Here is a 57,359-nt window from a genome sequence, read left to right on the forward strand (position 1 = left end):
TGCTTTTTTTAGGAAGTCGTTGTCCTGGCGAAGTTGAAGGTTCTGCGCTTCGAGCTCCCGGATACGCTGTTGCTCGGGCGTCAGCGGCTTACCAATGCCGCGCTGGCCCGACAGTTCTGCTTCATATTGATCGAGCCAGCGCCTGACGGCGCTATCAGTCAGCTCCATATCACGGCAGACCTGAGACACGCTCAGGTGCTGCTCTCGAATCATCTTGACGATCTGCAGCTTGAACGCCGCGTCGAACGATCGCCTGGTCTTGGCTTTGATCATTTCTATTCCTGTGAGACATTGATTTCCCTTATCGGGATGTCTTTCGAAATTAGACCAGCACAACTTGGGGTCGCATTTCTTTGGTTACTTGCTTTGTGCGAGCAAAGAAAGGGACTGCGCTGCCGGGCGCATTCCCGGCCTCCGACCTCAAGCGAAGAGCAGAAGGGAATTAGCACCCGCAGCGCTTTATCCACCGCCGCTTGCCCTCACCCCTACCCTCTCCCAGAGGGAGAGGGAGTAAGAATCCCGCCTTTTGAATGGGGGAAAAGGAGTGAAAACCAAGTCTTAGCGCTTAACCACCGACCATCCCGCATGTAAATTCTGAGTATCGTTTTCATAATCCCAAACCGTTGCACACCGCTCGCACTGATATCGCGTAATGGTCACCATGCCCGAGGCGCGCTCCTCTTTGCGATTGCGACGCTGGGCGAGCTCCGGGTGGCCGGGGGCGCGGCGCCAATTGCGCTGGATTCCGGCACAGGAATCACACATGGCTGCCTTATCAGGCTCGGGGGAAGTATTGGCGGTCATAGAGTTTGAAAGCGGGAAAGCGGGATAACAGACCATTGTGCCGCATGCGGGCTCGGCCGTAGATTGGAAAACCTGCGTAATTCAGCTTGCTGGGAGATGCGTTGACAATGCCCGCCAGCGCTGGCAAGCGGGGCTATCGATGTTCGGAGGCAACTGTTGCTTAGCCTGCAAATAGTGGTGAGTGAATAGATCCAGGTAGGCTTCGAGCGTCTGCGCAGCCTGAAGATCGCCACTAAGTTCCAGACACATGGCTGCCACTTCGGCAGTACAGAAGTGGTCGTCACGCGTCGAACGGCGTAATCGATAGCGCGATACCCTCTCCGGATGCAAGCTCAGCACTGGGAATTGATCGAGATAAGGGCTTTTACGAAACATCTTTCGCGCTTCTGACCAAGTCGCATCGAGCAGCACAAACAACGGTCGCTTCAGCGCAACGCCATCCAGCTCCGGCCCGGCTGGTTCCACCGAATGCAGCACACGTTCTGCCGCCACATATTCGCCAGGGAACACGATAAAAGGCTGCCATTGTGGATCAGCGAGCAATGTCAGCAGGTCTGGATCCACTTCAGTGCGTGCCCAGCTGAAAGCAAAGGTGTCGGCTACCACATCGGCCACTAGCCAGCCAGTGTTGCTGGGCTTGAGCGGCTCGGTGTCTGCGAGCAAAAGACAGACTCCCGCCTGTGTGACCTGGGTCGGGCGTAGAGCGCAGAGGCAATGGCTGGGGCGCAGCCGGCAACCCGCACAGCGCTCGCCGCGCGGACCGCCACGCGCCATAAACGACGTAGTGCTACGCGCACTCCTTCGTGCGCGTAGCCGGGACACGGCATGAGGTGTGACCTCCATGGGGGTGCTTTGCTCCATTTTTTAGCGGGCAGCGGCTTCAAGCTCGAAGAGCGGTACTGGCGCGTCGCGATGCAGCCAGACGCCGCCGCCGAGTTCATTGAAATTCTGTGACAGACCACGTCGGTACAGCTGGGCGCGATGCCGGAACAGTCGCGGATCGGTCAAGGTCTCATCGAGAGTTTCGCGTTCCCAGTCCTCATGGGAGACCGCTTCGATATACAGCGCGCCCTTGCTGAGAACGCCGAAGTTGCGCAACGCGAGCTTGAGGTCTTCAGGGCTTAGATAAGGCAGTACGCCCTGGCAGATCACGAAATCAAAAGGCTTGTTCGCGCGGTAATCAATCACAGAACCTCGCTCCCAGCCAAAGCGTTCGCACAGATACGGGCTGAACTCGACCCCATGAAAAGTGGCTTGCGGGAAATGCCGCGCAATCACTTCACGCCAGAGCCCGATGCCACAACCCAGATCCAGTACCCGGTGCACTGGCACCCTCAGATACTTTAAATAACTGCAGACAAAGCTACCCAACCGCTCAATGTGCTGAGGGTCCACTACGCTGGTTTTCTTGTCGAAGTAGTAGCGCTGGTAATACGCCTCGTCGAACCAGCTGTCACTTGCAGATTTCACGCACTCTCCTGTCCAACCCAAAAAGCAAAAAAAACGCCTATAGCGCGTTCAACAGCGCCGCGAGGAAACGTGGAACACGCTCTTACTCGCTCAAGTATCGTCAATCGACAGAATGAGACTGAGCGCAGAAGGCATAAGGGGCGTGATTTGCACGCAAGGATGGGCAGCTCAAGGCGTGCGTCATGGGTGCCACACGCCAGCGCGGGGCGTTGCATTCGTTTCGATTGAGCCTGCGAGCGCGTAGGAAATTTCGTTGGCCGTTCTGATGACCGTATGAGCGAAGGCCTCAAGTTTTGTTGGTGACAACCGGGATTCCGGTCCCGATATGCACACACTGCCCAGCAGTCGCCAGTTTTTACCGAATACGGGGGCCGATACCGTGGCGACACCTTGCTCGCGTTCGCTGATGGACCAGTGATAGCCCCGCCTGCGGATCTCTTCGTAAACCTCGCCCGGCTCGCCGGAGAATGCAAGGATGACGCGCCCAGGAGAGCCCTTGTCGAGCGGAAGCCCTTCGCCCATGCGTGCATGGTGTCGCAGTGCTTGTGGCCCTTCAACACGAACCAGACAGGTGCGTAGCTGGTCTTCCCTCACATAAAACGCGGCGCTTTCGCCAGTGATTTGCGTGAGCCCACGCAATGCGGGCTCCACCACGTTCTGCAAATCAAAACCCGATTGATAGCGAGCGCCTAGCCACCCGGCTGCAGGCCCCAGGCGCCATTCACCGTCCTCGCGTTGAACCATGTAGTTTGCGTGTCCCAGGGTACGCGCAAGGCGCAAAACAGTGGTCTTGTGCAAGCCGCATCGGCGGCTGAGTTCAGCCAGAGACAGCTTCGACTCCCCTAGCGCGAAGGCATCCAATAACTTGAGCGCTCGTGCGACGGCAATCACTCCTGCGTCCGGCGAAACGGAGTTCGCTGCTGCGTCCGCGGTTAGCGGCGTCTGGGGGGTGGATGGAGTGCGTGAAGGCGCCATAGTGCGTTTCTTAGTTTGGAACGAGTTTCATTGTACGCAACCATGTTGCACCAGTCGAATCGTTTTTTTAAAGTTCAGCCCAGCCGATGGCGACGCCAGAGCTGATGAACTAATTCAAACGGAGACATACATGCCCCTCTTTTCCCTATCACGGTCCTGGTCTACACACCTCGTTGGCGCGGCGCTGGCCATTACAGCCAGCGCCTTTCCCATGGCTGCGGCCACGGCTCAGTCAGCCTACCCGGCGAAACCCATCCGACTTGTGGTTCCCTTCCCTCCTGGAGGCGGCACAGACATGGTTGCGCGTTCTGTCGTGCAGAAACTGACCGAGCAAACCAAATGGAACGTAATCGTGGATAACCGCCCTGGCGCCGGTGGCAATCTGGGCGTAGACGCAGCAGCCAAGGCTGAACCGGACGGGTACACGCTCGTCATGGGGCAGACCAGTAACCTGGCTATCAACCCCACGCTGTACAAAAAACTGCCTTACGACCCACTGAAGAACTTGGCACCGGTCGTCCTGGTGTCATCGTCCCCAATCGTGATGGCAGCACCTGCCAACTCAAAGTTCAATAGCTTTGCCGACGTTGTGGCCGCCGCGAAAGCCAACCCGGATGGCATCACCCTGGGGTATTCAGGTAACGGTACGGTCGCACATCTATCGAGTGAACTGGCGCAGAACGCTGCCGGGATCAAGCTGCGCCACGTCCCGTACAAAGGCGCGGCACAAGCCATGACAGATCTCGTAGGAGGACAGATTGATTTGTACATGTCTTCCGTGCCCACACTATTAGGCCAGGTGCGCAATGGCAAGCTCAAGATCATCGCCATTACATCTGCCAAACGCTCTGCTCAGTTGCCAGACGTCCCCACTTTGGCGGAATCGGGTTACAAAAACTCTGAAGCGGTGACCTGGTTCGGCATCTTGGCGCCAGCCGGTACGCCGGCCCCTATCGTGGCTCAGCTCAACAAGGCTATCAACCAGGTACTGCAACAACCGGACGTGGCGGAAAAACTGCGTTCGGAGGGGGGTGAAGTCCTGGGGGGCACCCCCGAGCAGTTCAGCACGCTGCTGCGCACTGAGATTCCTCGTTGGGCCAAGATTGTCAAGGACTCAGGTGCGAGCCTGGACTAAGACCGCTCACTAAGTCTCCGGCAATTCGCCAGTGAGCGCGATGTTCCGCGAGTGCTTTGCCGCGCCGAGTTTTCTCTCGGTGGGCACCGACACACCCAACGTTGTGCTGCCCTGCCCTGCCCGGCGCTCAGCCTTGCCTCGTAAGCCGAGGGCAAGCGGGCCCCGGATGTATTCACCGTGCGGGCCGTCCGCGCGCTGCATCTGCTTCCCCAAACCTACCTGACTGAACCACCATGAGCCAACTTCCTGAAATCATCCGTGACATCGAACGCGTCAGCACTGATGTTGTCAACAAGGCATCTACCTTTCAGGCCGCCATCCTGGCCGATGTGGCGGGTCGCCGCGGCACCATGCACGGCCGTGTGGCACCCGTGCACCACAGCATGAAGGTAGCTGGTCCGGCCTTCACAGTAGAGGTTCGTCCGGGGGACAACCTCATGATCCATGCCGCCATTGCGCTTGCCCGGCCTGGTGATGTACTGGTGATTGATGGCAAAGGCGATCAAACCGCCGCGTTGATGGGTACTCTGATGCTCAGCGCCTGCAAGAAACTCGGCCTGGCTGGTGTGATCGTAGACGCTGCGATCCGAGACAAGCTGGAACTGCTGGAATTGGACTTCCCAGTGTTCAGCGCAGGCTTCAACCCCGCCGGCCCCACCAAATACGTACCAGGACGCATCAATCACCCCATCAGCGCGGGGGGTGCAGTGGTAAACGCGGGTGACTTGGTGGTGGGTGATGCCGATGGTGTGGTTGTGATCGAGCGCGCCAAGGCCCCCGCCATGTTGGCGCTGGCCGACAAGAAAGTGGCCGACGAGGCCGCCCGCCTTGATGCCATTGCCCGCGGTGACACTGCATCGAAATGGCTACCCGCTGCACTGCGCGCCGCCGGCGTGTTGAAGGAAGGAGAGTCGCTGTGAGCACCATCCTAGTGACGGGTGCAGACCTGGCACCGCAAGCGCTGGCCCTGTTGACGGCCTTCGAAATCGTCTACGCTGGCAAGACTCCCTCTGACAACGATCTGATCGCCCTGTGCCGTGCGCACAACCCGGTGGCCATCATCGTGCGCTATGGCAAGGTGGGCGCAGCGGTGATGGATGCCGCACCGGCGCTCAGAGTCATCTCCAAGCACGGCAGTGGCACCGACACGATAGACAAGATCGCTGCAAAAGCCCGTGGGATTGAGGTAGTGGCGGCTCTGGGGGCCAATGCTGCTGCCGTGGCAGAACAAGCCCTGGCCTTGATGCTCGCGTGCGCCAAATCCGTAGTGACACTAGATACCCGAATGCATGCCGGCCATTGGGACAAACCTACGCACAAGAGCTTGGAGTTGGGCGGGCGCACTGTGGGTCTGGTGGGGCTGGGAGCGATTGGCCTGCGTTTCGCCAAGATGGCAGATGCGCTGGGCATGCGCGTGATTGGCTTTGACCCATTCGCCAAGAATCTGCCCGATTACGTGCAGAGTGTAGATATGGACACGATCTGGCGCGAGTCCGATGTGGTGTCGTTGCACTGTCCGCTGACTGACGAAAACCGGGGGCTACTCAACGAACGCACGCTGGCGCAATGCAAACGCGGCGTGATCGTCGTAAATACTGCACGCGGTGGGCTGATCGACGAGGCTGCGTTGCTCATCGCCGTGAAGTCCGGCCAGGTGAGCGCTGCAGGGTTGGACAGTTTTGCGGTAGAGCCCATGATGGCTGGTCACCCTTTCCAGGGCGAAAGGAACTTCGTTCTTAGCCCCCATATCGGTGGTGTTTCCAGCGATGCTTACGTGAACATGGGCGTTGGGGCTGCGCGGAACGTGCTTCAGGTGCTGGCGCTTACGCCAGCAGACATAGGTGCGACTTAAAGGCCGATTGAACTACTGGTTGTAGACCCTTTGAGGGTCTGAAAACTTACTTTTTTTGGAGACAACATGATTTCTATATTCAAACCTCTTATCGCAGCCTGCGCCCTCGCCGCTACAGTGGCACATGCCGCATTTCCCGAGCGCCCAGTGACCATCGTTGTGCCTTATTCGCCCGGCGGCGCAGCCGACGCCGTGGCACGGGTTGTGGCTACGCGTCTGGGTGCGAAGTTGGGCACGAGCGTTATCGTGGACAACAAGGCCGGGGCAAGTGGCACCATTGGCGCCAGCTTTGTGGCCAAGGCGCCGGCTGACGGCTACACCATGCTGTACGACGCCACGCCACACTCCATCAACCCGCACATGTTCCCCAAGATGCCGTTTGCCAGCAATGCGCTGCAACCGTTGTCACTTGTGCTGTTAGCTCCCAATGTACTCATTGTGAAGGCTGATTCACCGTTCAAGAATCTGAACGATCTGATCGCCAAGGCGAAGGCGCAGCCGGGCAAGCTCAACTTCGCATCAGGTGGCAGTGGCACCGTGCAACGCCTGGCAGCAGAGCTGATCAGCCAGCGTCTCAACCTGGATATGGTTCATGTGCCCTATAAGAGCGGTGGCCCAGCGATTACCGATGTGATTGCGGGGCAAGTCGATTTCATGTTCGGCACAGTAGCTGCCACCTATCCGCATATATCGGGCGGCAAATTGCGCGCTCTGGCCGTGTCTGCCCCGGAACGCTCCAAGCGCCTGCCGGATGTGCCGACGGTCGCTGAAGCGGCTATTCCCGGGTACGAGGCCTATGAATGGAACGGCATGTTCTTGCCTTCCGGTACGCCCGAACCAGTGGTCACCAAACTGCGCCAAGCATTGCAGGACGTGATGCAGGAAGATGAAGTGAAGCAGCGCCTGGCTGACATGGGCGCCCAGCCGATAGGCTCAACGCCGGCTGAATTCGCTGCTTTCCTCAAGAAAGAAGACGCCAAGTGGGGCGAAGTGGTTCGCAAGGGAAACTTCAAACTCGATTGAGCTTTTAGCTCTGTCAGCCATGACGACCTCGTCGATCTGTTGCAGGCCCGGGCAGGAAACGAGGTCGCCGTGAAGCGTATTCTGATGGACAAGCCGGTGCAGCTTGATCGCTTCAACACCGGACTTTGAGTATGAAAGGCCTTTCCATGTTTTTGCTGCAAGCCCCCCAGATTCGGGAACTGGGTGTTTTCACCACCATGCCGGAACACTTTCGCCGCCGGGAACGCAGCGAGTGGGCTGATGCCAATCGGGGAGGCACGGTGACGGATGCATTCCTGGAAGGCCCGGTATTCGACGAAGCCGGAAATCTCTACGTGACCGATATTCCTTGGGGGCGGATCTTCCGCATCGACCGGGAAGGAGCCTGGACGTTGGTCGCTGAGTACGATGGTGAACCCAATGGCATGAAGTTTTTGAATGCCCAAACACTGCTCATCACCGACTACAAGAACGGTCTGATGCAGCTAAATGTGGCCAGCGGCCAGGTCACGCCTTATCTGCAGCGGCGCAATAGCGAGCGCTTTAAAGGAGTTAACGACCTGGTTTTCGACTCCGAAGGCAATCTGTACTTTACCGATCAAGGCCAGAGCGGCCTGCATGACCCCAGTGGTCGCCTATACAGACTTCGTCCAAGTGGGCAGTTGGATCTACTGCTGAGCAACGTGCCCAGTCCCAATGGAGTGGCGTTGTCGACTGACGGTCGGGTGCTGTATCTGGCTGTGACGCGTGGCAACTGTGTGTGGCGGGTGCCTCTATTGCCCGACGGAAGTGTTGCAAAGGTCAGTCAGTTCTTTACCTCCTACGGTCCGAGTGGGCCCGATGGCCTGGCTATGGACACACAGGGCCGCCTGTTAGTTGCAAACCCTGGTTTGGGTTATGTGTGGGTGCTGAATGCGCGCGCTGAGCCGGAAGTGGTTCTGCGTGGCATTGCCGGCAGCTCTATCACTAACCTGGCTTTCGGAGGGGAAAACAACAACACGCTGTACGTCACTGATTCGACCCATGGACGGGTGTTGTGTGCGGCGCTGGATGCACCCGGTGCTCCACTTCACCGCAAAGCCTGACTGGGGGCCGAACTCCACAGCGCCGATACCCATCGCGCTAGCTTGGGTCTTTCTCAAACGACTGCGAACAGGTTCTGGGAAAGCAGGAAATCCAGGAATCCGTTAAACTACCGACCGTTAGGTTTGTAGGAACTTTGATGTCTTCGATTTCCAAGGGCGCCGATTTCGGCTGGCCCTTTATCTTTCTATTGGCGATGATCACCGCGCTAGACGCGATGGCGATCGATATGTATTTGCCGGCGTTTCCTGCGGTCGCTGCGGAGTTTGCGGTGTCGCCCGGTAGAGTTCAGCAGACCTTGTCTGTCTTTCTCATTGGGTTGGCGCTTGGTCAGGCCGTTTACGGCCCGCTTCTGGACCGCTTTGGACGGCGGAAGCCGCTGTTGATCGGTCTGCTCATTTTCGTGGTGGGATCGGTTTTGGCTGCCACGGCCAGCAACCTCGAATGGCTTTTAGTTGCGCGTTTTCTGCAGGCGCTGGGCGCGGCGGCCGGGCTCGTGGCACCGCGAGCCATTGTGTCGGATGTTTACACGGGCAGTGAATCATCACGTGTTTTTTCTGTGCTGATGCAGGTGATGATGATCGCGCCCATCCTCGCACCGGTTGCAGGCGGTTTCCTATTGGGTCATGGTGGCTGGCGCATGATCTTCTGGGCTTTGGCGGTCATCGGCGCGCTTGGAACGCTATGGGGTTGGCGCGCTATTTCCGAGACCTTGACCACAAAAAACAGGACAAGGCTGAGCGTCTCATCTGTGGCACGAGCCTACTGGACGCAATGCATGGACCGCCCTTTCTTTGCCTACGCGCTAGCCGGAGGATTCATACTGGGGTCGTTGTTTGTCTATATCAGCGCGTCGCCCTTTGTCCTGATTCAGCACTTTGGGCTTTCACCGGTGCAATTCAGCTACTTCTTTGCATCCAATGCGGTAGGTTTTGTTCTGGCCGGACAACTCAGCATCTGGTTGACCAAGCGGCTGTCCGAACAACGAGTTCTTCTGCTTGGCATTGCCCTCCATGCGCTCGCCGGTGCCGCTTTGGCCCTCGCGGTTACCGCAGGCGTTGCACAACTGTGGCTCTATCTGGGCTTGCTGGCTATTTCAATCTGGGCACTTGGCTTGACGTTCGGCAACCTGACCTCGGTCACCATGGCTCGGGCCGGAGAGCAGGCAGGTGTGGCGTCGGCGTTGATGGGAACGATGCAGTATTTGGTGGGTGCATGCGTGGGGCTTTTGGTTAGCCTGGCTGCGCCAGGGCTGATGCCCTTGCCTTTGGCCATCCTGGTATGTGGCGTTTTGGCGATCATTTGCTGCCGCTGGGCCGCACTTCCTGATGCGTCGTCCATGGATTGGAGTGCCGCTCAGAGGTAAGACTGACAACTGGCTATGGAGCAGATGTTGGTCGTTGGACTGTGGCAGCTTCAAACACGGCCCATAGAGCCTTGAGGCGCCGCTTGAATTTCTCTGTGCCGCCGTAGGTGAGTTCCACTTGCAGGCTGTCGATCATGCTCATGCATGTCATAACGAGCGTGTCGGCACTCAGCTTGTGCGCATTCGGCACCAAGTCAGAGCGCTGGATGGCGCGCTTCAGGATGACTTCAAGGTCATCCATGAACACATGCATTAATGCCATGACCTGTTCGTACAGATGCAGTGGTGGTGTGTACAGCGCACGCATCCAGAACTGAACCCGGGGCGATTCCTCGTAACGCGTCTGGATGCTTTGAAGGTAAGCAAGGATCTGTTTGTTCACGGGTTTTGAGCCGTCGAACGCTGCTCTCGCATAGTCAAGTTCAGCTGTGATCATGAGCGGGATCAGGCTCATATAGAGCGCATCTTTGCTTCGGAAGTGCGCATAGATCGACGGCTTTTTGATGCCAACATCCGTGGCGATCTCTTCCAAGGACGCCGCATCGAAGCCTTGCGTGGCGAAACGGACCAGGGCGGCTTCTTGCAATCTGGCTGCGGTCAAGTGGGTTGCTCCAACATATCCGCAGGATTTTAGGCCATGGTCCCTGAATGACCTACCGTTCGGTCGTTCATCTTCGGCGCGCAGTCAGGTGGAAAAAAAGTGCATGGCTGGCCGATAGAACCGATGGCTAGCAAAATCGACCACAGCGGCTTTGTAGCCCTGGGTCGTCCCACGATGAACTGCCGCACAAGGAATTCGTTTTGAATTCCTTGTCGATGGCTGAATCATACATCAAATGAGAATGCTTATCATTTGATGCCCTTGAATTCTGTGCTGACTTTGCTGCGATGCAGATGCAGATGCAGATGCAAGCCTTAGCTTCTCATGTCCTCAGGCGAGTGCGATTGGTGTGCCATGGTCCAGTGGTTTAGCACACAAGGGCAAGATCAGATCGCGGGTCAGTGGCGCCAAGACCAGGTTTCCAGGGGCCTGCGGATTCACCCATACGATTTCCTCAATCTCAGCTTCGGGAAAGACGTTAGATGTCACGAGGAGATGAAACACTTCAGCTATGACTACATGGTCAGGCTCATTGGCTGCAGCGGCTGAATACTGCCCAAGATACCGAAGCTCTTCTGGTTTTACGGTGAGTGCCAGCTCTTCATGAAGCTCGCGGCATAGGGCATCACCTGGCGCCTCCGCTGGTTCCATCTTGCCGCCCGGTTGCATGAAGGCGGAAGTTCCAGCCTTCCTCACCAACAGTGTCTGACCGTCTGGGCGGGTGATCAAAGCAGCGGCAATGCGTATTTCTCGGTTCTGGGTCATGGCTTTTGTAACTGGCGCTGTATCGTTTTAGCAGGATGCTACCCGCGTTGCGTCGCTCATTTGGAAAACGCCCTACCCTTTGTTGGCAGTACGAAATACCGCGAACCGCGTCTTAGGAGCGTAGGCTTGGCGAAGCAGCCGCTGCGCAATCGAACTCTACACACACTTGTCCCCTGTCCAGTGCAAGGCCTGAGTCGGTAATGGCTGTCAGCAGCAAGCGGTGTAATTTGTCGCAAGCCGGCAGACGCACCCGCTCGCCACTTACGAGGTTGACCGCCCATAGCGCGGCAGCGCTGTCTGTGCGCGTTCCAGCAGCCGGTGCGACCCGGTATAGCCGTTTGGGCCCGGGTCCGCGTGGGGGAAGCAGCAGCCCGTGAGCGAGCAGTTGTCTGGTGGCCCGATAGGTGGTGCCGAGGCTAATCTTTATTCCCCGCAAACACAGGCGCCGGAAGATGTCCTCTGATGATAGTGATTCGCCCCCTGCATCCTCGAAGACCTGCAGGACAGCGATGCGTGCGATGGTCGGGCGCAAACCTGCAGCGCGCAAACGCTGTAAATGGTTCGGCGTATACCGGTTGGTCATCGCGTGGTGGCCCTTGGATGGCTTGGCTGGAGGCTCAGCCCATGCCACACGTCGCCGATCCGAAAACAGGGGCGCGAAGAATGTGTGACCATTAACGCGGAACCTCAAAGCTCAGTGTAGCGGTGTGGCGAACGTCATCGTACTTGCGACCTCCCAGTGTCACACTGCCACTGTTCACACGGGCGGTGACTTCGAGCACATACAGACCCGGAAACGATGGCGTGAAACTGACTGTGCCATCCTTGGCGGGTGTGAGTATGCGGCGCCATCCTTCGCTGGTGTCTACGTTCACCTGGCTGGCGGCGACTGGGCGCCCCTTGAACATCAGGCGAAATGTGTTGCCACCTGATTGAGTAGGTACTAATTCCAGTTCGTTGACTGCCTTGATTTCGCTTCGGCCAAGGCGAGCTTGATAGTAGGTAAGCACGCCGTCCGCCCCAGCGTGCGTTGCGATGAAACGTATATCGCCCGCACTCCCCTCGCCCACTGCACCCCTGGCGAGCCTGAAGTGATCAGACGCTTGTTCATACGCGGGTGCCTGCTTGCCCTCAGGCACCACAGTCTGTGCATCCGTCAGTGCGGGTAACTTCTCCAGCGGCTTCAGCAGTTCACCCGCATAGACTTGGGCACCGCCGGCTTGAGGTTGTAGCCAAAGATAGTCTGCATGGCTAAGCGCAGTGGCGAACAGGCTGCTGACCGTGAATACTCCTGCTGCCAGTTGGCGAAGGATATGGTGCCGGGAAAATCGCAGATACGGCATGGATTTTCTTGTTTTCTATTAGAGTGAACACGCCCTAGCGGGGTTGACGGGGTTTACGGTGTTTGCATCCATCGCGGTATGCGTCCGCGTGGCGGTGTGGTGATCTCGTCTTGTTCCACTGTGACCTGAAGGCCTGGGCCGGTATTGAACAGCACGTAGAAAGCTTGAGTGGGCTTTTTGAACGTCCATGTGGAGTTCGCCTGGAGCTTGCCTTCAAGCAGCGTGGCACCGTCCAAAGCAATGACCTGCATGCGTGAGCCCGGCATCTCGTCGCCGTCGTTGCTCGCACCCCGGCAACGAACGGTGGACTGATCCATCAGGAAGCAACGCGCCACAGGTTCGTGGGCACCCGCCCACGTGGCACACAGCGTCAGACTCAGCGCCAACATCTTCCGGGCCGCCATCCGTTCAGTTAGCCGCATGGGCCCTCCTCTGTTCATCGAACCACGCGACTGTGGCCGGCGAGACTTGGTCCATACGCCAGGCGCTCTGGTGAATGTGGCCGTCTTTACCCACCACGGTGAGCCATAGTTCGCTGTCTGCCCTGGTGGTGCTGGGCAGTGGAATCTCCACTCGCCGCTCCCAGCGCTGGCCTGAAAATCCCATACCGGTGGCTTGGGCAGAGCGAGGCTTGTGTACCTTCAAGTAGGCCTTGCGTATCTCGTTGTCGCAGGTTGCACAAAAGCGCAGGCGGTATTCCTTCATGGGCACATCCATCTCCATGACTTCGGGCGGGCTTTGGTGCGCTTCAGCGAAGGTAAATTGCCAAGGGCCTACCGTTCCCCGCAGGGCACCTGAGCTCTTAAGCGGTTGAGACTCCATCCGCGCAAGGCCCACGGAGTACACGGCAATGGTGGCCATCAGCAAGCCCAGAGCGATCCAGCGGCGAGCATGAGATTCGCCGGTCGGCGCGATCGTTGGTTTCTGGGCGGGCTTCGGATCGCGCTCGGCTCTGGCGGCTCTATGCCGCGCCGGTGGTTGCCAGGGCCATTTTGGGAAGATGAAGACCCAAATCAGCGCCGCAATGCTCAGCCAGCCCAGCCACAGAGTGATACCCACGCCAACTTCAAGCTCTGCAATGGCCCATGCCAGCGATATGAGCAGCATCAGCCAACCGGATATGCGCGCGAGCTGCCGCCAGCGCGGCGCAGGCAGACGGCCCAAAATGTGTACCCCGTAGCGTTCGGTGGCCAGGGCGAGCGCGAAGAAGCCAGCAAGACTTATGGCCAAAATGCCGAGGTGGGCGCCAGTAAGCACGGGGGTACTCATGCGCCTCCTCCGCGCATCAGAATCCAGGCCAGCCCGGTGCACACCGCAGTGCCGAGCACCATGCCCAACCAGGCTCGGGTGGCGCTGCGGGTGTAGAACACCCAGATCACCGCGACCGTGTAGACCACGAAGCTCAACATGGTGGCCCAGAGCACACTCTGGGCTTTGGGAGCAGGCCAGAAGAGCGCTAATAGCACGGTGGCGGCGGAAGCCAACGCATAGCCGCCTAAGGTAGCCGCGGCTACTCGCGAAGCGACGGACCAGCGGTAAGCGGCTGAGAGTGCGCCGGGTTTGCTCATGCGAGACCTTTCGCCGGCGTAAGTGCAGTTGGCTCAGCGGTCAACGCCGGCTGCTTGGGCATCAGGCGGCGTCGTACCTTTATCGCCATTACCGCGAACAGGCTTGCGAGTGCCAGCATGGTGAGGTCAAAGCCTGCGAACTCCCAGTCTCTCGCGGGCAGACTGCGCCCGAGGTGGCGATGGGTAGTGAGAGCATTGATGAATGGCACCAGCGCGTAGGCCAGGCAGCACCCCCACAGCAGTTCGATCCATGCGCGCCTGAGTGGCCGGGCCAGCGCGTAGAACAAGGTGCCAAGCCACACCGTGAAAAGGCTGTGGAACTCCCAGGCGGCACGGTCGGCCAAGTCCACGGGCAGCAGTCGGTTGGCACAGAAGTACGCGGCCACAGCCAGCGGCAAGCCGGCGATGCTGGCCACGTTCAGATTCTCCACCAGTCGCACGCCAAACTGATCAACGCTCTCGCGGCCACTCGAAAGATGGTGTCTGCGACGTTTGACGGTCCACAGCACCAGACCGGTGCCGATCATGGCGCACCCCAGGAGGCTCGCTACAAAGTACAGCCAACGACCCCAGATGCCGGCGAACCGGCCCACGTGCAGATTGAGCGTCACGCTTTGAGTCAGGACGGAGCTACCACCAATGGATGGCTCGTCGGGCAGTGCCTGGCCAGTGATGGCATTGAAACGGAGCGTGGGTGGGTTCCAGAAATCCAGGCTGCCGCCGTGCGCTCTGCTCAGTACGATTTGAGGAGGCCCGCCTTCATGGCGCTCAATGGTCATGGAGGCCAACTGACCACTGCCCCAGTCTGCTTCGGCCTGGGCAAGAAGCGGAGTGAGAGAAGCAACAGGCCGACCAATGGGCAGGTGCTTGTGTTTTTCACGCTCCTGCAACTCATCGAAGAACTCATTGCGCGCCGCTACGCCGCTGCCGTAAATCACATCGCGTCCGGCGGGCATGTAGCTGTACATGAAAAATATCAACCCGCTGTAGGTGATCATCAGAAAAAACGGCAACGCCATCACGCTGATGGCGTTGTGCGCGTCCAGCCAACTTCTTTGGCCTTTACCCGGACGGAAGGTGAAGAATTCCTTGAAGATCTTTTTGTGCGTGATGATCCCGGTGACGATGGCGATCAACATGAGCATGGTGCAGACGCCAACGATGCGAATGGCCCACTCATACGGCATGTAATGCAGTTCGTAGTGCAGGCGGTAAAGGCCGGTTCCACCGGCTGTAGCACGCGGCTCAGCCTCAGGAGGCAGCACGGCACCCGTGATCGAATCCAGCTTTTCCACCGCGCTGGTGCCAAACTGATGGCCCGGCTCCGGCATTTCTTCCCACTGGATAGCGAGTTCCTGCCAACCACGTGGGTTCAACGACTCATGCGGCAGCGTGACACGCCAGCTAGCAGCTGCCGGGGCCATTCGTTCCAGGCGTTCAAGTGCGGCACGGAGCATGGGCTCCACTGGAGCAGGCTGGGCCAGGCGCGGTACGAGAGGCCGCTCTGGCTGCATCCAGCGTGTGATTTCGTTCTGAAAGTAGCCGGCAGTGCCGGTTACGAAGACAAAGAACAGAACCCAACCGACCACGAGGCCGGACCAGGTGTGCAGCCAGGCTGCACATTGGCGAAATCCTTCCTTCATGACATCACCTTCAGGGCACGCAATTACAGGCGTGGTGTGTACTTCAAGGTGAACATCACGTTGCGGGGATCGCCGTAGGTGCCGCCGGTGTAGCCGATGAATCCGGGAAGCAGGTAGCGCTTGTCGAACACGTTGTTCACGTTCATCGCCAAGCTGACCTCAGGTGTGAACTGGTAGCCCACGCGTAAGCCTACGACAGTGAAGCCGGGTACCTCGAACGTGCGGTTGTAGTCCAGGGTGTGGCTTTGTCTGGTGACGCCAGCGCCCACTGTGAGCTTGCTCCAATCGCCAGGAAAACGATAGGAGAGCCATGCACGAAGCATGTGCTTGGGTGTCCAGGTGCTGAATACCTCGCCTTGATTGGTGGGGTCGCTCAGGAATTTGCTGGTGTTATAGGTGTAGCCCACCATCACCTGCAGGTTACGGAGAACTTCACCGCTGACCTCGGCGTCAACCCCTTGGCTGCGCACCTTGCCTGAGGGGAGTGAGCAGTACCAGCCATCGCATGCAAAGCCTGCTGCGACATCATTCACAGCGCGGTTCTTGTGGTCGTAGCGGAACACCGCGAGCGAGGTATTCACACGACCGTCAAGCAACTCGCCTTTGACGCCTATTTCATAGTTCCTTCCTTCAACTGCCGGGAGAACATTGCCCGCTACAGTTCTGGCGGACTGCGCCTCAAACACACCGGTATAGCTGCCATAAACTGACCATTGCGGCGTGACCGCGTACACAAGACCAGCATAGGGCGTGATCTTTCCAGATGTGGATTCAACGGTGCTTGAGCCGCTCTTAAGATCGTTATAGATGTTGTCGTACCAGCTTGCTCGGGCACCCACGATGGCGGTTAGCGGCTCGGTGAGTCGGACTCGCCAAGTTCCGAAGATCCCTTTCTGCTGAACGTCATACGCCGCTCGTGATTGCCTTCCTCCTGCAGCCAGTAGGCTATCAACTGTGGGCTCCGGGCGGTTGTGGTCTATGTTGAAGATGTTGGCGCCGTCGGTGAAAGACCGGGCGAACATGTCGTTGGACTTGTACTTCGAATAACTGGCACCGAAAGTGACGTCGTTGGGAAAGCCCAATGCCTCAAAACGGCCATTCACATAGGCGTCGAGGCCCATTTTGGTTGAGTTGAGGTCCGTGATCCAATCGTCATAGGATGGGCCGCTGCCGTCAGGCGCTACCTCGCCACTCATGCGCTGGTGCGTAGATGTGTTTTTCTCGGTCATGCGCAGGGCTGAAACCTTGAGCTTCCAATCTGCGTTAAAACGATGGTTCAGATCAGCAAAAAGCGTGGTCTGCTCTACGTTGGCGCGGTTCCACCCCGAACCTGTGAAGGTAGAGCGAGGCAAACCCACCTCTTTTCCTCCTGCAAACAGGGGTACGCCCAGGATAAATGGTCGGCCTTTGCTATCTAGGTGGCTCACACCCACACCTAGCGTGGTGTCGGGGCTAATGTCGTAATCAAGGGCTCCGTAGAGCGAACGAGTGCGGTCGTTCACGTAGTCGACAAAGGAGTTGCTGCGTGCTTCATCCAGCACCACGCGGCCACGCAAGCTGCCGTTCTCATTGAGTGGGCCACCGGCGTCCAGCTGCCCGCCGTAACGCCCCCAAGAGCCTGCACGAGCGGTCACTGAGACTGTTTTCTCTGACTGCCCGCGTTTTCGAACCAGGTTCACGGCCCCACCAGGGCTACCTGTTCCTTGCAAGAGTCCTGATGCGCCCCGCAGCACTTCCAGGCGGTCATAGAACACCATGCCTTCAGTGCCCCAATTTCCAAGCGAGTAATGATTGCGAGGAATGGCGATGCCATCGTACTGCCAGGCATCGATCTGGAACCCACGTGCCGAGAGCACCATCCCTTGCCCAACCCCTGAAATCCCGACAGTGCCTGTGACATTATTGGCCGCGTCTTTGAGGTCTGTGATGCCTCTTTCGTCCATCTGCTTGCGGGTAAGCACGCTGATGGACTGAGGAATATCCTTCAGCGCCTGATCGCCCTTGTTGATGCTCACTTCGCGGGCGGCGAGTGAATCCGTGCCTTCAGTGGTGGCGCTGCGCTCAGCCCGCGCGGTAACCGTCACACCCGGCAGCGTCACGGCATCTCCCACAGGTGGAGCCACCTTGATGACAACGGCGTTGCTCTCCCGAGTGGCCATCAATCCGCTACCGGCGAGCAGACGATCCAACGCCTGGTTCGGCGTGAGTGAACCTGACACGGCCTGAGCGTTCTTGCCGGCAACCAATGCAGGCTGCACAATCAGTTGAACGCCCGTTTGCAGAGCCCAGTTGCTTAGGGCCTGGCTAAGCGGCTGCGCACCCATATTGAAGGGGACCGGTGCGCCCGCAGCTACTTGAGCCAGCAATGGCCCGGAAGCGAAGGCCAGCGCAACAGCAAGGGCAAGCGGCGCCGGGCGACGCAAGGTTGAAAATGGCATGCAATCCTCCAAATGTAAAAGCGAATAGTTCTTACTTAGGAAGACGAATGGCGTTACCGATACCCTAGTCCCGCAGAGAAAAATTCTTCAACCGTAGCGACTGCTGACTGAACACGCCCTGCTGCGCAAGGCTGGCCGGGTGTCGCTATCTATCGAGTGAGCACAACTTCCGCTACCCCACCGCTGATCGCTTTAAGCTGAACAGGCAGGGAAGCCGGCAATACCCGTCGGAATGTGGCCATATCCCGTGGGTCAAAAACGCCGGTGATGGGCATGGCGGCAACCACTGGGTCGCGGATCAGGAGCTCAGGATCACCATAGCGGGCCAATTCGGCCAGTGCGTGGTCCAGGCGCTGGTTATCGAAGCTGACGCGATTCGATCGCCACGGAGCAATCCCTGCAGCCGGAACGCGAGATATGGCTGACAGCTCACCCACCTTGTCGCTGGAAACTTGTTGTCCAGCCGTCAGGAGGATGCCCTCCCTTGTCAGACTTTCCACATTCGGGGAGTCGCCAGCATGAGACATGAGCCGCTCAACGCGCACCCTGCCCTCCTCTACCGCCACGTGTACCCCAGAGCTGCCTGGCACTTGAGGTGTATGCCGCACCGCAAAGCGCGTGCCCACAACGGTCACGCGAACCGGCCCGGCTAACACCTGGAAAGGACGCTCGGCGTCGCTTCGCACAGCAAACACCGCTTGCCCATCCAGCAGTTTGACTTCGCGACGTTGACGATAGTAGGCCACCTCCACTCGCGTAGCGGAGTCAAGTCGCAGGCGGGTTCCATCTGGCAATGGCACCTCATCCTGCATGCCACGGGGCGTGCTGAAGGCCTGCTCGAACAGCGGCTGGGATTGCCAATGGTTCCAGGCAAGGAGTCCGGTGCCACCTGTAACGGCCGCTATCCCGGCGATGGCCATCGCGGGGGCGAAGATGCGCCGGCGCGAGGGCATGGGCAACTGAGGCGTCCGCTGACGATTGGGGACCAATGGCTGCGCACCAGCTTGCGGGGAGCTGCTGTCGCGGGCAAAGCCCGAGGCCTGATCGAAAGCAAGGTTGTGCTGCAGTAGGCTGCGCAAGTCCTGAGGGATAGCGTCCACTGCTTTCCATTCGCCGTGCCAATGATCGAAGGCTTTCTGGTGCGTAGGGCTCTGCGCCAGCCAAGACTGGAAGGACTGCTCATCCTCGGATCCGAACCGCTCGCTGCAGCGCCGGACAAACCAGTCCAATGCCTCATCGCGGGTGCGCGAAGCGTCGGAGGCCTGGAAGGTGGGCTTGCTCATGGGATTTTGATTCTTATTTAAGTAGACGTACGAGCCGTCAAATACCCTAGGGAGCCTCTGCGATACCCTTCACGGCGCCACAGCACTGCCCCCGGGCGGTCTGCGGCGTTGATTTTTTTTCCAATAGCACGAGCTATTGGCTGCAAAACCCGCCTTGCAGCCCATCCCGCGGGCAGCGCCTGGCATCCATGACGGGTTTTGCAGAGGCTCCCTAGCGATTCCTTAATCATGACGTGAGCGATTCAGTTTTTTCCGTACGGCGCCAATTGTTTCACTTGCGCCTGCTGAATGGGCACGGCTGCGTTCGCAAGCATCCAGCGCATGCTTGATGTGCTGCTCTACCGCCTTGACTGAGATCTCCATGCGTTGCGCGACTTGCGAGTAAGTGAGCCCTTCGAAGCGGTTCAGCATGAAAGCCTCCCTGCAGCGTGGTGGCAAATTGTCTATGACCGTGACCAATGCCAAAACCCCCTGCTGGGAAGCTACTGCGGTTTCAGGCTCCCAGTTGCGAGAGCCGTGCGCCTCGTCGGCCTCGGCCCGTGCATCAGTTGCTTCCACGCTGGCGCGGACAGAGCCGTGCCGCTGGTGGTCGATCACCAGATTGCGGGCGGTCTGATACAGGAGCGCACGCGGATTGTCCAAGTGTTGACCACCTTGCTGCGCCGCGAGCACGCGGGCGTAGCTCTCCTGCGTTAGATCGGCCGCGGTGTCGCGGTCTTTCAAAGCGCGGGATAGAAAGCTCAGCAGTTCTCGATAGTAGTGCTCAAGCACGGGCTAGCCATTGCCAAATAGGAACGAAGGGATTCCCTGGAAGTTGGCGTCGAGATGTGGCGGTGTGGCTAACCTGGTGCGCCTAGAAAATAGGAATAGGTCTCATTATCACTTATGTGACGAAGATGAAGTAATACCCGGCAATTACCGGCACAACACAACTCTCCGCCCTACCCTTGGGGGCGGTGGCAGTCATCATGGGGTCAGGGTTTTCTGAACGGAGGATGCCGGCGCAGTCAGTCGGATCAGCCGTTCGGACAAGGTGGCTTGGGAGACCTCGCCGGTGCGCACATCGACCAGCACGCCTCGTACATCGAAAAACAGCGTGGTCGGCAACGAGCGGTGGCCGAAATGGCTGGCGACCTCGCCACGCACATCGAGTAGCACGTTGCGCAAAGCCAGGCGGTCGGCGGCTAGCAAGGCATTCACTTTCTGCGCCGACTCGCCCTGGTTGGCGAACACGAAGTGCACGTCCGGGTGACGCTGCTGGGCGGCGGCCAGCACCGGCATCTCGCGGCGACAAGGCGGACACCACGTGGCCCAGAGGTTCAGCACTACCGGCTTGCCCTGGAACTTCTGGAGCACGACAGGCTGGCCATCGAGGCTAGTGAGGGTGAGCCCTGGCAGGAGCTGGTTTGTGGGCGCGGAAAGAGCAAGTGCCATGGTGCCGGCAGCGTATAGCGCTGCCCCGCTGCCATAGGCCACCCACAGCGGCTTGCGCAGCGGGCGTCGCCTTATGCCGACATGCAGTGCATACAGCCCGGCAGCCAGCAGGCCGGCCATTGGCATCCAGCCGCCATCGCGGATGTCGATGATGCCCAGCCAGTCGTCCAGATAGGCATCGCGGTAAACAAACACGAAGGCCAACCGGGCGGTCACCACGGCCACTACCAGCATGCGCAGCAGTTGCGGCTCCGCGTCGAGCCCGGCGCGTCTCGCCAACTGCTGACCGACCGCCTGGGCGAGGCCAATGGCAGCGAACACCAATAGCAACGTCCAGGGTAGGCTCAGTGGCCCGATTTGCAGCGCGCCGCTCATAGCGCACCTCGGGTGGCACATGGGCAGGAGCAGACGGAGGAGGAAAGGAGCATCGGCTTGGTGAGAGAGCGAAGGTTCTTAGTTAATCGTTTCAACAAACGTTTCATTGAAATTCCAGTTTATGAAATTTTCAGCTAGGAAAATTTCAATTTAATCTACTTTGGAATCGTTTCATGGGGACTTCCGTGCGCTTACTCAGAACACTACGAAATTGACACAAGCTGCCCCCCAAGCACTTGCATGAGCGGCCTGGCAGCATTCGAGCGAGCTGACCTCAAGCGCGCACTCCCGTAGCTAGGAGCACGCGTTCCTGCATTAACTCCACGAACGCCCTTACCTTTGCCGATCGAAACCGCGCTGCTGGAAACACCGCGTGGATTCCTCCGGACGGCAACGCCCATTTGGGTAAGACGTGTATGAGCCGACCGGACTCCAGATCCTCCGCAACGGCGAAGTCTGGCAACACCGATAGGCCTGCGCCATAGCGCACTGCTTCGCGCACGGCAAGCGTCGCATCCAATGAAATCACCGGGTGCACCGCCACACTCTGGCGCTCCACCTCACTGCGGGAGAAGCTCCAGTGGATGGGATCACGCAACGCCGTGTTGGCAATGAATGGCAGCGTGCCAATTTCTTGCGGCTCTTTAAGCCGGGCAAGTTGTTTCTGCATGCCCGGAGCCGCCACCAGCAATTGTCTGAATCCCCCGATTTGGCGTGCCTGCACGTTCAGCTGAGTCACCCAACCCACACGGATTGCCAGCTCGACCTGCCCTGACATGAGATCAAGCGACTGATCGCTGAGTACCGCATCCACCTTGCATTGCGGGTACCGGCGTGTGAATTCCGTGATAACAGGCACCACCGCGCTGATTCCGTAGTCAAGCGGCGCAGTAAGGCGCAAGGTTCCTGAAGGCTCTTCGGCCACCTCCCCTAATTCGTCAAAGGCATCACCAGCCTCCTTGAGGATCAAGGCACAGCGCTGATAGAAGCTTCGACCCGCATCGGTGGGAGTCACCTTTCGTGTGGTTCGGGTCAGCAGTGTCGTCCGGAACTCCCGCTCAAGGCGCGCCACCTGCTGGCTCACCACCGCTTTGGTGATGCCTAAACGATTGGCAGCTGCCGTGAAGCTGCCCGTTTCCACCACTGCCGCGAAATAGGCGAGGCGCTTGAGGTTGGCAAAGTTGCCCGGGCTCGCCTCCTCTTTATTGTTTGCTTTTGACATACGGTCTATTTATTACATCGGGCTTTATCTGTCAATGCCATGCTCCTACCATCACGGCATTGAATGAACGAAATGCCATGAACAAGACCTTGTATTACGTCTTTGACCCCCTCTGCGGCTGGTGCTACGGCGCTGGCGGCATGGTGACGAATCTGCACAACATCCCGGGTGTGCAACTCCGTCTGCTGCCCAGCGGACTATTCTCAGGGGAAGGCGCACGCCCTATGGACGACGACTTTGCCAACTACGCCTGGAGCAACGACCAGCGCATAGAGCGCCTGACGGGCCAGCGATTCACAGAGCGCTACCGTAGCGACGTTCTGGCCGACCGCCGCCAGATGTTTGACAGCGGCCCCGCCTCCGTGGCGCTGACCGCCGTCGCCCTCACCTCGCCCGAATCTGAACTGGAAGCCCTCAAAGCCATTCAGTTGGCCCGCTATGTAGAGGGTCAGGACATCACCCAACTGAGCACACTGGCCAACGTTCTGCGCTCACTCGGTCTGGAGCAGGCAGCAACAAGACTCAGCGTGCCCGATGACGAGCTGTTGACAGCCAACCGTGCTCGCATCGCCGAAGCGCAAGCCCTGATGAGCCAGTTTGGAGCGCGGGGCGTGCCCGCCTTTGTTCTGGAGACCGGGCCTCAGCTCCAACTGCTGAATTCCAGCGCTGCCTTCTCCAGCCCACAGGTTTTTCTAGCGCAATTCGCCAGTGCCTGAGGAGCTCGCGCGGTCGTTCTCATTCCTTTTTTCCATCTGCGTTTTCAACCATTACCCGTAAAACATCATGTTCACTCGCCGAAACTTCGTTCAAACCGCTGCCGCCACTGGCGTGGTCGCCGCTCTTGCTGCCACCGGAGCCAGCGCGATCGCTGCCACACCGCTGCAATGGAGGCACTTCCCCACCAACGACAAAGGCTTCTTCCGCGCTCCTGTGCTACTTTCCGGCGAAAAAGAAGCCATTCTTATTGATGGCGGTTTCTCATTGCCTGATGGCCGTGCAGTCGCGGAGGCTATCAAGGCCTCAGGCAAGACATTGACCACCATCTACATCAGCCAGAGTGATCCAGACTACTACTTCAGCCTGGCCCCGATCAAAGCGGCCTTCCCCGGTGCCAAGGTCATCGCCGCGTCTGAGACCATTGCAGCTATCCGCGCTAACGTACAGAAAAAAATCGACACCTGGGCACCACAGCTCAAGGAAAATGGACCACAGAAACTGGACGACATCGTCTTCGCGGAAGCTTTCGATGGCCCCTCACTGGTGCTGGAAGGCAACGTCATCGAAATCGTGAAGGCGCAGGGTTTGGACAACCGCCGCTACCTGTGGGTGCCCTCGCTAAAGGCCGTGTTCGGCGGTGTGTTGATTTTCTCTGGGCTTCATGTGTGGACAGCCGACTCTCCCACGCCAGCATCGCGTGCAGCCTGGATCAAGAACCTGGAAGCCATTGCCGCGCGTAAGCCGGCAGTGGTGGTGCCGGGGCATCTGGCCGCAGGAGGCTCGCTCGACCTTGCCGCCGTGAATTACACCCGAGCGTATCTGCTGGCGTTCGAGGAAGAACTGGCTAAAGCAGCGAACGCTGATGCCTTGGTCGCCGCTATGAACAAGCGTTACCCAGACGCTGGTCTGGCGCCTGCGCTGCAAATTGGTGCCAAGGTTGCGAAGGGCGAGATGAAGTGGGGGTGAATCGCTGGAGCTGAGAATCTTGGTCCAACCCGCGAGGTTGACTCAAGGGTTCTTGGTGGCACGTGCGGGGATTTGATAGCGTAACTCCACGAAGCCGGTTCCAATTTGCCGAGCGGACAGCAGCGACAGCGGCGTAGGGGTGAACCTGGGAAACAGAGGCTTCCCCTTGCCTAAAGTGACCGACCCCACTTGGAGGATTAGCTCATCTAGAAGCCCTGCGTCATAGAACTGCCCTGCCAAATCGCCGCCTCCGACAATCCAGATGTTCTTGTCTGCCGCGGCCGACCGCATTTCGGCGTGAACCGCTCTAACATCACCCTGCGCAAATGTTAGATCAGCTCCGGGCACTGCTGGCAGAACACGGGAGGAAAACACCCAGGTCGGTTGAGCGTACGGCCAGGATGCGCCCGTTTCCTCAGCAATTTTCTGAGAGTTGCGCAACATCCATTCATATGTGGCCGAGCCCATGGCCAGGGCTCCGACCTTGGATATGAACTCCGGGTAACCTGTGTCATTGACATCACCCAGCGGGAATAGCCATTCGAGGGAGTCATCTTCGGTGGCGATGAATCCATCCAGGCTAGTCGCGGTGAAGTACTGGGTTTTCATTGGATATGCCTCGTGTCTGTGTTGGTAACCTGTTGGCCTTAGATCGTAAATGAGAGCGCTTGAGCGTAGGCGAGATCCAGGTTTCAATAGTGAGCCTGCACCCAACACCGGGCCTTTTCACCTCCGCACGCTACGGTGGCCGTGTGCTCACAGACCGAGCCTATGATGTATGAGTTGTCATGTGGGGGGAGTTAGGGCGACATCGGCTGACGGCCCGCATCTCTAAGGGCACGCCAACTCCACCCTCCTCCATTTGAAACTACTACCTCTATAAAAAGCACAGTATGAAATACCTGGTTTCAGCCATGTTGATTGTTGTTGGCGCTATTCACCTGCTGCCGTTGACTGGTGTTCTAGGGCACGAACAATTAGCAGTTCTCTACGGGATTGCGTTCAATGAGCCAAACCTCGAAATACTTATGCGCCATCGAGCCGTACTTTTTGGTCTGCTTGGCGCTTTTATGGTCTACGCTGCGTTCAAGCGCGCGTACCAAACCATGGCCTTTGTCGGTGGATTTATCAGTGTGGTGTCGTTCCTCTACTTGGCGTGGTCGGTAGGTGGCTATAACGGCCAAGTGGCTCGGGTTTTTCTCGCCGACGCTGTCGCGCTTGCCTGCCTCATCGTTGGGAGCTTGGCACATACATTTCTCAAGCGAGGCACGTCTGTCACTTAGTTTGTGTGGGCTCGTCGTCAGTCGTCGGCACGAAAATTAAGCCGCAGTGCCAGCACTTCTTCTGTTTACGGCGCGTCGTGGAACGACAATTCCAGCCCAATGCGTTCGCCCTTGGTCACGCGGCTGATGGCGTGCTTGATGTTGACGCGGTAGTAGCCTTTAGCGCCTCTGAAGGGACGTTCTGCCGTGGCGATGATGGCTACGTCTCCGAGCTTGAGCGGCAACACCATGGGGCGCGACTGCATGCGCGGGCGTTGTTCGGTCATCACGAACTCGCCTCCCTGGAAGTCGACACCCGGCTCGGACAGCACTGCGACCACCTGCATGGGAAACACCTGCTCGCCATGATTGCGCTGGTGCAATGACATATAGCCTTCGACCCCAAGCCGGTTCATATGGGATTGCGCCCTTGTCTGGCCTGCTTCCCGGTTGAGCCATAGAAAGTCCTCCAGCTCTGCGGGGAATCGATGATGGCCCCCCATAGGTTCTTTCCAATCATTAGCGATGCTGACCAAACGGCGGTAGAGCGCCGCGCGCCACTGCGCCAGCGGGGCCGGCATGCCAGCAGAAAAGTAATGCAAATCGCCCTGCCCCAGATCGCAGGACTCCAGCGCTACGCGGCTGGTGCCAGACCCGGTGGTTTGCAGCGGCAAATTGCGCGCCACATCCACGCCCAACACTCCAGACAAGATTGCATAGCCTTCCATATCGAGCTGCAGGCGGATATGGGCCCAATTCAGGTCATCGAGCGTTGCGTCAACCGGTGTCATTGGGCGCTCGGCGAAAAGTTCGGTTGGCAGGTTGTCGCCCAAGATCAACATCCCGGTAGCATGGCGGTCTGTGGCGCCGACAATTTCTCTTTGACCACCATCGCATTTTCATGCTCCAGCAGCCAGCGTTTTCGGTGCAGACCCCAGGCATAGCCCTTGAGATCGCCATCGCTGGCAATGACCCGGTGGCACGGCACGACGATCGCGATAGGGTTGGCGCCATTGGCAGCACCGATGGCAATGGCAGCGCGGTGGTCCCCGAATCCCAGCTCTTTGGCCAACGCGCCATAGGTGGTCGTCGTACCCACCGGGATGCGGCGCAGCGCTGCCCAGACCCGGCGTTGCAACTCGGATCCAGCGGTTGCTGTACGCAGCACATTCAGCGCCTCCAACTCGCCGCCGAAGTAGCAAGACAGCGCCTCTGCAACCTCCTCCGGGGCCGGAGCCTGGAGCAACTCCACTTCCCCATAGTGCCTGCGCAAACCAAAATGCAGCCGCTCCACCTGGTCCGCGAAATCGAGCGCGCGCACGTTCTGCTCCGCATCAGTGACGAGCAGCATGGTACCCAGTGGCGAATCCAATTGGCTAAGAAACATCATCATGATTTGCCCCTTTTTATGACGATTGCGGACACTAGCTTGCTCGCTTCAGCCATACCATGCTTATTGATATGCCTTTATGAGGTTTGAATTTCGTTCGGTCTGATATGGAGTCAAGTCCTTCGACACGCTCAGGACGAATGGTTAATACACCCTTGTGTCGGATCAGTAGGAGCGTGTGAAGCAGACGGAGCGCCGGCTGAGAAAGGTCTAGTGTTTCCACATTCACCTCGCGTCGTGAAAGATCAGGCCCACCGTGTGGCGCTGTCCACTGCGTATGCGGCTGACCCCGTGCCGCATGGCGACTTTTCGGACACCGCGCCGCCCCATGGCGGGCCGTTGATTGACGGTGAACACGACCGCATCGCCTCGGCGCAGGGCGACTACGTTCGCACTCTGGCTCTTGGAAGACTGCTCCGTCATGATGAACTCCCCGCCTTCGAAATCCTTGCCAGGCTCGGACAACAATATAGCCACTTGCAACGGAAAGACGTGTTCCCCGTAAAGGTCTTGGTGAAGGCAGTTGTAGTCGCCTTCGCCGTATTGAAGAATCAGCGGCGTAGGTCGTCTCTGACCGGCCTGGTGACACCTTAGTAAAAACCGGTCCAGCTCGTCTGGGTACTGCACGCCGATCTTCATATGCAGGTTCCAGCGGTTGGCGATGGGTGCCAGACAGTGATAAAGAGCGTGGCGCAACTGTTCGAGCAGCGCCGGCAACGGGTATGAAAAATACTTGTACTCACCGCGCCCGAATCCGTGGCGAGCCATGACGATCCGTGAGCGATAGCCTTCATCCCGATGGTAAAGCGCCGCTAGTTCCTGACATTGCTGCGCTGTGAGGAGACCCGGCAGAACAGCATTTCCATGTTCATCGAGCGAATACTCGATCCTCGTCCAATCGTAGCTCTCCACGGTGCTGCCGGAGCTCATCACTGCGTTCATGTAATGAGCTCTGCCATCTTCCCGAGGGACGCGGCGCAATAGTGGCATTTGAAGGTGGAAACGGAACGGGGTTTCATAACGGTGTCCCTCAGTGAGTGCGAGATGAGATCAGTTTAGTAATCCACTTCCTTCTCGAAACTCCGATCCTTGCGGTTGAATTCCTTTTTTCTGCGGTATATCAACCAAACCTTGTGACGGCACTCTTTGACGTGAGCTTTGGGGATGACACGCGCACCTTGGACAAAAAAAAGCCCGCAGTGACGCGGGCCTGGGTGCTCTTTCGAGCCACGATGTGCAGCCTGAATTGGCTCATTGCTGGTTGTTCAGGGTCACTTTTCCTCGTAACCTAACCCGCGAGCTAAGCCAAGTTCGGACGCGATTTACTGCTTCTCCACACCTGCGACCTCGATAGAGTGCTTCCAACGGGCATTGTCACTCGCCATGAAACCTGCAATGTCTTTTCTTGGCGTGTGGGGATAGGGCCTGAATCCCTGCTCACGGGCCACTTTTTTGACGCTGTCTTTGGCCATCGTGAGTTTGATTTCTTCATTCATGAAATCCAGAATGTCTGTGGGCGTTCCGGCAGGCGCAAACAATCCGTGCCACGTGGACATGTCGTAATCTTGGCCGAGGACACTGGTCATCGTTGGAACATCTGGCACCCAGGGCATGCGCTCACGACCCAGCGTGGCGAGAACGACCAGTTTGCCGGAAGTCACCATGGGCAAAGGTGGGTTCCAGGCGTCCGTCTGGAAGGTATTGCGTCCTGCTACAAGGTCAGCCAGCGAGCGTACATCGTTGTAAGGCACATGCAGTACGCCGTTCGCGCCGATGGTCTTCACAAAGAGTGCGCCTGCAAGATGGCTTGAACTTCCCTTACCGTAGGAGCTGTAGCTGCTTTTGTTTGGGTTCTGCCGCAAATACGTAATCAACTCATCAATGGTCTTGAACCCGGATTCCTTGCTGGTGTAGAGAAAGGTCGGGAGGTTGATCGTTAGCGCAATAGGGGCGAAGCTTTTCAGCGGATCATACGGAACCGATTGATAGACATACGGGCTGATAGAGAAAGGCGTAGCGGTGCTGTAGAAAAGCGTTTTGCCATCAGGCGCCGCGTTCGCCACTGTGCGCGCACCTATGGTGGCGCCTGCACCGGCACGGTTTTCAATAATGAACTTTCCCGGGTGCCTGGTGTTGATGTCGGCAATCACAATCCGGGCGAAGGCGTCTGTGCTCGAACCTGCACCGAACGGCACGATAACGGTCACCGTACCGCTGGTGTAGATCTGATTTTGAGCCCTCACCACGGGCGACATAACGCTCGCCGCGCAGAAAGAGGTGGCTAGCTTGATTACGCTTCTACGCTGATGGTTCATGGTGGCCTGTGGTACTGGGTTAGGTTGATGAAAAGGGAAAGGGAAAGTGAGAAAAGTCCGATCGGTTTCTATCGATGCAGGGCGAGCCTGGCTACGGCGCACAGCCAAGACACCCCACGGCCGAGCACGTCGTCGTTGAAGTCGTAGTGGGGGCTGTGTAGCGGCTGGGCTGCACTGCCATGGGTCCGGCCCTGGCCCAGCCAGAGATAGGCGCCAGGCTTTTTTTGCAACATGAAGGCGAAGTCTTCGGAGGTGAAGGCGCCCTGAGGCGCCTCACTCGCTTTCAAACCGGCTAGCTCGGCCGCATGCAGGGCGATGGCCGCCTCTTCGGGTGTGTTGACCGTGGCGGGGTAATAGCGGTCGTACTGCACCTCGGTGGAGACGCCGAAGGAGATCGCAATGCCTTGAACCATATCCCGGATGGCCGTTTCAATCGCGTCCTGTATGGCAGGGTCGAAGGTGCGAACGGTGCCCGTGATGAGGACCTCTGCCGGCAAGACGTTGTGGCTATGACCTCCGCTAACGCGGGTCACTGATAGCACGGCAGACTCCACAGGGTCAACACGTCGGGAGATGATGGTGTGGAGCTGGCCGATGAGCTGGCTGGCAGCGAGGATGGCGTCGGAAGTGCGCTGTGGCTGCGCCGCGTGCCCACCTTGGCTGCGAATGGTGATGTCGAAGCGGTCGGCTGCCGCCATGATGGCGCCAGGCCGGGTCTGTGCGGAGCCTTCGGGCAGCTCAGGCCAGTTGTGCAGGGCAAAGACCCGGTCACAGGGAAAACGCTCGAACAGGCCGTCTTCTATCATTTTTCTGGCACCGCCCTTGCCCTCCTCCGCGGGTTGGAAGATGAAGTTCACCGTGCCATCGAAGTCACGCCGGCGCGCCAGCTCACGTGCGGCGCCGATCAACATGGCCACATGCCCATCGTGGCCGCAGCCGTGGTGAACACCGGGGTGACGGCTCTGGTAGGGCATGCGGCCGAGCTCGACCATGGGCAAGGCGTCCATGTCTGCGCGCAGGCCTACCGTCTTGGTGCTGCTGCCCAGGCAAAGACGGCCCACGACACCCGTGCCGCCTATGCCCTCCTCCACTTCGAGCCCCAGTAGCCGAAGGCTGGCGCCCACGATGCCGGCGGTGCGCTCTTCTGCATAAGCCAACTCTGGGTGGGCATGCAGATCGCGCCGAAGAGTGATCAGATCGGGGAGCAGATCGGCGATGGGGTCGGCGTCAATCATCGTGCTCATGGACTTCCCCGGCATTGGCCGGTGTCTCCGAAAAACGAGTGATGGAAAACGGCTCAATGGGCGTTTCGCTCTGCCCGTTGGCGAGGTATTCGGCCGCCACAGCGCCTACTGCGGGGCCCAGTTGGAACCCATGTCCACAAAATCCATAGGCATGGAATAAACCGGGTGTAGTGGCGCTGGGGCCCATGACAGGAATGCCGTCTGCCACATAGCCCTCTACACCGCTCCAAGTGCGAATGACTTGCGCGCCGCGCAGCGCGGGTACCAGGCGAACTATGTCTTCAAATTGTCGGGTCAGGTGCTCCGGATCAGCTTGTGCGCGCGGCGGATCAAGCTGCGGCTGGCTCCAACGGCCCCCTCCCCAGACCACGTTGCCGCGCTGTACTTGGCGAAGATAACAAGGCCCATTGCCACTGCCGAGCGCCGGCCCTAGAAAATAGGGAAGCGGCTCGGTTACCGCCATGAGCGGCCCCTTGATTTCTAGAGGTGCGGCCTCACCGAACCACGCGGCGATGCGGTTTCCCCAGGCACCAGCCGTATTGAGCAGACGCGGAGCCAGGTAAGTTTCTCCGCCGGCCGTTTGCACACGAAAGCCCGCGGGATCGTGGTCAATAGACAGTACTTCGCAGGATTCGCGCACTACGGCGCCTAGGGCCTGCGCAGTTCGTCCGAACGCTGGCGTGACGAGTCGGGGATTGGCATGGCCATCTTCGCTGACCCGTGTGCCACCCAGCACATCGGGATTGAGCCAAGGATATTCCGCACGGAGCGCATCGGCTCCAAGGACTTCTATCTCCAGACCCCAGTGTTTGGCCTCGCGGGCATACGCTAGCAGCTTGTCCATTTCGTCTTCCGCAAAGGCCAGCTTCAGACTACCCGATGGGATGAACTCACAGTGATGGCCTACCAATTCAGGCAGAGCACTCCATAAACGGCGCGAGCGGTGCGCCAGCGGTAATTGCGGCAGAAACCGGCCTTGGCGCCTGACGTGGCCAAAGTTGACGCCACTGGCTTGCGCGCCTATATACCCACGCTCCAGAACCGCGACCGACATTCCATGAAATTTGCGCAGGTGTAGCGCGGCTGACGCGCCCATCAGGCCGCCGCCGACGATGATGGCGTCGAAACGTTCTGTGCGGCTCATGGTGCTTTCGCTCCAGAAGGCGCGACCGGCAGAGGCTTGACCGGGGCCTGTCCCCTTATGCGCCCAATGCTCTCCAGGCGCTGCGCTAGAGAAGGTAGAGGCAGCGACGACTCTTGCCGCTGCGCCATGGCGCTAGCGGCTGAAAGCCCGCAAACCCGCCCTTGGCACCGGCCCATGCCAACTCGCACCAGCGCTTTGGTGCGGTTGACGTCATTGTTCTGTGGGCCATGCGGCGCCTGACAGACACCATCGAGGGTGATGTTTTCACAGCGGCAAACCACCGTGTCACCGGGTAGCGTGGACAGCAGATGGTGCGGCACGGGGAACACGCGCTGCAAGGCAGTCGCAAAGCGCAGACCACGCTGTAGCTTGCTGCGCAAGGGTTGCAAGGCTTGTTCGTTGATCGGCCGACCCTGCCGCTGCAACCAGGATAGCGCAGCCAACGCGCCCGCAGCCTCCGCGTAGTCAGCACCACGAACGCGGGCGCCATCTCCGCACAAATACACATTGGATACCGAAGACAGGCCATCGCCGTCAGTTTGCGGAAGCCACTGACGCGAAAGTGAGTCTGGAGCGAATGTGCAGCCGGCCAGGTCGGCCAACTGGGTCTCTGACTGCAGGCCATAACCCAGCCCCACCGCCGAGCATTCGATGGTGCGCTCGCGCCCTCCGCTATCGCTAAAACGCACGGCTCGCACGGTTGCCTGGCCCTGCACTTCCAGCGGCAAGACACCTTTGTGGATAGGTACCCCAGCGGCCTTCAAGGCGGCTACGTAGTAGAGTCCTTTCGCCATGGCAGCAGGTGCGTTCAACAAGCCAGCACCATGGCGCATGGCGCTGGCCCAGCCGGAGGTGTCGAGCACGGCAGCGACTTCTGCACCCGCCTTGTGGTATTGGTACGCCACCAGATAGAGCAAAGGGCCTGTGCCCATGAACACACAGCGCTGACCAATAGCACAGCCCTGGTACTTCAGCGCCACCTGCGCAGCGCCCAGGGTGTATACGCCTGGCAGCGTCCAGCCGGGAACCGGAATGATGCGGTCCATGGCGCCTGTGGCCAGGAACAGAACGTCGTAGTTCACGGTGGCGGTGACACCATCCTCGTGCCGAGCGGTGTGAACCTGACCTTCCGTGATGGCCCAAGCCAGGGTGCCGGGGCGGTGGTCAATGGCGCTGTCAAAGCGGTCAAAAACGCGGTGCAGGCGCTCAGCCCGGCTGGCCTCAAAACCATAGAGTTGGGTGTGGCTGCGTCTGAATGAAGCAGGCTGGCGCCGGTAGATCTGGCCCCCGCTGCGCGGAGATTCATCGAGCACAATGGGGCGCAGCCCATGCGCGACCAGTACCTCAGCGGCACGGGTGCCGGCAGGCCCGGCGCCCACAATTACAGCGACGGGATTTGCCATGGCGTCAAGGGTGAACGTGTGAGTACGACCAAGCCTTCGCTGACCAGGGCACTGCAGGCACGAAGTCTGCTGCCATCTGGCCGCCAGACCCAACATTCCTGACATGCGCCCATCAAGCAAAAACCAGCTCGAGGGCCACCGCCAAACTCGTTGTCGCGCAGGCGCGCCTGTTGGGTGAGGATGGCGGTGAGTACGGTGTCATCTACCAGCGCCTGAACAGGCTGACCATCAATCGTGATGCCAACTGGCATGCGGCCGGTTTCGGCCACGCGCACGAGTTGCGCTCCGGTGCCATGGGCGTCGGACGTGGTGTCTGGTGAGGCGGATATAGCCATGGTCGCAATTTCCGTGGGATGAGCGGTGTTGATGCTTTTATTCGTCAGAAATCGAGCAGCACGCTCTTGTGGCGCAAGTTGGCTTCAAAGGCTTGGCGGCCCAGGTCTTTACCAATACCTGATCCGTTGAAGCCGCCCGTCGGCACGATGAAGTCTGTGGTGCGGCCGTAACGGTTAATCCAGACGGTGCCCGCCGCTATACGGCGAGTAGCCCGCATAGCCTGGCCGATATCCATGGTGTGCACGCCGGCTGCCAGGCCATAAACAGAGTGGCTGGCCAGGGCAATGCCCTCCTCTTCGTCATCGAAGATTTGCACCGTGAGCACGGGGCCAAAAACCTCTTCCTCTAGCGCGGTCATGCCAGCTTGCAAGCCGATCAGCACCGTGGGCTGGTAGAAGAACCCACCACCGAATCCGTCGAAGAAACTGCCCCCACAAAGTACCTCGGCCCCTGCAGCCACGGTGTTGCTTACCGCCGCGCTCACCTTCTCGGCCTGGCGCTGACTGATCAGCGGCGCAAAGCGCGAGTTGGCCTTCCAGGTCACGCCGGGCACCACCACGCGGGCGTGGCGCACCACTGCGGCGATGAGTGCTTCTGCAATGCCGCGTTGAACAATCAACCGGGTGCCGGCTACGCAGGCTTGTCCGGCATTGGCCATGAACCCGCGGGTGATGCGCTGGGCGACCGTGTCGACGTCGCCAGCATCATTGAACACGAGCTGCGGGCTTTTACCGCCCAACTCCAGGGTGACCGGTTTCATGCCGTGGTGCGCGGCATCGGTCATCACGCTCTTGCCCGTTTGGGTAGACCCTGTGAAGGACACCTTGCGCACCAACGGATGGCGTACCAGCGCTGCGCCGGTAACCTGGCCTGAACCCTGTACGACGTTGAATATGCCGGGAGGCAAGCCTGCTTCCAGAGCCAATTCAGCCAGGCGTACTGTAGAAAACGGCGTCAGCTCCGATGGCTTGAGCACAATGGCGTTGCCCGCGGCCAGCGCGGGGCCACACTTCCACGAGGCCATGGACAGAGGGAAATTCCAAGGCGCTATGGCACCGACCACGCCATAAGGCTCCGGCATCAGCATGCCCAGGCTGCGACTGCGGGTGGGCAACACGTCGCCGGAATACTTGTCTGCGCATTCGGCGAAGAAGCGAATGGCTTCGGCTGTGAAAGGCACTTCGCCTGTATAGGCCTCGGAAATACAGCGGGTGGACCCCAGCGCCTCCAGTTGTGCCAACTCAAGGCGATTTTCCATGATGAGATCAGCCCAGCGGCGCAGCACCGCGCCTCGCTCACGGGGTGGGCACTCTCCCCAGCCGCTTTGCTGCTGGGCTGTGCTGGCGTCACACACGGCAACATCCACACCGGTTTCGCCAGCCTCGGGAAGGTCTGCATACGCCTGGCCATCAGAGGGCCGGCGCACTTCGATGGCCGGACCATCTCCGGGGACCAGGCGGCCGCTAATGTAGTGGCCGGAGGGAATATTGACGGCCGCCGGATCGAAGTCTTGAACCGCCTCGACTACAGGTCGGCTTACGGATTTGGGCAAAAGGGTGTCCAGCATTTGGGCCGCTCTCAGGCCGCGACCTGCGTGAGCGCGGCAAACCGGGCTCGTTGCGCGGCGAAGATTTGATCCATCTCCGCGCGCATTTCGGCATCGCTCGCGGCTTCCTGAGAGACCGCAGCGAAGATCTTGTGCTTGAGGAAGTGGCGCCACAGCACCGGCATCTGCGAAAGGAATTCGGTCAGTAGCGCATAGCGTGCGGGCGTCCAGATGCGCTCGTAGGCGGTGCGGTTCGGACCGAAGTCAAACATGGCAACTTCGCCGGCATCTTTCGACCGTGTCGCCCGCCCCTGGTTGGTGGCGGCTTCGTCGACTTGACCTTCTGTGATCACCACACCGTACTGAGTCAGGGCTTTCTCTACCGATAGAAAGCCGCGCTGCACATCGCGAAGCACGGCCTGTGGCTGGCGCTCGAACGGGTTGCCCCATCCACCTGCTCCAGGGCCGATGACCAGGATGACATCGCCGGGCTCGCAGGCCACGACGTCAATATTGCCCAACTCGACTGCAAGCTCGGTACCGGGGTTTTTGGTGAAGCTGGACAAAGTGCCCACTCCCCCACCCTGCGCGCCCCAGGAATTGAAACGCGAGCGGTTGCGGTTACGTGCAGTGACGACCGTATTGGGCGAGGAGACCTCAAAACTCATCACGGTGGCCATGCCACCCCTGTAGCGGCCCGGGCCAGCGGTATCGGGCTGCAGGCCATAGCGCAGGAAGCGGATAGGCACTTCCACCTCGTTGACTTCAACTGGCGTGTTTTTCAGGAAGGCAGATGAGCCACCCATCCCATCAGGGCCGTCAGCAAAAGGCGTGCCGCCCCCGCCACCGCCCACTGGGCCGATAGACGCCATCACCGGCCGGTCATTCCGGTCGTTGGTCTTCACGTTCATGATGGCATTGCCACCGGGCGCAGATACGGGCATCTTCTCTGGCATGGCTTGCGCGAAGGCGCCAAAGGTGACGATCTGGGTCAGCATGCAGGTCAGTGACCGCATGCCCACGGCAGCAGGTTCCACGCAGTTAACCACCGTACCGCGCGGCAGCACTGCGCGTGCCACCCGCAACGTGCCGGCGTTCAGCAGAATGCCGGGATACAAGGTGTAGAGCACATAGGTCAGGCCGACCAGCGCCAGTGGATGCCGCTCACGCCCGCCAGTGGGCATGTTGAGGGACGACGCCAGTTGCGGATCGCTGCCGGTGTAATCCAGCTCCACCTCACCACCGCGCACCCGCAAGGTCAGCGCTACCCGGCACGGATACCGGCTATCGCCGTCTTCGTCTGCGAAATCGGCAAAGAAATACTCGCCATCGGGCACGCTTTCGATCACGCTGCGCGCTTGCTGCTCAGCGTAGTCGAGGATGGCGTAGGCGCCTTCCTTGAACTGATCCACGCCGAAGCGCTCAATGATCTCCAGGACCTTGCGCTCGCCCACGTTGACAGAGGCGATCTGAGCATTGAAATCACCCCAATTTTGGCGCGGCGCACGAACGTTAAGCCGCATGATGGCCGCCACGTCTTCATTGAGCTTGCCGGCGCGCATGATCTTGAGCGGTGGAACGCGGATGCCCTCTTGCACGATCTCGGTGAGTGAGCGCGAGAGCGAGGCCGGAACCGCACCGCCTACATCGGTGTTGTGGATATGGCCCACCACAAAGCAGACGATCTCACCCTGGTAGAACACCGGCTTCCAGATGTGGATGTCCGGGCTGTGAGTAGCTACGCCGCCGCTGTAGGAATCATTGGTGATGCAGATATCACCGGGCTCGTAGGACTCGATCATGTCGAGCACCGGCGAGTAGTCGATACCGCTGTACCAGGGAGCACCAAAGCTGCGCGGGGAGGCAAATGCCAGGCCGTCGCGGGTGACAATGGTGCAGGAAAAGTCTTCGGTTTCCTTGACGAACGCCGAGTACGCCGTGCGCAGCAACGTATAAGCCATGGCGTCGGCGGCTGCCGCGCAGTAATTGGCCAGAACTTGCAGATTGCGTTTATCGAATGCCATGATGATTGCGCCCTCTGCTCAAGACGGAATGAAGGAAATGATGAGGTTGCCCCAGCGGTCTACCTCTACGGTCATGCCCGGCAGCACGCAGGTCGTGCAGTCGTCTTGCATGACAACGGCGGGGCCGTCAAAGCGGTGACCCGCGCAGAGCGCTGTGCGGTGGTAGACCGGCATGGGGCGCATGGCCCCATCTACATAAGCCTCAATTTGCCCCACCGGCTCAGCCGCTCCGGTGGCGAGAGGAAGCTCGCGTAGTACGGGCTTGGGCGTGGCGCCAGCAATCACCAGGCGCAGATTGATGAGCTGCACGGTGGCCGTGGCATCGCTATGACCGAACAAGCGTTCATGCTCGCGATGAAAGGCCGAGACCACGGCCTGCACGTCGCCTTGCGCGATCCAGTCAGGTTCAAGGCGGGTTTCTATCTCGAACGACTGCCCTAGATAGCGCAGATCGGCGGTGAAGCTCAAGCTGTGTTCGCCGTCGAAGGCCTGCTCACCGTGCAACCAGTGCAGTGCACGCTCTTTCAATTCAGAAAAGGCTTCACGCAACACTGGTGCGACAGACGCATCCACTTCGCGGTAGACGGTATGAATGAAATCGTTCTTCAGGTCTGCAATCAAACCACCCAGTGCGCTGAGCACACCTGGCGTGGGCGGGATCACCACGCCCTGCATATTGAGCTCGCGGGCCAGGTAACAGGCCATCATGGGGCCAGCACCGCCGAAGGCAAGGAACTGGAATTCACGTGGGTCAATACCGAAGCGGGAAAGCAGCGCGCTCACATCGGCGTACATCTCCGAGTTGGCGATACGCATGATGTTCTCGGCCGTCTCGAACACCGACATACCCACGCGCTCGGCCAATTTGCCGATGGCGGCGGTAGCCTTGTCGCGATCAACGTGAATGCTGTTGTAGCCGAGCTGGCCATGGCCAATGAGACCTACAGCGGCATACGCATCGGTAATGGTGGCGTTTTGGCCGCCACGGCCATAGCACGCCGGTCCGGGGTTGGAACCCGCGCTGTCTGGGCCGACCTTGAGCACGCCATGATGGTCCACCCAGGCGATAGAGCCCCCACCCTGGCCAATCGATGTGACTGAGACCGAGGGAATGTGAATCTGGAACTCACCCACCACCTCGCCAGTGCCGTACTGAGGCTGGCCTTCCATGATGACCGCCACATCCGCGCTGGTGCCACCAATATCAAGGCTGAGCACGCGGGGCATGCCACAGCGCGCTGCAACATAACTGGCGCCGATCACACCAGAAGCCGTGCCAGACAACACCATCTGAACGCATTCAGCGCGCGCCTGAGCTACCCCCATGACGCCGCCGTTGGATTTGGTGATGCGCGGCGCAGCAGGCACCCCCATTTCGGCCAAAGCTTTTTCAAACGATGTGAGGTAGTGATCCACCCGTGGCTGAACATAGCCACTGATGACGGCCGTGATGGTGCGTTCGTATTCGCGGATGATGGGCCAGATCTCGCTGGAACAGAACACCGGCAAGCCTGGTGCCAACTCTGCCAGCAGCGCTTTGACAGCGCGCTCATTGGCGCCGTTGCGGTAACTGTGCAAGAAGGAAATCACCACAGCATCGCATCCGTGCCGGCGCACTTCCGCCAACGCGGCAGCTACGCTCTCCGCTTCAACAGGGCGAGCCACCTGGCCATCGCGGTCCATGCGTTCATCAATGGCGAAGACGCGGTCACGCGGGATCAGTGGCTCCGGCCTGCGGCCATAAAGGTTGTGGATGGGAGTGATCTTGAGTCGTGCGACTTCCAGCACATCTTCAAAGCCGCGCGTGGCCAGCAGTGCGAGCTTCACGCCCTTTCGCTGGATCACCGCGTTGATGCCCACCGTGGTGCCGTGGGTGAAGTAGCCGATATCAGCAGGGTTGATACCGTCTCGCTTGGCGAGAATCGATAGCCCCTCTGTCACCTCCGCACCCGGCTTATCCGGACGGGAGAGCACCTTGAGAGTGCGCACACTGTTGTCCTTCTCGTCGAGCACCGCAAAGTCGGTGAACGAGCCGCCAATATCAACGCCAACCCTGAGTCCCATATACCGTCCAGTCCTGATGGAGTTTCGCTTTCAACTCTTCGGGACTCTCATGTAGCCCCGACATGAATTCATTATCCTGAAGAAAAAACACCAAGTCAAACAATATATTGAATATTTGAAAGAAGTCTTGGCCCAACATAGGAGCGACACACGGCGGCCCTAGGCTGCTCTAAAGAGGTGCACTAGAAGTGGATAACGGGCGGCCGCGTGTTCATGATCCACAGCACACGAGCGGGTTCGTCGAAGGGGTTGTCTACGCCGTGCGGAATGCTGCTGTCGAACTGAAAGCTATCACCCAGATCCAGGGTCTCACGCCGGTCGCCTACGGCCAAACTGATGCGGCCTTCCAGAATCAGGCCAGCTTTTTCACCGGGGCCCACCAGGATTTCTTTGGAGCGTGAATGGGGCGGGATATGAATGATCATGAACTGGAGATCGTGCTGCCCGTGGGGAGACAACAGCTCTTTATTCAGGCCACCCGCGGTCACCTTGAAGTGCGGCCTCTGAGCAGCCCGCCGCACAAAGTCTGCGACCGGGCCTGGAACCCCCCGACTTTCGTCGGCATCGCCTTCGAGCAGCGTGGTCAGCGGGACATCCAACGCAATCCGCAGGCGTTCCAGAATGCGCACAGAGGGGTTGGCCAGGCCGCGCTCGACCTGGCTGATCATGCCCACTGACACCTCGGAACGCTGCGCCAGCTCCTTCACAGAAAGTCCCGCTTGGCGGCGCAACTGCCGCAAGCGGGTACTGAGCTGCTCGGAGCCTTCGCCCGGCGCCGGTGTGGCCAGCGGACGGACGACGTCGCCTTGCTTGTTCTTCATAAGTAAGATGCCGCGCAAAAAATTTCATTATATTGCTACTTATCACGGCAATTACTATGTGCGGGCCATCGCGTTTACATGCACGCATTTGGAACACGATCTGTGTTTGGTGAAGATAGTGCAGCACGGACCGTGCCAAGTTGGGTTGTGGGCCGCCCCTCCTCTGGACTCACACAGAGCCCGGATTCAACTCACTCGGCGGTATTCCCGAGCACGCCACCTCCGCCACCAGATCACAACGCCAGTGACACTGAGCAACGCCACGGCGACGCCAGAAATACCCACCAGCAACCGGCCATAGAAACCAAAAATCTCGCCCGAATGCAGGGGATACTGCCAGGCAAGAAATTTGTCAGCAGCGGTCCCTTCGTCGTAACTTGCCCGCGCAAGTGGGCGCCCGGTCCGGGCATCCAGGTAAACCTGCTCCTCACGAATTTTGAATATCCCTTTGCGCCAGCCCGGCTCCTGAAAGCCCACACGGTATACCCCCTGCCTGCGCATGTAGGTGACGAACCTGGGTTCAAAATCCTGTGCGACCAACGGCAACGCCGCACCGGCCATGTGTACGGCGCGTTCAAATCCCATCGCAGGCGCCGCATTCGCCGCAGCGGTCTTCGGCAACTGGCTTGCTGGTGGCTTCGTTACCTGAGCTAGCGTAGATACCACGGGCAAAAAGACTTCGCTGCGCAGGTTCAGATACACGCCACTCATGGCAACCGGCAGCAAAACTATCCATAGCCATAGGCCCGCCGCACGGTGCAGATCGAAATGGAGCCGATGTGAACTGGCCCACCAGTTCACTTGCCACGCGGGCTTCCAGCGCTTCATGAATACCGATGGCTTACGTAATACCGAGCTTTGCCCGGCAAGGAGCTCCGCCGATTTGTTGCGCGCTCTCTTCGGCAAGGTCAGGTAGAAACCGACAAAACAGTCCAGCGTCCAAAGCAGCGATACAGCCCCCATCAGCCAGACGCCCCATTTGCCGGGCAGATGCAAGGCATAGTGAAGTCGAAAGAGGAAGGGAATCAGGTTCGCGCGGTCCAACCGAAATGCCTGCCACTGGCGATCACCCAAAATGCGCCCATCGTACGGATCGACATATAGATCGCTGAATGCGAGTGGTTTTGTCGCTGAATCTCCGCGTCCTGGACGAGGGCTGACGGAGATGCGCACACTGTGACCTGGCTCGCGCTTGAGAAACACGCGGTTGACCTGTACCTGCGGTTCGGCCGCCTCCACGGCCCGGGCGAGTGCGTCCGGGCCGAGCACCGGCTCGGCACGAACCGGCACACGCAAGAGCGAGGCGTTAAGCGCTGCATCAATCTCATCAGCGAACGCGATCACGGCGCCGGTTACCCCGGCGATGAACAGAAAGACCGCTGTGGCTAGCCCGACGTAGCGATGCACCCGCACCCAGAAGGCACGCGAAAACAGAATCACCAACCCGCTTTCAGAACTTCGCGTTGAGCGAGAACGAAATCAGGCGCGGGCTGCCCAGGTACATCTGCGTGCGGTCTATCGCTGCCCAGTAGTTCTTGTCTGCCACGTTTTCGACGTTCAGGCGCAAGGTTACCGGCACCTGTGCCCACCTGGTGGTGTAGCGCACACCAAGATCAAATCGTGTCCAACCAGGAATGCTTTGCGTGTTGGCGGCATTCGCGTACTGGCCGGATAAGTGTTCGACCCCACCCGTGAAGGTCAAGCCTGGCAGATAGGATTGATCCCATTCGACATACGCCTTGGCCTGCAGCTTCGGAACACCCACGGGGCGCAGTCCGTCGTACTGGCCGTTTGCCGTTCTGTCGGCCTTGGGGTTCAGCAACTGCAGACTGCTCAGCACGCGCACACCACGCGTCGGCTCGCCGAATACACCTAGTTCCAACCCTCGGTGGGTCTGCCGGCCATCCTGTACATAGCGGTTGGCCTCCAGATACTGCAAGCCCTTGCGGATCTCGAATACGGCCGCAGTCACGGCGAACTTGCCGAAATCCACTTTGGCACCAATCTCAACCTGCTTCGAGCGCAGTGGCCCAAGGACCTCGTTCGCATTGATAGCCGTGCTGGGCGCCGTAGCTCCCTGCTCCAAGGCCTGCGCGTAGTTTCCGTATACAGAGACATTCTCAACCGGTTTGTAAACCAAACCCACGCTAGGCGTCGTGCCTGATGCACCGTAGCTGGTGGTGATCGCTCCGGTATTGCGGTCAAGATTGCGTGCATCAATCTTGACCCCTCGCAAACCGAGCAACACTCGCAAGTCGCCCTTGAGCGCAACCAGTTCATAGCCCAAGCCTGCACTGGAGAAAGTGCTCGCCGAGGTTTTCCCCACCACAGGCATGGCAGGAGTGACCGGCTGAGACGCCAGAACTGGCGCGTAGATGCTGCCAGCGTAGTTGGCGAACGTCACCGGATTGGCGGTGCCCACGCTGTTGTCTGCATCGGTCATGCTGAACGACATCAGGTGTTCCACCTCACCCGTACGAATGCGGCCACGCAGGTTGATCTCGCCGGTGGAGGCCTTGCCGCTGGAGCCCGCCACGTTGCAACTCTGCGTGTAGCCACCGGCGGAACTGGTGAGGTTGGTGCGGCACTCCAAGTTGGGGTTATCAACTTTGTTCTGTCCATACGCACCGCCCAGGAACCAGCCATCTGCCAGTTCGTACTGCGCACGCAGCACCGCGCGGTCTGACGTCAAGTTATTGAAGTTCCACGGCTGAGCGATAAGGCGATCGGCTCTTGGCGCCGATGGAATCTGAATGCCCGAAGCAAAGGTAATGCCGGAGCTGAAGCCGTGGATGCGTGTCTTGCCATGGTCCAGATCGAGCGACGCCGTCAACCGTTCGGAGCGGTAATCCAGGGCGGCAGAGAGGTTGCTCTGGCGGTTGCGTGCGGGCACCACTGCAGAGCCACCTTCATCATGCGAGGCATTGATACGCAGGCCCCAGGCCCCCTGGCCTCCGAAGCGGCGCCCAATGTCGGCGTGCACGCCCGAAATGCTCTTGCTCACATGCCGAAAACTCACGCTGTTCAGGGGCTCCTCGCCAGCCCGCTTAGGCACCAGGTTGATCGTGCCGCCCACGGAGTTGCCAACGCGGCCGTTGAGAAACGCTGAAGGGCCTTTGAGGATTTCCACGTACTCCATCTGGTCTGTAGCTATCCCTCGGCTGTTGAGGCCGAACAGGCCGTCGAACGCCATGTCACCCGTGGAGCCAAAAAATCCGCGGATGTAATACACGCTGTCGAAGCTGGAGCTCTGCCCTGTCCGCCCGAGTCGTACAGAGCCGTCATTGCGTATAGCTTCCGACACATTCCGTACCTGCTGGTTCTGCAGCAACTCACTTGTCAGGGACACCGTGGCATGCGGCGTATCGAACATGTCGCGGTTCCCAAGCATGCCGGCACGCCCGCCGCGCGCCACTTGGCCGCCGGCGTAGGACGGCAAGGGAATGTCAGGCGCGGTGCTTGCGCTCGCAGTGACGGTAACTACCGGCAGTGTGGCACTCCCCTGTGCGGCGCGTGCGCTAGTGGCTGCGGATGGAGCCCTGCGGAGCGTGTAGCGGCCGGCGGCAGTGGCGATGGCCTCCAACCCGCTTCCTTCAAGCAGCATGGAGAAAGCTTCTGCTACGGTATGGCTACCGCGTACCGCGCGGCCTTGCTTGCCATCCGCCAGCACTGGATCGAACGAAAGGACCACGCCGGCTGCGCGTGCCAGGTCGTTCACTCGCACTGCCAATGGTCCGGCTGGCACTTCATAACGCCTAAGTTGCGCGGAAGTGGCAGACTTCTCCTCGGCGGCGAAGCTTGCCGCCGGTGACATCAGGCTCGCCGCGGCAACCAACACGCTTGCACTCGACAGCCCGAGCCATCTTGCGCGCATCGCGGTCTCTTGGGTTATTTCCTTGGCAAAACCTCGTCCTGCCCAGCGCTTGTGCCCTGCTGGCCCCTTATTCTCCAACTGCATGCTTTACCTCTTTCAAGTGTTCCTATGGATGGCTCTCAAGAGGTAGGCCACTTGAAACTGAAAAAGGTATAGCGAGATGAAGAAAAATAGAAACCAGTTGCCCTAGGCACCAGGTACAACGGTCACCCAATAACGGGTTCGATAGTGAATACGAACAGGCAACGCATCGGTCAACGCCGCCAGCACCTGGTCTGTGTCGTCCAGCTTGAAAACCCCCGAAACGCGCAAGTGCGCAATGGCTTCGTCGCACGCGAGTCTGCCGGGGCGGTAGCGAGCTAACTCGGCAATGAACTCTGAAAGAACGCGGTCCTGGGCAACTATCAGCCCGTCAGTCCAGGCCACGGTTCGCTCGTCCGCAAAGGAAATGTCGGAAACCAAAGCTTTGCCAAAGCTCGCGCGCTGACCTGCGCGAACCACCTGCGCTTTGGCGAGTGGGGCAGAGGGTCTGATTTCCACCCCACCCTCGAATACAGAGACCGCGCTGCGCCCGCCTTCCTGTCGCACAGAAAACCGTGTACCCAAAGCACGGACCCGCCCTTCATGGGTTTCAACCACCAGAGGGCGCAAGTCTGTTCCGCCGTTTGGCAAGCTGCGATGGCCGCTGGTGATGAGGGCTTCCCCTGCCCGCAAACGGATCAGACGCCAATCGCCGTCATAGATCACATCCACTGCAGTGTTCGTGTTCAGTGCAAGCTGTGTACCGTCATCCAGCGTCAGAGTGCGCCGCTCGCCCGTGCTCGTTCGGTAGTCTGCCACCCATTCCTGCCAGGGGGTCGCCCGGTAGGTCATCCAGCCTGCCCCGCCGGTAACGAACAACACGCTCAGCAACTTGAGCGCATCACGGCGGCGCGCCGAAGACGGTGCACTCAGCGCAGCCAAACCAACGCCGGAGGGCAAACCTCTCAGCCTGCGGTTGACAGCCTCTATGTGCTCCCATGCGCGTACATGGGCTTCATCGGCTTCCAACCAACGGTGCCAGCGCTGTTTATCGGCATCCGACGCTGTACCCGACGCCAACACGACCAGCCACTCAGTGGCCTCGCGCGCCACGGCAGCATCAAATGGGCGCGTTTCCAGAGGTAAGGCCTGGCTCATACCGTCAGCGAAAAATAGCACTGCTGCGTCGCCCGCCGCATGTACTGCTTCACCATGCTCACTGAGACGCCAATCTGCTCAGCGATTTCGACATAGGTGAGCCCTTCCAGTTGCGAGAGCAGGAATGCCCGCCTTGCCTTCGGCGGCAAGCCATCCAGCATGCGATCAATTTCCAAAAGAGTTTCCATCACGATGGCGCGATGCTCTGGAGAAGGGACTTGGGGTTCCGGCAAACACGAGATGGCATCCAGATAGGCCTGCTCAATCGCCCGCCTCCGGTAGTGGTTGGCTACCAGACCACCCGCGACCGTGGCCAGAAATGTGCGCGGCTCGCGAATACTCGTCACATCCCGTGAAGTCAGGATTCGAAGGAATGTGTCGTGGCTCAGGTCCGCCGCCTGGTGGGTATCGCCCAATTTACGACGCAACCACCCCTGCAGCCACCCGTGGTGGTCGCTATACAGGGACTCGACAGTGTGTATGGACACATGGTCTGGCACGGCAATCCTGTGGCAATCTGTGAGCAGTCGGTTAATCTAAATAAGAACCAATCGCAATTATTGCCGAAAAATCAGGATTTCACTCCTTGTCGTAGTTGACCAAGGTGCCTTCACAATCGCGCCGCTGGCTCTGACAGGTGGACTAAAAGCCATCGCCAGTTTGATTTCGTAGGGAGACCACTGGTTGAGCGGCAAACACAGCGACAGTGAACGGCCGATGTCGGCGTTGGCCCAATCCGCGTCGTAGTGCAGCTATATTTCTCCGCGAACAGGAGGTGTCCAACGACCTACGCGAACACCGGTGGTCCAGATAGATAGGCAGCGGCCGTGCGATCAACGCCCCATGTCACCAATCCGTTTTCAAGTTTGCGGACACCGCCGCGCTGCCTCGGATCCCAACGGCCAACTCCAAGCCTACCGCTTCGCACCATGCTAGAAGTTGCTCCACACTCAACTCCTGCGCGTGAAGTTCCAGGTGCGAGATTCGCGACTGGCTCAACCCAATACGAGCGGCCAGCGCCGCTTGGGTCAGCCCCTTTGCTTTGCGCGCAGCTTGGAGCATTAACCCAAGTTGGCCAGGAGTCACCAGCGCATGCGAGGTCTGGGGCATGACAAGTACCTGAAATTCAGATAAATGCAATATAGCTGAATAACAGGTACGAGTAATCGAACACACCAAACCCGTGCGAACGATGAATTGGTTGGCGCAGCTACACCAGGGCTGGATTCGCGGGCGGAGGTTAACGCGGGCATTTCGGCCGAAAGGCCGAAATGCCGGGCTGCTCGCTTACTCCCGACCAACGTTTAAGCAGCTTTTTTCAAGGGAATCACCCTGCGCTGCAGGGCAGCTAGCAGGTCAGCCTCTCGCTTTCTGGCGGCATCAATGCCCTTCTCGCGCACGTGCCCGTAGCCCCGGATCTGCTCCGGTAGACTGGCCAGTTCAATGGCCACCTGATGGTGCCCACTGTCGCGCGTGATCTGCAGGGTATCAATGGCCTTTTCAATATTTGCCTCGTATTCACCAATGAGGGCGCGCTCGGTGCGCCGTTCCTGGGTGTAGCCGAAGACGTCGAATGCGGTGCCACGCAAGCCGCGCATGCGGGCCAGGACTTTGAACACCGGAACGATCCAGGCGCCGAACTCCATCTTCTTTGGCTCACCCGTAGTCGGGTTACGGCGCGCAAGCAACGGCGGAGCCAGATTGAAAACCAGCTTGTAGTCGCCCTCAAACTGGCGATCGATGTTCTGCAAGAAGCCACTTTGCACATGCAGGCGGGCCACCTCGTACTCGTCTTTCATCGCCATGAGCTTGAATTGGTAGGTCGCCACGGCGCGCGTCAGTTCTGTTCGGCCCGGGAAAGCAGCCCTTTCCGCTGATCGAACCTTGTCGACCACCGCCATGTAGCGCTGCGCGTACGCTTCGTTCTGGTAGTCAACAAGGTACTTGCGCCGAAACGCAATGGCTTGCTCCAGGTCTTGCACAGGCGCGGGTGAAATCCCGGCGTTGCCTACGGCCTGGCGCGAGGCGATCAGGTTCTCTACCGCTCTGGCGTCTACCGCGGTGCGGCGTCCCCACATGAACGCGTCGCGGTTCATCTGTTGTGCGGTGCCATTGAGTTCAATGGCTTTGTCGATGGCTTCGGCCGTCAAGGGAATGAGCCCGTGCTGGAAGGCGAAGCCCATCATGAACATGTTGGCCGAGATGCTGTCGCCCATCAGGGCCACGGCGATACGGCTTGCCGCTACGAAGACTGCGCCATCGGCGCCCACGGCATCGGTGATGTTCTTGCGCAGACCGCTGCTGGGGAACTGCATGTCAGCATCGCGCGCAAAATGGCCTGGCATGGTCTCTTCAGTGTTCACTACCATCCGGGTGTGGCCCTTGCGCGTGAGGGCAAGCGTCTTGGAGTTGCCAGCTACGATCACGTCGCAGCCGAGCACCAGATCGGCACCGCCGGCTGCAATTCGAATGGTCTTGATGGCTTCGGGCGAGCGGCCAAAGCGCAGGTGGCTCCAGACTGACCCACCCTTTTGCGCCAAGCCCGCCATATCCAGAATGCCGCAGCCCACACCCTGCAGGTGTGCCGCCATGCCAAGGATGGCACCGATGGTCACCACGCCGGTGCCGCCCATGCCAGTCACCACAATGCTGTAAACGCCCTTTTCCAGCGATGGCAGCACAGGCTCGGGCAGCGGCGGGAACACTGCGTTGTTGTTTACACGCTCGGGCTTGCGAAGCTTGCCACCCAACACCGTCACGAAGCTGGGGCAAAAACCCTTGGCGCAGGAGTAGTCCTTATTACAAGAGGACTGATCAATCCGGCGCTTGCGGCCTAGCTCGGTTTCCAGCGGCTGGACCGACACACAGTTCGACTTCACACCGCAGTCGCCGCAGCCCTCGCAGACCAAATCGTTGATGACCAGGCGTTTGGCCGGATCGGGAAATTCTCCGCGCTTGCGCCGGCGCCGCTTTTCCGCTGCACAGGTCTGGTCGTAGATGAAGACGGTGGTGCCTTCGATCTCGCGCAGTTGCTTCTGCACTTCGTTGATGTCGTCGCGGTGGTGCACGGTCAGGCCGACGGGCCACTGAATGCCTGCCGGGTACTTGCCGGGCTCATCTGTCACCACAACGATGCGTTTCACGCCTTCGGCGTGTACCTGGTGGGCAATGGTCGGTACATCGAGTGGCCCATCGTGCTTTTGCCCGCCCGTCATGGCCACCGCGTCGTTGAAGAGGATCTTGAACGTGATGTTGGTTTTGGCCGCAACGGCGGCGCGAACAGCCAGCAACCCGGAGTGAAAGTACGTGCCATCGCCCATGTTCTGGAACATGTGATCGCGTTTGGAAAACGGCGCCTCACCTACCCAAGACATGCCCTCCGCACCCATCTGGGTATAACCCTGGGTGGAGCGATCCATGGACTGAGCCATCCAGCTGCAGCCAATGCCTGCGTAGCCCTTGCTCCCTTCCGGAAGCACGGTGGACGAACTGTGCGGGCAGCCACTGCAGAAGTAAAAACTGCGCGAGAGAATGTCGATCACGCCCTTGGGCGCCCGGTATCCGCGAAGCTCGTCCACGCGTTGGCGCAACACCTCCAGGTTGCCTTCATTGAGCTCCAACAGACGCTCGCCGATGGCAATGGCGATCTGGTTGGAATCCAGCGCCATCTCGGATTGCAACAGCGTCAGGCCGGTCTCGTCCTTCTTACCGACGATGGTAGGTGCGTTGGCCATGCCGTACAGCTGCTCCTTGAGCTGAAACTCCAGCAGGCTTCGTTTTTCTTCTACTACCAGGATCTTCTTCAAGCCGACCGCGAACTCTTTGGCACCTTCCGGTTCCAGCGGCCAAGTCATGCCGATCTTGTAGATGCGCAATCCGAGCTCGGCTGCTGCTTCCTCCGAGAGATTGAGCTCGTCCAGCGCTTGCAGCACATCCAGGTAGCTCTTGCCGTGGCTAGCGATGCCCAGCTTGGGCGTGGTTGAATCCAGCACCACCCGGTCGATTGCATTGGCGCGGGCGAATGCGGACACCGCCACCAGCTTATGGCGATGCAGACGAGCCTCCTGAGCGTGCGGAGTGTCTGGCTGGCGCAGGTTCAGGCCATCGGCGGGCATTTCCACCCCTTCGGGCAAGCGTATCTGCACGCGGTTGAGGTCGACATCGATGGATGCTGTGGCCTCCACAGTGTCCTTCACGCACTTCATGCCAACCCAGCAGCCGCTGTAGCGTGAGAGCGCCCAGCCAATCACGCCGTAGTCCAGTACTTCCTGCACACCCGAGGGGCTGAGCACCGGAATCATGGCGTCGACCATGGCGAACTCGCTCTGGTGGCAGGTGGTGGACGACTCACAAGTGTGGTCGTCGCCCATGAGCACCAGCACGCCGCCATTCTTTGACGAGCCTGCCAGGTTGCCGTGGCGAAACGCATCACCCGTGCGGTCCACGCCAGGGCCTTTGCCGTACCACATGGCAAAGACACCGTCGTACTTGCCCTCCCCCGTGGCTTCCGCCTGCTGTGTGCCCCATACCGCGGTGGCGGCCAGGTCTTCGTTGACGCCGGGCACAAAGAGCACGTTGTGTGCGGATAGGTGCTTTTTCGCCTTGCCGAGTTGGTCGTCAAAAGTACCTAGCGGAGATCCACGGTAGCCGGAGATGTATCCAGCAGTGGTCTTGCCGTCCTGCCGGTCGCGAAGGTGCTGGGTCATGGGCAGGCGCACCAGCGCCTGCGTGCCGGTGATGAAGATCCGGCCTTTTTCCAAGGTGTATTTGTCGTCCAGGCTGACGGTTTTGAGACTCATGGATTTCCTTCTTGACTGAACCAAGGCAACGTAATTTTTGATGTCGCCGCAAAGTGTCGACAGGTGTTTAATCACAAGTAAATCATGCCCGGAATACGCTTGTCAACTGTTTAGGGAAAGTCCGGATGAGAGTGCATCAGGAACGTCTTGTTTTTCGCCAGACATCCCCGCACAAGTCCAGTGCACCATGCACCGCAATGATCGTTCTACGCCCCGGGAATGCGCTGAATCGGTGCGAAAAGTCAATGTGTCGACACATCTGTAGTCACATATCGCTAATGGCATAGATATTGCAGTTGATCGACTAGGGAAAACACTATCTCACATATCGCCGATTGACCTCTATAAACACTGTCTCGACAAGTGTCGACACACCGAATGGCATTTTCATTCAAGCTTTTTCAACACCCCAAGGAGTAATCACATGAACATCCAACGCATCCAACCCAATGCCCGCATGAGCGCCGCCGTCGTCTGCAATGGCTTCGTCTTCCTCTCTGGCCAGGTGGCTGACGACACCACAGCCGATGTCGCAGGTCAGACGCGCCAGATCCTCGACAAGATCGACCGCATCCTGGCTGAGGCTGGCAGCAGCAAGGAGCGCGTGCTCAGCGCCAACATCTGGATTGCAGAGGCTTCAACTTTCAACGAGATGAACAGCGTATGGGACGCCTGGGTGCCAGCCGGCAACACCCCTGCACGTGCATGCGTGGAGTCCAAGCTCGCGTTCCCGCAGTACACGGTCGAAATCGGTGTGATCGCCGCCGTCTGAGCGCCCACGCGATGAAAACGGTCATTCTCGGAGGGGGCATCGTCGGAGTGACGACCGCCTACTACCTGGCCCGCGAGGGACATGAGGTGGTGGTCGTAGACCGGCAGCCCGAAGTCGCCAGAGAAACCAGTTTCGCCAACGCGGGCCTGGTGGCGCCCGGCCACGCCTACACCTGGGCGTCGCCCCGGGCGCCCAAGATTCTGCTCAAGTCTCTTTTCCTCAAAGGTCAGGCGTTGCGACTCAAGCTGCGTTTTGACCCGCGCATGTGGGCCTGGGGGCTGCAGTTCCTGGCCCAGTGCACAGCGGAGCGTTCGCGTGAGAACACCGCGCGCAAGTTGCGGCTATGCCTGTATTCGCAAGACCTCTTGCAGGAACTCACAGACCAGGAGCAGCTGCAATACGACCTCATCTCCGGAGGATGCCTTTACGTCTACCGCGATCCCGTCGCCTTCGAGCGTGGCGTGGCCGCCACCAGCGTACTCTCCGATGGCGGACTGACGCTGCAGAGGCTCACGCCGGATGAAGTAGTGCAACGAGAGCCGTCCCTGGCTGCTGCACGCTCGCAACTGGCTGGGGCGATCTTCTGTCCGTCCGACGCGAGCGGCGACGCTCATCTGTTTGCCCGGCAGCTGGCCGAACGCTGCAAGCAACTGGGCGTTCAGTTCCTGATGGACCGCCAGATCACCGGCTGGGACAACAGCGCTGACCGCATCAACGCCGTACGCACAGACAAAGGCCCCATCACGGGGGACCGGTTTGTGCTGGCGCTGGGCAGCTATTCGCCATTGCTGGCCTCCAAGGTGGGATACAGCCTGCCGGTGTATCCCGTCAAGGGCTATTCGATGACGCTGCCCATCCGCCCAGGAGATGAGGCACCCACGCTCGGGGGTGTCGATGAACACAACCTGGTGGCCTGGGCGCGCTTTGGCAACCGCCTGCGTTTTACGGCCACCGCCGAGTTCGCAGGCTATGACACCGCACACACACCGCGTGATTTCGAGGACATGCTGGGCGTGGCACGCCAGCTGTTTCCGCGTGGAGCTGACTACGACTCACCGTCGTATTGGTCGTGCCTGCGTCCCATGACGCCTGCGGGCGCTCCCATCCTTGGCGCCACGCGCCACCGCAACCTATTCCTCAACACGGGCCATGGACACATGGGCTGGACGATGGCCTGCGGCACTGGCCGCATCGTTGCCGACCTGCTTTGCGACCGCAAACCACACCACAGCCTGGAAGGCCTGACCCTATGAACACCCTGACCGCGCCCACCCGCACTTATCAGAAGCACCCGTTCAAACTCGGCACCGGCCCGGCGTCTCGTGCCGCCATAGGCTTGATCGTGCTGGCTACAGACCACACCATAGAGCACGAATGGCACCGCATCATGCAGCTAGATGGTGTGGCGCTCTATCAGTCCCGCCTCTACAACTCTGCGGACATCAATCCCCAGACTCTGGCGGCCATGGAGAAAGATATCGCTCCTGCGGTGTCCCTGATCCTGCCGGGCCAGCGCATGGATGTGGTGGCGTTCGGTTGCACTTCAGGTGCGATGGTCATCGGCGAAGAGGCTGTATTCGAACGTATTCGTGAGGTGCGACCCGGTGTAGCCTGTACGAGCCCCATCACCGCCGCACAGGTCGCGCTCAAGACGCTAGGTGCGCGCCGGGTGGGTCTGCTGACGCCGTACGTGAAATCAGTCAGCGACTGGATGGCCGACTACATCGCAGACCGTGGCTTTGATGTCACGGCGAGCGTCTCCTACGAGCATGCTGACGATAACGAGGTTGCCCGTATCGACGAGGCATCTATCCGCGCCTCAGTGCTGGAATTGGGCAAGTCCCCAGATGTCGACGCTGTATTCGTCTCGTGCACCAGCATGCGGCTGGCCAGCCAGGTGACCGCGCTTGAACAGGCCATAGGTAAGCCCGTGATTTCCAGCAACCACGCCATGGCATGGCACGCCCTGCGTCTTGCAGGCATCCACGACGCCTTGCCTCAGTGGGGCCGGCTTTACAGCCTCTAACCCGTTTCGCAGCTCAGCTGCATTTCCGCGCCGCCGGCACTGCCGGCTTGTTTTCCACCGATCCCCATAGGAGTGAAGCATGAAGTTGATTGCAACGAAATTCTTGGCAGCGGGCTTGCTCGCCGCCTCCGCAGCCGCACAGGCACAAGACGTCACGATTGGTGTCGTTCTGCCACTGACCGGCGCCAGCGCCAGCATCGGCGAAGACCAACGCAGAGGCGTCGAGCTTGCCACCGAGCGCGTCAACGCCGCTGGCGGGGTACTGGGCCGCAAGCTGCGCGTGATCATTGAAGATTCTGGCGGCCGTGCGCCCACGGCGCTTGATGGCGCCAAGAAACTGGTAACGGTGGACAAGGTGCCGGTAGTGCTGGGTGAATACTCCTCTGGCATCACGATTCCAACGGCCCAGTACGTCATCAAGGAAGGCGCCTCACACCTGAATATTGGCAGCTCCAGCCCGCGCGTGCGCGAAATCGGCGTTGGCTCTTTCAGCGTGATCGGCCTGGACAACGTTTCCGCCAAGTTCGGCGCCACCGACGTGTTCGAGCAGAAGTTCCGCAAGGCCGCCTTCATCGCGCCCAACAACGCTTACGGCCAGGGCGTAGCGGAGGAATTCAAGAAGAACTTTGAGGCCCTGGGTGGCAAAGTGGTGACATCCATCCTCTACACCGCCGGCCAGTCTACCTACCGCCGCGAGCTGCAGCAGATCGAACGCTCAGCGCCTGATGTATACGTTTACAGCGCGTACGGCCAGGAAGCGGCCATCATCAACCGCGAAGCCTTCGACCTTGGCCTCAACAAGACCCAGTGGTACGCCATCTACCAAACGATGTGCACTACGGACACGCCAGCCCAGATCGCCAATGGCCAGATTGGCATGGAAGTGAGCTCGATCGGCCCCAATGGCCGTTCTTATGAAGAGGCTTACACCAAGAAGTACAACGAGAAGCTGAAGTCGGCCTACGGCAGCTACGCCTATGACGGCGTCATGCTCGCTGCAGCCGCCATCAAGCAGGCTGGTTCCACCGACAACGCCAAAGTCCGCGTGGCCCTGGCCGAAGTGGGCCGTAAGTTCGAAGGCGTGACGGGCGAAATCTCCTTTGACCAGGATCGCCAGCGTGCAGTGCAGCCATACCTGCGCACGCGTTATCAGAACGGCGTGCAGCCACGTTGATGCCTCTGGTGCGGGTTGGGGCGTCAACACGCCCTGACCCGCCCGACCGCGCCCTCCTCTCTTCCTTCATGAGACCCGCCCATGCTTCAGTTCTTCCTGGATGTGCTCATACGCACGGCTGACCTCGCCCTGGTCGCCGTAGGTCTGAGTGCCGTTTACGCCCTGGTCAAGTTTCCCAACGTGGCCCACGTCCAATACGCCGTCGTGGGCGCATTCCTGACACTAAGCGGCCAGCGCATGGGTTTGCCATTTCCCGTGGCTATGGTTGTCTCATGTTTGTTGACTGGCGTGTTGGCCGTGCTGCTCAACACGTTGGTGTTTCGCCGGTTGCTGCGATCCGGGCCAGCCATCGCCATGATCGGTTCTCTGGCGGTGTCTATGGTGATCGTGGCACTCATCCTGGGTATTGCCGGTTCGCGCCCACAGCGCTTCCAATTTGACATCGTTGCGCCGCTGGTGATCGCGGGCGCCCGGGTTTCCCATGCGCAGGTGTATTCGATCGTGGTGGCCATCGCGGTGTTGTCTGTCTTTACCTTCGTCCTCTATCGAACATCCGTCGGCCGCTCGATGCGCGCGCTGGCCTCCAACCGTTCGCTGGCCGAGGCCACCGGCATCAACGCAGCAGCCATTACCAACCAGATCAGTTTCGTCAGCGGCGCGCTGGCCGCGGTGGGTGGAACCATGCTCGCCATGACGGGCGACGTCCACATGAATCTGGGCACCGACCTATTACTGCCGGTGTTTGCCGCCGCCATTCTTGGGGGGCTAGGCAGTCCGCTGGGCGCAGTCGCTGGGGCCTTGCTCATCGCTATCGCCGAGACACTGGTGACCAATCTGAACCTCGGCTGGCTGGTTGGGCAACCGCTCGCCTTCTTGCCCGTGACCTACATCGGTGCAGCGTCATTCATCTTTCTGCTGGTGGCGCTGCTGTTCAAACCCTATGGCCTGTTCGACCGGGAGGTGCGCCGTGTTTGATTTTCTGCTTCACGCCGTCACGGTGACGGCCATCTACGCCCTCATCTCCGTCTCCCTGAACATCCAGGCAGGTTATGCGGGCCTGCTCAACCTCGGCCACATCGCCTTTGTGGGCGTGGGCGCTTACGCAGTGGGCATCGCCCATCAAATGCATTGGAACCCCGCCATCGGGTGGATGCTGGGGTTGGCGGTGGCTGCCATTCTGGGTTTCTTCGTCTCCCGACTCGGCCGCAACCTTGGCGCTGACTACTGGGGTATTGCCACCCTGGCGGTGGCGGAGATCGTACGTACGATTGCGCTGAACGAAGACTGGCTGACCGGCGGCGCCCAAGGCATCAGCGGAATCACGCCGATGTGGAGTTCGCTGAGCTCTTCCGGCTCTCGCTGGGCATTTCTCGCGACGGTTCTGGTCACCTTGTTCGCTGCTGCAGCCCTGACGAGTCGACTAGGCGCGGGACGCTTTGGCAGATCCCTTCGGCTCATGCGCGAGGAGCCTTCACTGGCGACCAGCATGGGCTACGACTTGGTGGGCCTGAAATCGCGTGCCACAGTGGCCTCGGCCATGATGGCCGCAGTGGCAGGGGCGTTTCTCGGCCATTACGTGAGCTACGTGGGTCCTGACTTCATGCTCGCCTCCGAGACCTTCATGATCTGGACGATGGTCATGATCGGCGGCCTGGGCAACGTAGCCGGTGTCGTGCTCGGCGCTCTGCTGGTGCAGAGCATCTACATCTCGGTCCCCTTTGCCCGCGATTTTCTGGGCATAGGCTCCGATGTAGCGGGTGCCGTCAGGCTGGGCCTGATCGGATGTCTGTTGCTGGCCTGCCTGCTGTGGCGCAAGGACGGCCTTCTGCCTGAAACCCTGAGGAAGCTGTGATGCCCGCGCTGCTCGATATCCAAAACATCCACAAGGCCTTTGGTGGCAATGTGGTCCTTCAAGGTGCGTCGCTGAATGTGATGCCAGGCGAGATCGTTGGCCTGCTGGGCCCGAACGGATCCGGCAAGAGCACATTGCTTAACGTGGCCTCCGGCTTTGCCAGGGCAGACTCGGGCGAGGTGCTGTTCGAAGGCCAGGACATTTCCCGACTTCCAGCCCACCGCATCGTTCACCACGGCATGGCCAGAACGTTTCAACTGCCCTCCATGCCGAGCCGCATGAGTGTGCTGGAAGTTACTTTGGCTGCCGACACGCGTCTGCACGGCGTGTGGTCTACCCTGCTCAAACCCCGCGCCGTGCGCGAAGCTGAAGCCGAGGCGCTGCAACAAGCCAACCAGCTGCTGGACTCTCTGTTGCTGACTCCGGTGAAACAACTGGCAGCATCAGCGATTTCAGGCGGACAAAAGAAGCTCCTGAGCATTGCATGCGCCTTGATGGCACGACCCAAACTGCTGATGCTCGACGAGCCCACCGCGGGCGTACACCCCAATCTGCGTCGCGACATTGTGCAGACGCTGCAGAGTCTGCGTGCCCAGGGGATCTCGCAGCTCATTGTGGAGCACGACATGCACTTCGTACGCGAGGTGTGCACGCGTTGCATCGTCCTGGACAGGGGCCAGATCGTGGCTGATTGCAAACCGGAAGAACTTTCTTCTCACCCCCAGGTCATTGAGGCCTACCTCGGGCGCGCGGCTGCGGAAGCCGCGCAGATGAAAGCCGCATGATGACGCCCCAACAAGACGCATCCCACCTCACCGATCGCCAACCACGCAGCGCAAGGTTACTCAACATGAACATAAAAGCCGAGAAGGAAGTCGATGTTCGCGATGTGGTCGCTGGTTACAGCGCCGAAGTAGATATCTTGCGTGGCATTTCGCTCAACGTCACGTCCCGCGAGATCGTTTGCATTCTTGGCCCCAACGGTTGCGGAAAGTCCACGCTGCTCAAGACCGTGGCCGGGTTCCTGCGGCCTCGAAGCGGCAGCATTCACATACGCGATGAAGATGTCAGCCAGATCCCGGTGCACCGTAAGGTACGAAGCGGCACCATCGGATTCGTGCCCCAGACCGACAATGTCTTTGGCTCATTAACCACCTGGGAGAACCTGGCCCTGGGCGGCCAGTTCATGCCGAAGACCGAATGCGCGCAACGCATTGAGGAACTGTGCACTACCTATCCCGTGCTGGCGCGCAAGCTGAGCTCGTCCGCAGCGTCGCTATCCGGGGGAGAACGCCAGGTCCTTTCGCTGGCCCGGGCGCTGATGCCACGCCCGCGCGTGCTGCTGCTCGATGAACCTTCCGCCGGCTTATCGCCCAAAACTCTGGCGGAAGTCTTCGAAGCAATCTCCGCCACTCGGGACAAGGAAGGCATTTCCGTGTTGATGGTTGAGCAAAACGCCATGGAAGCCTTGCGCATCTCAGACCGAGCCTACGTGCTTTCTGTAGGCACCGTCGCCCTCGAAAACAAGGCCAGTGTGCTCATGAACAGCCCTGAAATGCGCGAGCTGTACCTGGGTGGCCGCCCTCATTGATATCACCATTCATGCCCACAACTTCCATTCAAACGCTGCCCTACGGCAGCTTGGTCGCCATCATCACTCCGTTTGACGCCACTGGCGCCATAGACTGGCACGCGCTCGAAAACCTCATCGACTGGCATGTGCGAAGCGGCACACGCGGTCTTGTGGTGGCCGGCACCACTGGAGAATCTTCCACCCTCAGCATGGACGAGCACGCCGAACTGCTGACCCGTTCAGTGGCCCACGCCAGAGGGCGTATTCACGTAATGGCCGGCGTAGGAGCCAACTCAACAGCCGAAGCGGTTCACCTCGCGCGCATGGCGCACAAGGCGGGTGCGCACTCACTGCTCAGCGTGGTGCCGTACTACAACAAGCCCGTCCAAGAAGGCCTCTATCGCCACTTTGTGGAACAGGCCGACGCCACACCGCTGCCTCTGGTGGTCTACAGCGTCGCCGGCCGCACCGTAGTTGATTTCTCCATACCCACCCTGCAGCGTTTGGCGCAACACCCGA

General features: G+C 59.6%; 55 protein-coding genes (1 of these 55 running past the window's edge). 18 read left to right on the forward strand and 37 right to left on the reverse strand.

Going from position 1 to position 57,359, the window contains the following annotated elements; all coding sequences use genetic code 11:
- The 5 genes from G518_RS0107695 to G518_RS0107710 form a co-directional block, all read right to left on the reverse strand.
- Positions 1-273 (reverse strand): transposase (locus tag G518_RS0107695; protein ID WP_028602030.1); only part of this gene is annotated, 273 nt, incomplete at its 3' end.
- 285 nt (positions 274-558) lie between these two features.
- On the reverse strand, positions 559-804 hold the full coding sequence (locus G518_RS40940; protein WP_084651575.1) for a hypothetical protein: 246 nt from the start codon (positions 802-804) through the stop codon (positions 559-561).
- Positions 805-885: 81 nt separating this feature from the next.
- The gene (locus G518_RS0107700; RefSeq protein WP_028602031.1) at positions 886-1,665 is read right to left on the reverse strand and encodes a tRNA-uridine aminocarboxypropyltransferase; all 780 of its coding nucleotides are present in this window, start codon (positions 1,663-1,665) and stop codon (positions 886-888) included.
- Positions 1,666-1,668: 3 nt separating this feature from the next.
- Positions 1,669-2,274 (reverse strand): class I SAM-dependent methyltransferase, encoded by a 606-nt coding sequence (locus G518_RS0107705; RefSeq protein ID WP_028602032.1) that lies wholly within the window; start codon positions 2,272-2,274, stop codon positions 1,669-1,671.
- Between the two features lie 180 nt (positions 2,275-2,454).
- Positions 2,455-3,249: an IclR family transcriptional regulator gene (locus G518_RS0107710; RefSeq protein WP_028602033.1), complete on the reverse strand. Its 795-nt coding sequence runs from the start codon at positions 3,247-3,249 to the stop codon at positions 2,455-2,457.
- 130 nt (positions 3,250-3,379) lie between these two features.
- On the opposite strand from G518_RS0107710, the gene G518_RS0107715 reads away from it, so the two are divergent.
- The 6 genes from G518_RS0107715 to G518_RS0107745 all read left to right on the forward strand — a co-directional run bounded on the left by G518_RS0107715 (position 3,380) and on the right by G518_RS0107745 (position 9,687).
- Positions 3,380-4,384, forward strand: a complete 1,005-nt coding sequence (locus G518_RS0107715) for a Bug family tripartite tricarboxylate transporter substrate binding protein (RefSeq protein WP_028602034.1) — start codon at positions 3,380-3,382, stop codon at positions 4,382-4,384.
- Positions 4,385-4,617: 233 nt separating this feature from the next.
- Positions 4,618-5,304 (forward strand): RraA family protein, encoded by a 687-nt coding sequence (locus tag G518_RS0107725; RefSeq protein WP_028602036.1) that lies wholly within the window; start codon positions 4,618-4,620, stop codon positions 5,302-5,304.
- The gene (locus G518_RS0107730; protein WP_028602037.1) at positions 5,301-6,236 is read left to right on the forward strand and encodes an NAD(P)-dependent oxidoreductase; all 936 of its coding nucleotides are present in this window, start codon (positions 5,301-5,303) and stop codon (positions 6,234-6,236) included. The genes G518_RS0107725 and G518_RS0107730 overlap by 4 nt, the downstream gene beginning before the upstream one ends.
- Positions 6,237-6,302: 66 nt before the next feature.
- A complete protein-coding gene (locus tag G518_RS0107735) occupies positions 6,303-7,259 on the forward strand; it encodes a Bug family tripartite tricarboxylate transporter substrate binding protein (protein WP_028602038.1) in 957 nt (318 codons plus the stop codon).
- Positions 7,260-7,405: 146 nt separating this feature from the next.
- Positions 7,406-8,323 (forward strand): SMP-30/gluconolactonase/LRE family protein, encoded by a 918-nt coding sequence (locus G518_RS0107740; protein ID WP_028602039.1) that lies wholly within the window; start codon positions 7,406-7,408, stop codon positions 8,321-8,323.
- A gap of 137 nt (positions 8,324-8,460) precedes the next feature.
- Positions 8,461-9,687: a multidrug effflux MFS transporter gene (locus G518_RS0107745; protein ID WP_028602040.1), complete on the forward strand. Its 1,227-nt coding sequence runs from the start codon at positions 8,461-8,463 to the stop codon at positions 9,685-9,687.
- A 13-nt stretch (positions 9,688-9,700) separates the two neighbouring features.
- On the opposite strand, the gene G518_RS0107750 is transcribed toward G518_RS0107745, so the two are convergent.
- The 13 genes from G518_RS0107750 to G518_RS0107810 form a co-directional block, all read right to left on the reverse strand.
- Positions 9,701-10,288 carry a TetR/AcrR family transcriptional regulator gene (locus tag G518_RS0107750; protein WP_028602041.1) on the reverse strand — a complete coding sequence of 196 codons (588 nt, stop codon included), beginning with the start codon at positions 10,286-10,288 and terminating at the stop codon, positions 9,701-9,703.
- Between the two features lie 330 nt (positions 10,289-10,618).
- On the reverse strand, positions 10,619-11,053 hold the full coding sequence (locus G518_RS34315) for an NUDIX hydrolase (RefSeq protein WP_051236215.1): 435 nt from the start codon (positions 11,051-11,053) through the stop codon (positions 10,619-10,621).
- A gap of 112 nt (positions 11,054-11,165) precedes the next feature.
- Positions 11,166-11,636, reverse strand: coding sequence for a transcriptional repressor (locus G518_RS38350; RefSeq protein ID WP_051236217.1), 471 nt, complete (start codon positions 11,634-11,636; stop codon positions 11,166-11,168).
- Positions 11,637-11,727: 91 nt separating this feature from the next.
- Positions 11,728-12,396 (reverse strand): hypothetical protein, encoded by a 669-nt coding sequence (locus tag G518_RS0107765; RefSeq protein ID WP_036594017.1) that lies wholly within the window; start codon positions 12,394-12,396, stop codon positions 11,728-11,730.
- Positions 12,397-12,449: 53 nt separating this feature from the next.
- Positions 12,450-12,818, reverse strand: a complete 369-nt coding sequence (locus G518_RS0107770; RefSeq protein WP_028602043.1) for a hypothetical protein — start codon at positions 12,816-12,818, stop codon at positions 12,450-12,452.
- Positions 12,805-13,665 carry a DUF3325 domain-containing protein gene (locus G518_RS0107775; protein WP_051236220.1) on the reverse strand — a complete coding sequence of 287 codons (861 nt, stop codon included), beginning with the start codon at positions 13,663-13,665 and terminating at the stop codon, positions 12,805-12,807. The genes G518_RS0107770 and G518_RS0107775 overlap by 14 nt, the downstream gene beginning before the upstream one ends.
- Positions 13,662-13,964 (reverse strand): DUF3649 domain-containing protein, encoded by a 303-nt coding sequence (locus G518_RS0107780; RefSeq protein ID WP_028602045.1) that lies wholly within the window; start codon positions 13,962-13,964, stop codon positions 13,662-13,664. Before G518_RS0107780 ends, G518_RS0107775 begins: the two co-directional genes overlap by 4 nt.
- Complete coding sequence (locus tag G518_RS34325; protein WP_036594019.1) at positions 13,961-15,607, reverse strand: PepSY-associated TM helix domain-containing protein; 1,647 nt, start codon at positions 15,605-15,607, stop codon at positions 13,961-13,963. The genes G518_RS0107780 and G518_RS34325 overlap by 4 nt, the downstream gene beginning before the upstream one ends.
- 23 nt (positions 15,608-15,630) lie before the next feature.
- On the reverse strand, positions 15,631-18,045 hold the full coding sequence (locus G518_RS0107790) for a TonB-dependent siderophore receptor (protein ID WP_036594021.1): 2,415 nt from the start codon (positions 18,043-18,045) through the stop codon (positions 15,631-15,633).
- Between the two features lie 149 nt (positions 18,046-18,194).
- On the reverse strand, positions 18,195-19,328 hold the full coding sequence (locus G518_RS0107795; protein WP_028602047.1) for a FecR family protein: 1,134 nt from the start codon (positions 19,326-19,328) through the stop codon (positions 18,195-18,197).
- A gap of 222 nt (positions 19,329-19,550) precedes the next feature.
- Positions 19,551-20,099: a sigma-70 family RNA polymerase sigma factor gene (locus G518_RS0107800; protein ID WP_028602048.1), complete on the reverse strand. Its 549-nt coding sequence runs from the start codon at positions 20,097-20,099 to the stop codon at positions 19,551-19,553.
- 195 nt (positions 20,100-20,294) lie between these two features.
- Positions 20,295-21,158 (reverse strand): TlpA disulfide reductase family protein, encoded by an 864-nt coding sequence (locus tag G518_RS0107805; protein WP_084651577.1) that lies wholly within the window; start codon positions 21,156-21,158, stop codon positions 20,295-20,297.
- Between the two features lie 253 nt (positions 21,159-21,411).
- Positions 21,412-22,359: a LysR family transcriptional regulator gene (locus G518_RS0107810; RefSeq protein ID WP_028602050.1), complete on the reverse strand. Its 948-nt coding sequence runs from the start codon at positions 22,357-22,359 to the stop codon at positions 21,412-21,414.
- Positions 22,360-22,436: 77 nt separating this feature from the next.
- Between G518_RS0107810 and G518_RS0107815 the strand changes: the two genes are divergently transcribed.
- Both G518_RS0107815 and G518_RS0107820 read left to right on the forward strand, forming a co-directional pair.
- Positions 22,437-23,075 (forward strand): DsbA family protein, encoded by a 639-nt coding sequence (locus G518_RS0107815; protein ID WP_028602051.1) that lies wholly within the window; start codon positions 22,437-22,439, stop codon positions 23,073-23,075.
- A gap of 67 nt (positions 23,076-23,142) precedes the next feature.
- The gene (locus tag G518_RS0107820; protein WP_028602052.1) at positions 23,143-24,042 is read left to right on the forward strand and encodes an MBL fold metallo-hydrolase; all 900 of its coding nucleotides are present in this window, start codon (positions 23,143-23,145) and stop codon (positions 24,040-24,042) included.
- A gap of 42 nt (positions 24,043-24,084) precedes the next feature.
- On the opposite strand, the gene G518_RS0107825 is transcribed toward G518_RS0107820, so the two are convergent.
- Positions 24,085-24,651 (reverse strand): dihydrofolate reductase family protein, encoded by a 567-nt coding sequence (locus G518_RS0107825; RefSeq protein WP_028602053.1) that lies wholly within the window; start codon positions 24,649-24,651, stop codon positions 24,085-24,087.
- Between the two features lie 284 nt (positions 24,652-24,935).
- Between G518_RS0107825 and G518_RS0107830 the strand changes: the two genes are divergently transcribed.
- The gene (locus tag G518_RS0107830; RefSeq protein ID WP_028602054.1) at positions 24,936-25,325 is read left to right on the forward strand and encodes a hypothetical protein; all 390 of its coding nucleotides are present in this window, start codon (positions 24,936-24,938) and stop codon (positions 25,323-25,325) included.
- Positions 25,326-25,390: 65 nt separating this feature from the next.
- On the opposite strand, the gene G518_RS0107835 is transcribed toward G518_RS0107830, so the two are convergent.
- From G518_RS0107835 to G518_RS0107930, 18 genes are all read right to left on the reverse strand, one after another.
- Complete coding sequence (locus tag G518_RS0107835; RefSeq protein WP_028602055.1) at positions 25,391-26,095, reverse strand: 2OG-Fe(II) oxygenase; 705 nt, start codon at positions 26,093-26,095, stop codon at positions 25,391-25,393.
- A 44-nt stretch (positions 26,096-26,139) separates the two neighbouring features.
- Complete coding sequence (locus G518_RS0107840; RefSeq protein ID WP_028602056.1) at positions 26,140-26,697, reverse strand: methylated-DNA--[protein]-cysteine S-methyltransferase; 558 nt, start codon at positions 26,695-26,697, stop codon at positions 26,140-26,142.
- Between the two features lie 222 nt (positions 26,698-26,919).
- On the reverse strand, positions 26,920-27,636 hold the full coding sequence (locus G518_RS0107845; RefSeq protein WP_051236298.1) for a 2OG-Fe(II) oxygenase: 717 nt from the start codon (positions 27,634-27,636) through the stop codon (positions 26,920-26,922).
- A gap of 380 nt (positions 27,637-28,016) precedes the next feature.
- Positions 28,017-29,009, reverse strand: a complete 993-nt coding sequence (locus G518_RS0107855; RefSeq protein WP_028602059.1) for a Bug family tripartite tricarboxylate transporter substrate binding protein — start codon at positions 29,007-29,009, stop codon at positions 28,017-28,019.
- Positions 29,010-29,077: 68 nt separating this feature from the next.
- Positions 29,078-30,253 (reverse strand): M20 aminoacylase family protein, encoded by a 1,176-nt coding sequence (locus G518_RS0107860; RefSeq protein WP_028602060.1) that lies wholly within the window; start codon positions 30,251-30,253, stop codon positions 29,078-29,080.
- A complete protein-coding gene (locus G518_RS34330; RefSeq protein WP_036594026.1) occupies positions 30,237-31,397 on the reverse strand; it encodes an NAD(P)/FAD-dependent oxidoreductase in 1,161 nt (386 codons plus the stop codon). Before G518_RS34330 ends, G518_RS0107860 begins: the two co-directional genes overlap by 17 nt.
- Positions 31,394-32,800 carry an NAD(P)/FAD-dependent oxidoreductase gene (locus tag G518_RS0107870; protein ID WP_028602061.1) on the reverse strand — a complete coding sequence of 469 codons (1,407 nt, stop codon included), beginning with the start codon at positions 32,798-32,800 and terminating at the stop codon, positions 31,394-31,396. Before G518_RS0107870 ends, G518_RS34330 begins: the two co-directional genes overlap by 4 nt.
- Positions 32,779-33,135, reverse strand: coding sequence for a (2Fe-2S)-binding protein (locus tag G518_RS0107875; protein WP_028602062.1), 357 nt, complete (start codon positions 33,133-33,135; stop codon positions 32,779-32,781). The genes G518_RS0107870 and G518_RS0107875 overlap by 22 nt, the downstream gene beginning before the upstream one ends.
- Positions 33,136-33,179: 44 nt before the next feature.
- Positions 33,180-34,703, reverse strand: a complete 1,524-nt coding sequence (locus tag G518_RS0107880; protein ID WP_051236225.1) for an aldehyde dehydrogenase family protein — start codon at positions 34,701-34,703, stop codon at positions 33,180-33,182.
- Between the two features lie 11 nt (positions 34,704-34,714).
- Complete coding sequence (locus G518_RS0107885) at positions 34,715-36,706, reverse strand: hydantoinase B/oxoprolinase family protein (protein ID WP_028602064.1); 1,992 nt, start codon at positions 36,704-36,706, stop codon at positions 34,715-34,717.
- 18 nt (positions 36,707-36,724) lie between these two features.
- Positions 36,725-38,770, reverse strand: a complete 2,046-nt coding sequence (locus tag G518_RS0107890; protein ID WP_028602065.1) for a hydantoinase/oxoprolinase family protein — start codon at positions 38,768-38,770, stop codon at positions 36,725-36,727.
- 182 nt (positions 38,771-38,952) lie between these two features.
- Positions 38,953-39,591 (reverse strand): helix-turn-helix domain-containing protein, encoded by a 639-nt coding sequence (locus G518_RS0107900; protein WP_051236227.1) that lies wholly within the window; start codon positions 39,589-39,591, stop codon positions 38,953-38,955.
- A 186-nt stretch (positions 39,592-39,777) separates the two neighbouring features.
- Positions 39,778-41,031 carry a PepSY-associated TM helix domain-containing protein gene (locus G518_RS0107905; protein WP_169457914.1) on the reverse strand — a complete coding sequence of 418 codons (1,254 nt, stop codon included), beginning with the start codon at positions 41,029-41,031 and terminating at the stop codon, positions 39,778-39,780.
- A 10-nt stretch (positions 41,032-41,041) separates the two neighbouring features.
- Positions 41,042-43,465 carry a TonB-dependent receptor gene (locus G518_RS34335; protein ID WP_169457915.1) on the reverse strand — a complete coding sequence of 808 codons (2,424 nt, stop codon included), beginning with the start codon at positions 43,463-43,465 and terminating at the stop codon, positions 41,042-41,044.
- 186 nt (positions 43,466-43,651) lie between these two features.
- Positions 43,652-44,644 (reverse strand): FecR domain-containing protein, encoded by a 993-nt coding sequence (locus G518_RS0107915; protein ID WP_028602068.1) that lies wholly within the window; start codon positions 44,642-44,644, stop codon positions 43,652-43,654.
- A complete protein-coding gene (locus tag G518_RS0107920) occupies positions 44,641-45,150 on the reverse strand; it encodes a sigma-70 family RNA polymerase sigma factor (RefSeq protein WP_036594030.1) in 510 nt (169 codons plus the stop codon). Before G518_RS0107920 ends, G518_RS0107915 begins: the two co-directional genes overlap by 4 nt.
- 340 nt (positions 45,151-45,490) lie before the next feature.
- On the reverse strand, positions 45,491-45,754 hold the full coding sequence (locus tag G518_RS0107925) for a helix-turn-helix domain-containing protein (protein WP_028602070.1): 264 nt from the start codon (positions 45,752-45,754) through the stop codon (positions 45,491-45,493).
- 194 nt (positions 45,755-45,948) lie between these two features.
- Positions 45,949-49,443 (reverse strand): indolepyruvate ferredoxin oxidoreductase family protein, encoded by a 3,495-nt coding sequence (locus tag G518_RS0107930; protein WP_028602071.1) that lies wholly within the window; start codon positions 49,441-49,443, stop codon positions 45,949-45,951.
- Positions 49,444-49,867: 424 nt separating this feature from the next.
- Between G518_RS0107930 and G518_RS0107935 the strand changes: the two genes are divergently transcribed.
- The 9 genes from G518_RS0107935 to dapA all read left to right on the forward strand — a co-directional run.
- On the forward strand, positions 49,868-50,215 hold the full coding sequence (locus tag G518_RS0107935; protein WP_028602072.1) for a RidA family protein: 348 nt from the start codon (positions 49,868-49,870) through the stop codon (positions 50,213-50,215).
- Positions 50,216-50,226: 11 nt separating this feature from the next.
- Positions 50,227-51,468 (forward strand): D-amino acid dehydrogenase, encoded by a 1,242-nt coding sequence (locus tag G518_RS0107940; protein WP_028602073.1) that lies wholly within the window; start codon positions 50,227-50,229, stop codon positions 51,466-51,468.
- On the forward strand, positions 51,465-52,241 hold the full coding sequence (locus G518_RS0107945; protein WP_028602074.1) for a maleate cis-trans isomerase family protein: 777 nt from the start codon (positions 51,465-51,467) through the stop codon (positions 52,239-52,241). The genes G518_RS0107940 and G518_RS0107945 overlap by 4 nt, the downstream gene beginning before the upstream one ends.
- A 79-nt stretch (positions 52,242-52,320) precedes the next feature.
- Entirely contained in the window at positions 52,321-53,415 is a 1,095-nt protein-coding gene (locus G518_RS0107950; protein WP_028602075.1) for an ABC transporter substrate-binding protein, read from the forward strand.
- A gap of 81 nt (positions 53,416-53,496) precedes the next feature.
- Positions 53,497-54,390, forward strand: coding sequence for a branched-chain amino acid ABC transporter permease (locus G518_RS0107955; protein ID WP_028602076.1), 894 nt, complete (start codon positions 53,497-53,499; stop codon positions 54,388-54,390).
- Positions 54,383-55,267 (forward strand): branched-chain amino acid ABC transporter permease, encoded by an 885-nt coding sequence (locus G518_RS0107960; protein ID WP_028602077.1) that lies wholly within the window; start codon positions 54,383-54,385, stop codon positions 55,265-55,267. Before G518_RS0107955 ends, G518_RS0107960 begins: the two co-directional genes overlap by 8 nt.
- Positions 55,267-56,052: an ABC transporter ATP-binding protein gene (locus G518_RS0107965; protein WP_028602078.1), complete on the forward strand. Its 786-nt coding sequence runs from the start codon at positions 55,267-55,269 to the stop codon at positions 56,050-56,052. The genes G518_RS0107960 and G518_RS0107965 overlap by 1 nt, the downstream gene beginning before the upstream one ends.
- 65 nt (positions 56,053-56,117) lie before the next feature.
- Positions 56,118-56,858, forward strand: coding sequence for an ABC transporter ATP-binding protein (locus tag G518_RS0107970; protein ID WP_028602079.1), 741 nt, complete (start codon positions 56,118-56,120; stop codon positions 56,856-56,858).
- A gap of 11 nt (positions 56,859-56,869) precedes the next feature.
- Positions 56,870-57,359, forward strand: the 5' portion of a protein-coding gene (dapA, locus tag G518_RS34340; RefSeq protein ID WP_051236231.1) for a 4-hydroxy-tetrahydrodipicolinate synthase. Its footprint extends 458 nt past the window's final position; the window shows 490 of its 948 coding nt (coding positions 1-490); it begins with the start codon at positions 56,870-56,872; its stop codon lies beyond the right edge, outside the window.

This window comes from Ottowia thiooxydans DSM 14619 (assembly GCF_000422885.1).
GTDB classification, from domain to species: Bacteria; Pseudomonadota; Gammaproteobacteria; order Burkholderiales; family Burkholderiaceae_C; genus Ottowia; species Ottowia thiooxydans.

Excerpts from the sequence above, each read along its gene's own strand:
- G518_RS0107965 (WP_028602078.1), top strand. The coding sequence starts at position 55,267 with ATGCCCGCGCTGCTCGATATCCAAAACATCCACAAGGCCTTTGGTGGC.
- G518_RS0107765 (WP_036594017.1), bottom strand. The coding sequence starts at position 12,396 with ATGCCGTATCTGCGATTTTCCCGGCACCATATCCTTCGCCAACTGGCA.
- G518_RS0107710 (WP_028602033.1), bottom strand. The coding sequence starts at position 3,249 with ATGGCGCCTTCACGCACTCCATCCACCCCCCAGACGCCGCTAACCGCG.
- G518_RS0107845 (WP_051236298.1), bottom strand. The coding sequence starts at position 27,636 with ATGAACGCAGTGATGAGCTCCGGCAGCACCGTGGAGAGCTACGATTGG.
- G518_RS0107790 (WP_036594021.1), bottom strand. The coding sequence starts at position 18,045 with ATGCCATTTTCAACCTTGCGTCGCCCGGCGCCGCTTGCCCTTGCTGTT.
- G518_RS0107725 (WP_028602036.1), top strand. The coding sequence starts at position 4,618 with ATGAGCCAACTTCCTGAAATCATCCGTGACATCGAACGCGTCAGCACT.
- G518_RS0107805 (WP_084651577.1), bottom strand. The coding sequence starts at position 21,158 with ATGTGCCACCCGAGGTGCGCTATGAGCGGCGCGCTGCAAATCGGGCCA.
- G518_RS0107880 (WP_051236225.1), bottom strand. The coding sequence starts at position 34,703 with ATGCTGGACACCCTTTTGCCCAAATCCGTAAGCCGACCTGTAGTCGAG.
- G518_RS0107925 (WP_028602070.1), bottom strand. The coding sequence starts at position 45,754 with ATGCCCCAGACCTCGCATGCGCTGGTGACTCCTGGCCAACTTGGGTTA.
- G518_RS0107735 (WP_028602038.1), top strand. The coding sequence starts at position 6,303 with ATGATTTCTATATTCAAACCTCTTATCGCAGCCTGCGCCCTCGCCGCT.
- G518_RS34325 (WP_036594019.1), bottom strand. The coding sequence starts at position 15,607 with ATGAAGGAAGGATTTCGCCAATGTGCAGCCTGGCTGCACACCTGGTCC.
- G518_RS0107970 (WP_028602079.1), top strand. The coding sequence starts at position 56,118 with ATGAACATAAAAGCCGAGAAGGAAGTCGATGTTCGCGATGTGGTCGCT.
- G518_RS38350 (WP_051236217.1), bottom strand. The coding sequence starts at position 11,636 with ATGACCAACCGGTATACGCCGAACCATTTACAGCGTTTGCGCGCTGCA.
- G518_RS0107870 (WP_028602061.1), bottom strand. The coding sequence starts at position 32,800 with ATGGCAAATCCCGTCGCTGTAATTGTGGGCGCCGGGCCTGCCGGCACC.
- G518_RS0107855 (WP_028602059.1), bottom strand. The coding sequence starts at position 29,009 with ATGAACCATCAGCGTAGAAGCGTAATCAAGCTAGCCACCTCTTTCTGC.
- G518_RS0107830 (WP_028602054.1), top strand. The coding sequence starts at position 24,936 with ATGAAATACCTGGTTTCAGCCATGTTGATTGTTGTTGGCGCTATTCAC.
- G518_RS34335 (WP_169457915.1), bottom strand. The coding sequence starts at position 43,465 with ATGCGCGCAAGATGGCTCGGGCTGTCGAGTGCAAGCGTGTTGGTTGCC.
- G518_RS0107715 (WP_028602034.1), top strand. The coding sequence starts at position 3,380 with ATGCCCCTCTTTTCCCTATCACGGTCCTGGTCTACACACCTCGTTGGC.
- G518_RS34330 (WP_036594026.1), bottom strand. The coding sequence starts at position 31,397 with ATGAGCCGCACAGAACGTTTCGACGCCATCATCGTCGGCGGCGGCCTG.
- G518_RS0107795 (WP_028602047.1), bottom strand. The coding sequence starts at position 19,328 with ATGAGCAAGCCCACCTTCCAGGCCTCCGACGCTTCGCGCACCCGCGAT.
- G518_RS0107745 (WP_028602040.1), top strand. The coding sequence starts at position 8,461 with ATGTCTTCGATTTCCAAGGGCGCCGATTTCGGCTGGCCCTTTATCTTT.
- G518_RS0107900 (WP_051236227.1), bottom strand. The coding sequence starts at position 39,591 with ATGAAGAACAAGCAAGGCGACGTCGTCCGTCCGCTGGCCACACCGGCG.
- G518_RS40940 (WP_084651575.1), bottom strand. The coding sequence starts at position 804 with ATGACCGCCAATACTTCCCCCGAGCCTGATAAGGCAGCCATGTGTGAT.
- G518_RS0107955 (WP_028602076.1), top strand. The coding sequence starts at position 53,497 with ATGCTTCAGTTCTTCCTGGATGTGCTCATACGCACGGCTGACCTCGCC.
- G518_RS0107700 (WP_028602031.1), bottom strand. The coding sequence starts at position 1,665 with ATGGAGCAAAGCACCCCCATGGAGGTCACACCTCATGCCGTGTCCCGG.
- G518_RS0107945 (WP_028602074.1), top strand. The coding sequence starts at position 51,465 with ATGAACACCCTGACCGCGCCCACCCGCACTTATCAGAAGCACCCGTTC.
- G518_RS0107740 (WP_028602039.1), top strand. The coding sequence starts at position 7,406 with ATGTTTTTGCTGCAAGCCCCCCAGATTCGGGAACTGGGTGTTTTCACC.
- G518_RS0107810 (WP_028602050.1), bottom strand. The coding sequence starts at position 22,359 with ATGTCAAAAGCAAACAATAAAGAGGAGGCGAGCCCGGGCAACTTTGCC.
- G518_RS0107935 (WP_028602072.1), top strand. The coding sequence starts at position 49,868 with ATGAACATCCAACGCATCCAACCCAATGCCCGCATGAGCGCCGCCGTC.
- G518_RS0107885 (WP_028602064.1), bottom strand. The coding sequence starts at position 36,706 with ATGGCATTCGATAAACGCAATCTGCAAGTTCTGGCCAATTACTGCGCG.
- G518_RS34315 (WP_051236215.1), bottom strand. The coding sequence starts at position 11,053 with ATGACCCAGAACCGAGAAATACGCATTGCCGCTGCTTTGATCACCCGC.
- G518_RS0107835 (WP_028602055.1), bottom strand. The coding sequence starts at position 26,095 with ATGACACCGGTTGACGCAACGCTCGATGACCTGAATTGGGCCCATATC.
- G518_RS0107775 (WP_051236220.1), bottom strand. The coding sequence starts at position 13,665 with ATGAGTACCCCCGTGCTTACTGGCGCCCACCTCGGCATTTTGGCCATA.
- G518_RS0107950 (WP_028602075.1), top strand. The coding sequence starts at position 52,321 with ATGAAGTTGATTGCAACGAAATTCTTGGCAGCGGGCTTGCTCGCCGCC.
- G518_RS0107780 (WP_028602045.1), bottom strand. The coding sequence starts at position 13,964 with ATGAGCAAACCCGGCGCACTCTCAGCCGCTTACCGCTGGTCCGTCGCT.
- G518_RS0107770 (WP_028602043.1), bottom strand. The coding sequence starts at position 12,818 with ATGCGGCTAACTGAACGGATGGCGGCCCGGAAGATGTTGGCGCTGAGT.
- G518_RS0107820 (WP_028602052.1), top strand. The coding sequence starts at position 23,143 with ATGTTCACTCGCCGAAACTTCGTTCAAACCGCTGCCGCCACTGGCGTG.
- G518_RS0107875 (WP_028602062.1), bottom strand. The coding sequence starts at position 33,135 with ATGGCTATATCCGCCTCACCAGACACCACGTCCGACGCCCATGGCACC.
- G518_RS0107890 (WP_028602065.1), bottom strand. The coding sequence starts at position 38,770 with ATGGGACTCAGGGTTGGCGTTGATATTGGCGGCTCGTTCACCGACTTT.
- G518_RS0107815 (WP_028602051.1), top strand. The coding sequence starts at position 22,437 with ATGAACAAGACCTTGTATTACGTCTTTGACCCCCTCTGCGGCTGGTGC.
- G518_RS0107840 (WP_028602056.1), bottom strand. The coding sequence starts at position 26,697 with ATGATGATGTTTCTTAGCCAATTGGATTCGCCACTGGGTACCATGCTG.
- G518_RS0107825 (WP_028602053.1), bottom strand. The coding sequence starts at position 24,651 with ATGAAAACCCAGTACTTCACCGCGACTAGCCTGGATGGATTCATCGCC.
- G518_RS0107860 (WP_028602060.1), bottom strand. The coding sequence starts at position 30,253 with ATGAGCACGATGATTGACGCCGACCCCATCGCCGATCTGCTCCCCGAT.
- G518_RS0107915 (WP_028602068.1), bottom strand. The coding sequence starts at position 44,644 with ATGAGCCAGGCCTTACCTCTGGAAACGCGCCCATTTGATGCTGCCGTG.
- G518_RS0107930 (WP_028602071.1), bottom strand. The coding sequence starts at position 49,443 with ATGAGTCTCAAAACCGTCAGCCTGGACGACAAATACACCTTGGAAAAA.
- G518_RS0107940 (WP_028602073.1), top strand. The coding sequence starts at position 50,227 with ATGAAAACGGTCATTCTCGGAGGGGGCATCGTCGGAGTGACGACCGCC.